The 55180-nt window shown below is 66.3% G+C and carries 51 protein-coding genes, 3 tRNA genes and 1 pseudogene (2 of these 55 only partly in view); 27 read left to right on the forward strand and 28 right to left on the reverse strand.

Features of this window, described 5'->3' with window-relative positions; translation table 11 throughout:
* The 5 genes in view from rodA to ASE67_RS02185 are tightly spaced (at most 17 nt apart) and all read right to left on the reverse strand, a layout consistent with a single transcriptional unit that may run on beyond the window.
* On the reverse strand, positions 1-188 hold the beginning of the coding sequence (gene rodA, locus ASE67_RS02165; protein WP_055756334.1) for a rod shape-determining protein RodA. Its footprint begins 949 nt before the window's first position; the window shows 188 of its 1137 coding nt (coding positions 1-188); the start codon lies at positions 186-188; its stop codon lies off the left edge, out of view.
* Positions 185-2221, reverse strand: a complete 2037-nt coding sequence (gene mrdA, locus ASE67_RS02170; RefSeq protein ID WP_055756335.1) for a penicillin-binding protein 2 — start codon at positions 2219-2221, stop codon at positions 185-187. The genes rodA and mrdA overlap by 4 nt, the downstream gene beginning before the upstream one ends.
* Positions 2218-2718 (reverse strand): rod shape-determining protein MreD, encoded by a 501-nt coding sequence (gene mreD / locus ASE67_RS02175; RefSeq protein WP_055756336.1) that lies wholly within the window; start codon positions 2716-2718, stop codon positions 2218-2220. Before mreD ends, mrdA begins: the two co-directional genes overlap by 4 nt.
* The gene (gene mreC, locus ASE67_RS02180) at positions 2715-3614 is read right to left on the reverse strand and encodes a rod shape-determining protein MreC (RefSeq protein WP_055756337.1); all 900 of its coding nucleotides are present in this window, start codon (positions 3612-3614) and stop codon (positions 2715-2717) included. The genes mreD and mreC overlap by 4 nt, the downstream gene beginning before the upstream one ends.
* 17 nt (positions 3615-3631) lie before the next feature.
* On the reverse strand, positions 3632-4672 hold the full coding sequence (locus tag ASE67_RS02185; protein WP_055756338.1) for a rod shape-determining protein: 1041 nt from the start codon (positions 4670-4672) through the stop codon (positions 3632-3634).
* 140 nt (positions 4673-4812) lie between these two features.
* On the opposite strand from ASE67_RS02185, the gene mutL reads away from it, so the two are divergent.
* The gene (gene mutL / locus ASE67_RS02190) at positions 4813-6588 is read left to right on the forward strand and encodes a DNA mismatch repair endonuclease MutL (RefSeq protein WP_055756339.1); all 1776 of its coding nucleotides are present in this window, start codon (positions 4813-4815) and stop codon (positions 6586-6588) included.
* Positions 6589-6600: 12 nt separating this feature from the next.
* A complete protein-coding gene (paoC, locus tag ASE67_RS02195) occupies positions 6601-8778 on the forward strand; it encodes an aldehyde oxidoreductase molybdenum-binding subunit PaoC (RefSeq protein ID WP_055756340.1) in 2178 nt (725 codons plus the stop codon).
* Positions 8779-8823: 45 nt separating this feature from the next.
* Here the strand turns inward: paoC and ASE67_RS02200 are convergent, their stop codons facing one another.
* From ASE67_RS02200 to cysS, 3 genes are all read right to left on the reverse strand, one after another.
* Positions 8824-10197 carry a class II 3-deoxy-7-phosphoheptulonate synthase gene (locus tag ASE67_RS02200; RefSeq protein ID WP_055756916.1) on the reverse strand — a complete coding sequence of 458 codons (1374 nt, stop codon included), beginning with the start codon at positions 10195-10197 and terminating at the stop codon, positions 8824-8826.
* Between the two features lie 98 nt (positions 10198-10295).
* On the reverse strand, positions 10296-10736 hold the full coding sequence (locus ASE67_RS02205) for a TM2 domain-containing protein (RefSeq protein WP_055756341.1): 441 nt from the start codon (positions 10734-10736) through the stop codon (positions 10296-10298).
* Positions 10737-10844: 108 nt separating this feature from the next.
* On the reverse strand, positions 10845-12284 hold the full coding sequence (gene cysS / locus ASE67_RS02210; RefSeq protein ID WP_055756342.1) for a cysteine--tRNA ligase: 1440 nt from the start codon (positions 12282-12284) through the stop codon (positions 10845-10847).
* A gap of 231 nt (positions 12285-12515) precedes the next feature.
* Here cysS and ASE67_RS18435 point away from each other — a divergent pair, with 231 nt between their 5' ends.
* Positions 12516-12671, forward strand: a complete 156-nt coding sequence (locus ASE67_RS18435) for a hypothetical protein (protein ID WP_200909333.1) — start codon at positions 12516-12518, stop codon at positions 12669-12671.
* Positions 12672-12791: 120 nt separating this feature from the next.
* Positions 12792-14387 carry an isocitrate lyase gene (locus ASE67_RS02215; RefSeq protein ID WP_055756343.1) on the forward strand — a complete coding sequence of 532 codons (1596 nt, stop codon included), beginning with the start codon at positions 12792-12794 and terminating at the stop codon, positions 14385-14387.
* Positions 14388-14472: 85 nt separating this feature from the next.
* Here the strand turns inward: ASE67_RS02215 and ASE67_RS02220 are convergent.
* Positions 14473-14546, reverse strand: a tRNA-Cys gene (locus ASE67_RS02220).
* 169 nt (positions 14547-14715) lie between these two features.
* Here ASE67_RS02220 and ASE67_RS02225 point away from each other — a divergent pair.
* From ASE67_RS02225 to ASE67_RS02240, 4 genes are read left to right on the forward strand one after another with little or no spacing between them, the layout of a single operon-like run.
* Positions 14716-15387, forward strand: coding sequence for a protein-L-isoaspartate O-methyltransferase family protein (locus tag ASE67_RS02225; RefSeq protein WP_055756344.1), 672 nt, complete (start codon positions 14716-14718; stop codon positions 15385-15387).
* 7 nt (positions 15388-15394) lie between these two features.
* On the forward strand, positions 15395-16966 hold the full coding sequence (locus ASE67_RS02230; protein ID WP_055756346.1) for a TolC family outer membrane protein: 1572 nt from the start codon (positions 15395-15397) through the stop codon (positions 16964-16966).
* A gap of 20 nt (positions 16967-16986) precedes the next feature.
* Positions 16987-17541, forward strand: coding sequence for a DUF2497 domain-containing protein (locus ASE67_RS02235; protein WP_235511750.1), 555 nt, complete (start codon positions 16987-16989; stop codon positions 17539-17541).
* Between the two features lie 46 nt (positions 17542-17587).
* Positions 17588-20263: a valine--tRNA ligase gene (locus ASE67_RS02240; RefSeq protein ID WP_055756348.1), complete on the forward strand. Its 2676-nt coding sequence runs from the start codon at positions 17588-17590 to the stop codon at positions 20261-20263.
* 123 nt (positions 20264-20386) lie between these two features.
* Here the strand turns inward: ASE67_RS02240 and leuA are convergent, their stop codons facing one another.
* Positions 20387-22063, reverse strand: a complete 1677-nt coding sequence (gene leuA, locus ASE67_RS02245; RefSeq protein WP_055756350.1) for a 2-isopropylmalate synthase — start codon at positions 22061-22063, stop codon at positions 20387-20389.
* A 257-nt stretch (positions 22064-22320) separates the two neighbouring features.
* Here leuA and ASE67_RS02250 point away from each other — a divergent pair, with 257 nt between their 5' ends.
* Positions 22321-22710, forward strand: coding sequence for a BLUF domain-containing protein (locus ASE67_RS02250; RefSeq protein WP_055756352.1), 390 nt, complete (start codon positions 22321-22323; stop codon positions 22708-22710).
* Positions 22711-22731: 21 nt separating this feature from the next.
* Here the strand turns inward: ASE67_RS02250 and ASE67_RS02255 are convergent, their stop codons facing one another.
* From ASE67_RS02255 to miaA, 5 genes and pseudogenes are all read right to left on the reverse strand, one after another.
* Positions 22732-23337, reverse strand: a complete 606-nt coding sequence (locus ASE67_RS02255; protein ID WP_055756354.1) for a YceI family protein — start codon at positions 23335-23337, stop codon at positions 22732-22734.
* A 336-nt stretch (positions 23338-23673) separates the two neighbouring features.
* Positions 23674-24711: pseudogene (gene ilvC, locus ASE67_RS02265) on the reverse strand (ketol-acid reductoisomerase); the annotation flags it as partial.
* A gap of 39 nt (positions 24712-24750) precedes the next feature.
* Positions 24751-25266: an acetolactate synthase small subunit gene (gene ilvN / locus ASE67_RS02270; RefSeq protein WP_055756359.1), complete on the reverse strand. Its 516-nt coding sequence runs from the start codon at positions 25264-25266 to the stop codon at positions 24751-24753.
* A gap of 141 nt (positions 25267-25407) precedes the next feature.
* A complete protein-coding gene (locus ASE67_RS02275) occupies positions 25408-27153 on the reverse strand; it encodes an acetolactate synthase 3 large subunit (RefSeq protein WP_055756361.1) in 1746 nt (581 codons plus the stop codon).
* Positions 27154-27238: 85 nt separating this feature from the next.
* Positions 27239-28177 carry a tRNA (adenosine(37)-N6)-dimethylallyltransferase MiaA gene (gene miaA, locus ASE67_RS02280; protein ID WP_055756364.1) on the reverse strand — a complete coding sequence of 313 codons (939 nt, stop codon included), beginning with the start codon at positions 28175-28177 and terminating at the stop codon, positions 27239-27241.
* Between miaA and serB the strand changes: the two genes are divergently transcribed.
* Positions 28170-29051 carry a phosphoserine phosphatase SerB gene (gene serB, locus ASE67_RS02285; RefSeq protein WP_055756366.1) on the forward strand — a complete coding sequence of 294 codons (882 nt, stop codon included), beginning with the start codon at positions 28170-28172 and terminating at the stop codon, positions 29049-29051. The genes miaA and serB overlap by 8 nt on opposite strands.
* Positions 29052-29055: 4 nt before the next feature.
* On the opposite strand, the gene ASE67_RS02290 is transcribed toward serB, so the two are convergent.
* Positions 29056-29985, reverse strand: a complete 930-nt coding sequence (locus ASE67_RS02290) for an SPOR domain-containing protein (RefSeq protein WP_055756368.1) — start codon at positions 29983-29985, stop codon at positions 29056-29058.
* Between the two features lie 154 nt (positions 29986-30139).
* Between ASE67_RS02290 and ASE67_RS02295 the strand changes: the two genes are divergently transcribed.
* The 3 genes from ASE67_RS02295 to ASE67_RS02305 are packed head-to-tail and all read left to right on the forward strand — an operon-like array spanning position 30140 to position 32562.
* Positions 30140-30847 (forward strand): AAA family ATPase, encoded by a 708-nt coding sequence (locus ASE67_RS02295; protein WP_055756370.1) that lies wholly within the window; start codon positions 30140-30142, stop codon positions 30845-30847.
* Between the two features lie 3 nt (positions 30848-30850).
* Complete coding sequence (locus tag ASE67_RS02300; protein WP_055756372.1) at positions 30851-31255, forward strand: hypothetical protein; 405 nt, start codon at positions 30851-30853, stop codon at positions 31253-31255.
* Positions 31252-32562, forward strand: a complete 1311-nt coding sequence (locus tag ASE67_RS02305; protein WP_055756373.1) for an SPOR domain-containing protein — start codon at positions 31252-31254, stop codon at positions 32560-32562. Before ASE67_RS02300 ends, ASE67_RS02305 begins: the two co-directional genes overlap by 4 nt.
* Positions 32563-32605: 43 nt before the next feature.
* Here the strand turns inward: ASE67_RS02305 and ASE67_RS02310 are convergent, their stop codons facing one another.
* Genes ASE67_RS02310 through ASE67_RS02325 form a run of 4 tightly spaced genes read right to left on the reverse strand, consistent with a single transcriptional unit; the run spans position 32606 to position 36411 of the window.
* Positions 32606-33808, reverse strand: a complete 1203-nt coding sequence (locus ASE67_RS02310) for a dihydroorotase (RefSeq protein ID WP_055756375.1) — start codon at positions 33806-33808, stop codon at positions 32606-32608.
* Positions 33805-34794, reverse strand: a complete 990-nt coding sequence (locus ASE67_RS02315; RefSeq protein ID WP_055756377.1) for an aspartate carbamoyltransferase catalytic subunit — start codon at positions 34792-34794, stop codon at positions 33805-33807. Before ASE67_RS02315 ends, ASE67_RS02310 begins: the two co-directional genes overlap by 4 nt.
* A gap of 40 nt (positions 34795-34834) precedes the next feature.
* Complete coding sequence (ruvX, locus tag ASE67_RS02320; RefSeq protein ID WP_055756379.1) at positions 34835-35305, reverse strand: Holliday junction resolvase RuvX; 471 nt, start codon at positions 35303-35305, stop codon at positions 34835-34837.
* Positions 35302-36411 carry a DUF3089 domain-containing protein gene (locus ASE67_RS02325; RefSeq protein ID WP_055756381.1) on the reverse strand — a complete coding sequence of 370 codons (1110 nt, stop codon included), beginning with the start codon at positions 36409-36411 and terminating at the stop codon, positions 35302-35304. Before ASE67_RS02325 ends, ruvX begins: the two co-directional genes overlap by 4 nt.
* Before the next feature lie 108 nt (positions 36412-36519).
* Between ASE67_RS02325 and gatC the strand changes: the two genes are divergently transcribed.
* Genes gatC through ASE67_RS02345 form a run of 4 tightly spaced genes read left to right on the forward strand, consistent with a single transcriptional unit; the run spans position 36520 to position 40439 of the window.
* The gene (gene gatC, locus ASE67_RS02330) at positions 36520-36807 is read left to right on the forward strand and encodes an Asp-tRNA(Asn)/Glu-tRNA(Gln) amidotransferase subunit GatC (RefSeq protein ID WP_055756383.1); all 288 of its coding nucleotides are present in this window, start codon (positions 36520-36522) and stop codon (positions 36805-36807) included.
* Positions 36807-38288, forward strand: a complete 1482-nt coding sequence (gene gatA / locus ASE67_RS02335) for an Asp-tRNA(Asn)/Glu-tRNA(Gln) amidotransferase subunit GatA (RefSeq protein ID WP_055756385.1) — start codon at positions 36807-36809, stop codon at positions 38286-38288. The genes gatC and gatA overlap by 1 nt, the downstream gene beginning before the upstream one ends.
* A 40-nt stretch (positions 38289-38328) precedes the next feature.
* A complete protein-coding gene (gene gatB, locus ASE67_RS02340) occupies positions 38329-39813 on the forward strand; it encodes an Asp-tRNA(Asn)/Glu-tRNA(Gln) amidotransferase subunit GatB (RefSeq protein WP_055756387.1) in 1485 nt (494 codons plus the stop codon).
* Positions 39813-40439: a peptidylprolyl isomerase gene (locus tag ASE67_RS02345; protein ID WP_156348465.1), complete on the forward strand. Its 627-nt coding sequence runs from the start codon at positions 39813-39815 to the stop codon at positions 40437-40439. Before gatB ends, ASE67_RS02345 begins: the two co-directional genes overlap by 1 nt.
* A gap of 89 nt (positions 40440-40528) precedes the next feature.
* Here the strand turns inward: ASE67_RS02345 and ASE67_RS02350 are convergent, their stop codons facing one another.
* Positions 40529-40747 carry a hypothetical protein gene (locus ASE67_RS02350; protein WP_055756390.1) on the reverse strand — a complete coding sequence of 73 codons (219 nt, stop codon included), beginning with the start codon at positions 40745-40747 and terminating at the stop codon, positions 40529-40531.
* A gap of 1 nt (position 40748) precedes the next feature.
* Positions 40749-40976, reverse strand: a complete 228-nt coding sequence (locus ASE67_RS02355; RefSeq protein ID WP_055756392.1) for a hypothetical protein — start codon at positions 40974-40976, stop codon at positions 40749-40751.
* A 136-nt stretch (positions 40977-41112) separates the two neighbouring features.
* Between ASE67_RS02355 and ASE67_RS02360 the strand changes: the two genes are divergently transcribed.
* The 7 genes from ASE67_RS02360 (at position 41113) to ASE67_RS02390 (ending at position 48118) form a co-directional block, all read left to right on the forward strand.
* A tRNA-Leu gene (locus ASE67_RS02360) sits at positions 41113-41197 on the forward strand.
* Positions 41198-41264: 67 nt separating this feature from the next.
* A complete protein-coding gene (tig, locus tag ASE67_RS02365; RefSeq protein WP_055756394.1) occupies positions 41265-42875 on the forward strand; it encodes a trigger factor in 1611 nt (536 codons plus the stop codon).
* Between the two features lie 104 nt (positions 42876-42979).
* Positions 42980-43918: a glycosyltransferase family 2 protein gene (locus ASE67_RS02370; protein WP_055756396.1), complete on the forward strand. Its 939-nt coding sequence runs from the start codon at positions 42980-42982 to the stop codon at positions 43916-43918.
* Between the two features lie 94 nt (positions 43919-44012).
* On the forward strand, positions 44013-44642 hold the full coding sequence (locus tag ASE67_RS02375; RefSeq protein ID WP_055756397.1) for an ATP-dependent Clp protease proteolytic subunit: 630 nt from the start codon (positions 44013-44015) through the stop codon (positions 44640-44642).
* A gap of 129 nt (positions 44643-44771) precedes the next feature.
* Entirely contained in the window at positions 44772-46037 is a 1266-nt protein-coding gene (clpX, locus tag ASE67_RS02380) for an ATP-dependent Clp protease ATP-binding subunit ClpX (RefSeq protein ID WP_055756400.1), read from the forward strand.
* A 146-nt stretch (positions 46038-46183) separates the two neighbouring features.
* The gene (locus ASE67_RS02385; RefSeq protein WP_055756402.1) at positions 46184-46882 is read left to right on the forward strand and encodes an HAD family hydrolase; all 699 of its coding nucleotides are present in this window, start codon (positions 46184-46186) and stop codon (positions 46880-46882) included.
* 69 nt (positions 46883-46951) lie between these two features.
* Positions 46952-48118, forward strand: a complete 1167-nt coding sequence (locus ASE67_RS02390) for a calcium:proton antiporter (protein WP_235511752.1) — start codon at positions 46952-46954, stop codon at positions 48116-48118.
* Position 48119: 1 nt separating this feature from the next.
* Here ASE67_RS02390 and ASE67_RS02395 read toward each other — a convergent pair whose 3' ends face one another.
* On the reverse strand, positions 48120-48317 hold the full coding sequence (locus tag ASE67_RS02395) for a hypothetical protein (protein WP_235511753.1): 198 nt from the start codon (positions 48315-48317) through the stop codon (positions 48120-48122).
* Between the two features lie 26 nt (positions 48318-48343).
* Positions 48344-50023 carry a M1 family metallopeptidase gene (locus tag ASE67_RS02400; RefSeq protein WP_055756407.1) on the reverse strand — a complete coding sequence of 560 codons (1680 nt, stop codon included), beginning with the start codon at positions 50021-50023 and terminating at the stop codon, positions 48344-48346.
* Between the two features lie 94 nt (positions 50024-50117).
* Here ASE67_RS02400 and lon point away from each other — a divergent pair, with 94 nt between their 5' ends.
* The 3 genes from lon to ASE67_RS02415 all read left to right on the forward strand — a co-directional run bounded on the left by lon (position 50118) and on the right by ASE67_RS02415 (position 53184).
* Positions 50118-52601 carry an endopeptidase La gene (gene lon / locus ASE67_RS02405; protein ID WP_055756408.1) on the forward strand — a complete coding sequence of 828 codons (2484 nt, stop codon included), beginning with the start codon at positions 50118-50120 and terminating at the stop codon, positions 52599-52601.
* 184 nt (positions 52602-52785) lie between these two features.
* A complete protein-coding gene (locus tag ASE67_RS02410) occupies positions 52786-53058 on the forward strand; it encodes an HU family DNA-binding protein (protein ID WP_055756411.1) in 273 nt (90 codons plus the stop codon).
* 51 nt (positions 53059-53109) lie between these two features.
* Positions 53110-53184: transfer RNA gene (locus ASE67_RS02415), tRNA-Val, on the forward strand.
* 28 nt (positions 53185-53212) lie between these two features.
* Here the strand turns inward: ASE67_RS02415 and ASE67_RS02420 are convergent.
* The 4 genes from ASE67_RS02420 to ASE67_RS02435 form a co-directional block, all read right to left on the reverse strand.
* Positions 53213-54427, reverse strand: a complete 1215-nt coding sequence (locus ASE67_RS02420) for a tyrosine-type recombinase/integrase (protein ID WP_055756414.1) — start codon at positions 54425-54427, stop codon at positions 53213-53215.
* Positions 54428-54569: 142 nt separating this feature from the next.
* Positions 54570-54758 (reverse strand): hypothetical protein, encoded by a 189-nt coding sequence (locus ASE67_RS02425; RefSeq protein ID WP_055756415.1) that lies wholly within the window; start codon positions 54756-54758, stop codon positions 54570-54572.
* Positions 54755-55090 carry a hypothetical protein gene (locus tag ASE67_RS02430; protein WP_055756416.1) on the reverse strand — a complete coding sequence of 112 codons (336 nt, stop codon included), beginning with the start codon at positions 55088-55090 and terminating at the stop codon, positions 54755-54757. The genes ASE67_RS02425 and ASE67_RS02430 overlap by 4 nt, the downstream gene beginning before the upstream one ends.
* Before the next feature lie 43 nt (positions 55091-55133).
* Positions 55134-55180, reverse strand: partial view of a hypothetical protein gene (locus ASE67_RS02435; protein WP_055756419.1) — the end only. Its footprint extends 247 nt past the window's final position; 47 of the gene's 294 nt are visible here — the last part of the coding sequence; its start codon lies off the right edge, out of view — the gene reads right to left on this strand; its stop codon occupies positions 55134-55136.

Raw genomic sequence — 55180 nt, forward strand, 5'->3', positions numbered from 1 at the left:
AAGATGGCAAAGGCCAGCCCCTGCCGCGATGCCCAGGGCTGCACGCTGCCCCCGGCGGCGGAGAACAGCACCACCAGTCCGAAGCCGCCGATCGCGATCAGCAGGAACAGCACGCGCCACGGCAGGCGCGCGAGTGGCGCCGGAACGAAGCCTAGTCCGTGCGAGGTCGTCTGGTTGATGCGCTTCATTCGGTGCGTTCGGTCACGTTGGATTGGGCGACGGCGGTGTCGGGTTCGCTCTGGTTCGAGGCGGTGTCGACGACATTGCTGGTCGCACCTTCGACGTCGGCGGGCGTGGCGGGCACGGTGGTGATCGGCGCGGCCTGTTCGGCCTCGAACGCCTTCCACTGGGCATCCATCCGCGTCTGTACGTCGCCGCCCCATTCGCGTTCGAGCGGTTCGAGACGGGCCATCGCCTTGTCGCGGTCGAACAGCCACGACAGGATGTCGCTGGCGATCGGCGCGGCGGTGTAGATATGGCCGGAATGCTCCAGCACGACCGACACCGCGTAGCGCGGCGCGGCGGCGGGGGCATAGCCGATGAACAGCGAGTGGTCGCGCATCCGGAAGGGGACGGCGCCGTCGCCCAGCACGCCGGTGCGTCGTTCCGCCATGGTGATGCGACGGACCTGCGCCGTCCCGGTCTTGCCCGCCAGTTCGATGCCCGCCGGTAGCCCCTGAAACCGTGAGCGCCCCCCGGTGCCGCCACCATTGACCACGGCCCAGGTCGCCTTGTGCACGGTCGCCAGCATCGCCGGATCGATGCCCATGGATGGTGCTGGCGTGTGCGGGGTGTCGAGCAGCAGGCGCGGTATCACCTGCCGCCCCTGCGCCAGTCTCGCGGCCATCACCGCCAGTTGTAGCGGATTGGTGAGCACATAGCCCTGACCGATCGATGCGTTGACCGAATCGGCGACGGTCCATTTTTGCTTATATTTGCGTAGCTTCCACGCGCTATCTGGCACGGTGCCATAGCGTTGCGACTGGAAAGGAAGCTCGAACTTCTGGCCCAGCCCCATCTGGCGCACGGTGGTCGCGAAGGCGTCGTAGCCCAGCTCGCGCGCCATGGTGTAGAAATAGATGTCGCAGCTCTGCGCGACCGCGCCGATCATGTCGAGCGGCCCGTGCCCACCGCGCTTATGACAGTGGAAGCGCCCGGTGCCGACCTGCAGCACGCCCGAACAATTGACGCGGCGATGCGGGTCGATCCCGGCCTTCAGGATGGCGAGGCCGTGCATCGGCTTCACCGTCGATCCCGGCGGGTACAGCCCCTGCAGCGTCTTGTTCATCAACGGGATATGGTCATCGCCCGACAGCATCTTCCATTCCAGCCGGCCGATGCCGTCCGAAAAGCTGTTGGGGTCGTAGGCGGGCATCGACACCATCGCCAGCACGTCGCCGGTGACCGCATCCATCACCACCGCCGATCCGGAGTTGGGCCCTAGCCGCCGGGCGGCATATTCCTGTAGCCCAAGGTCGATGGTCAGGCGGACGTTGCGGCCCTGCTTGTCGGGTCGGGTATCGAGTTCGCGGACGATCTGGCCGCGCGCGGTGACCTCGACCCGCTTTGCGCCGGCCGTACCACGCAGCTGGGATTCCATCGCCTTTTCAAGGCCATCCTTGCCGAGCTTGAAGCCTGGTGTGACCATCAGGGGGTCGCGTGTTTCCTTAAATTGTTCGGCAGTGGCCGCGCCGACATAGCCGGTCAGGTGCGCGACCGCTGCGCCCGGCGGGTAGCTGCGCGAAAAGCCGCGGGTCGGCTGCACGCCGGGCAATTCAGGCAGCCGGACGCTGACCGCGGCGAAGCGTTCCCAGTCGAGGTTCTCGGCGACCTGTACCGGCGTAAACTTGCCCGCGCGCTTCAGGTCGGTCTGAATCCGGGCCATGTCCTCGGGCGTCAGCGCGAGTAGCTGGCGCAGCTCGCCCAGCACCCGGTCGCCATCCTCCATCCGGTCGGGGATCAGGTCGACGCGAAAATCGGTGCGGTTGTTGGCGATCGGCGCGCCGTGGCGATCGATGATCCATCCGCGCCGGGGCGGGATCATGGTCAGGTTGACGCGGTTGCTCTCGGCGAGGAGGTTATAGCGCTCGTTTTCGGCGACCGACAGCCACGCCATCCGGCTGGCCAGCACGACGCCCACCGCCACCTGCGCCCCGCCCAGCACCATTGCGCGCCGGGAAAAGCTGAACGCCTGCGCCGCCTCGGTGACGATCTTGCTCATTCATCCTCGCTACCGCCAAGTGCCGTACATAGCCGTGTGGCGGCGGGGAACAACGCTATCGAAACCACGATCTGAAAAATCAGCACGGTATCGACATGCGCCGACAGGCTGGTGGCGAAGGCACGGCCGGCGACCAGGCAGACGGCGATCGATCCGCCGGCCAGCAACCAGTCCTGCCAGAAATCGCGGGTGACGAGGCGGGTATCGACCAGATCGAGCATCAGCGAACAAAGCTGCCACAACAGCACTGCGCTGCCCAGCGGCTGACCGCTCACCAGGTCGTCGAACAGGCCAAGCGGTGCTGCCGCCCAGACGGGCAGCGCGCCGGGGCGCAGCAGGCGCCAGCCGAGGAACATCAACAGGCCGAACGGCGGCAGGAACGGCACGGTCGCCACGACCGGCAGCAACGTGACCAGCGATCCGGCAAGGATGCTGGCCACGGCCTTTCGCGTCACGATGCGTTCCGACCGATCGTCGTCGGGGCCGAGCAGCTTCATTCGGCGGCAGGCTTGGGCGTCGGCGTCGCGCTGGGGGTCGGGCGGGGCACCGGCGCGGGCAGGAAGGCGCGCTCGACCAGCGCGAAGTCCAGCCCGTCGGGTTCGGCGAAGACGCGGGCGGGCGCCACGTCGCGCTGGCTGCGCGAGACGCGGGCAACCGGCACGCCCGGCGGATAGATGCCGCCGGTGCCCGAGGTGACGAAGACGTCGCCGGCCAGCAGCGGGGCGTTGGCGATGCCGGCGGCGCGGACTTCGACCATGCCGTTGCCCAAGCCGACGATGATCGCCGACAGACCGTCGCGGGTGCGACGCACCGGCACGATGCTCTCCGGATCGAGTATCAGCAGGACGCTGGCGGTATTGGGGCTGGTTTCGATGACGCGGCCGATCAGGCCGTTGGGTCCGCGTACCGGCTGTCCGCGTAGTACGCCCTGGCCCGATCCGGCGTTCAGCGTGGCGAGGCGGCGGGTGCTGCTGGCCGAGCTGTTGACCAGCCGCGCGGTCACCACCGGGGCGGCGGAACGGTCGCGCAGGTTCAGCAACGTGCGCAGCCGGGCGTTCTCGCGGTTCAGCAGCCGCGCCTGCATCAGATAGCGTCGCGTCGCTTCCTCACGCGCGCGCAGCCGGCGGTTTTCCGACACGGCGCCGAAATAGTCCCCGATGCCGTCGGGTACCGAGGCAACGCCGTCCCATACCCAGTCGGCGCCTGAGGAAACCGGCGTCGTCGCCTCTCGCACAGCACCGCGCAGGGCGGCGAAGGCACGGGGGTCGATGATCGAGATGAGCAGCAGGATCGCCCCGACGAGCGCGCCGCTGGCCGCCAGCACATAGCCGGCGAACACCGTATATTGCGCCCGCCGCGAGAAACCCGGACGGTGGTTGCGTGGCGGCGCCATGCCCCCGGACCCCTATGTCAGACGGCGAGCAGGACGCCCTTGTAGATCGGATCCTCGAGCGCACGTCCGGTGCCCAGCGCGACGCAGGTCAGCGGGTCTTCGGCGACGGTCACCGGCAGGCCGGTTTCGTCGCGCAGCACTTCGTCGATGCCCTGCAGCAGCGCGCCACCGCCGGTCAGGACGATGCCCTGATCGACGATATCGGCGGCCAGTTCGGGAGCGGTGTTTTCGAGTGCGATGCGCACGCCCTCGACGATCGCGGCCACCGGTTCGGACAAGGCTTCGGCGATCTGGCCCTGGTTGATCTGGATTTCCTTGGGCACGCCGTTCACCAGGTCGCGACCCTTGACGTAGATCAGCGTACCGATCCCGTCGGCCGGCGGCTTGGCGGTGCCGACTTCCTGCTTGATCCGCTCGGCCGTTGCTTCGCCGATCAGCAGGTTGTGGTTGCGGCGGACATAGCTGACGATCGCTTCGTCCATCTTGTCGCCACCGACCCGGACCGAGGTGGAATAGGCGAGGCCACGCAGCGACAGCACTGCGACTTCGGTAGTGCCGCCGCCGATATCGACGACCATCGACCCGATCGGCTCGGTAACCGGCATGTCGGCGCCGATCGCGGCGGCCATCGGCTCCTCGATCAGCCACACTTGGCTCGCACCGGCGTTCGACGCAGCATCGCGGATCGCGCGGCGTTCGACGCTGGTCGAGCCCGACGGCACGCAGATCACGATCTGCGGCCAGCGGATGAAGCGGCGCTGGCCATGAACCTTCTGAATGAAGTGCTTGATCATCTGTTCGGCGACGTCGAGGTCGGCGATGACCCCGTCGCGCATCGGGCGAATCGCCTCGATCGAACCGGGCGTCTTGCCCATCATCAGCTTGGCGTCGTCACCGACCGCCTTCACCCGCTTCACGCCGTTCAGCGTCTCGACCGCCACCACCGACGGCTCGTTCAGCACGACACCGCGACCCCGCAGATACACCACCGTGTTGGCGGTGCCGAGGTCGATCGCCATATCATGCGACATGAACTTGAAGAAACGCGAGAAGGCCATCGATACTTCCGTCCTTATCCGCGTGTCCCGACGCGGCGGTTCGCAGCTTGTACCTCGACCTGTCCGACCGGTTATCCGGTCGGTCGCACGGCGGCAGTTCCAGGTCGCGGGATGAGGCCGCTTGGGCTAGAGCGTCCCCCATGTCAATACGCCGTCTCCCCGAGCATCTCGTCAACCGCATCGCCGCGGGGGAAGTGGTGGAACGCCCCGCTTCCGCGCTGAAAGAACTGGTGGAGAACGCCATCGACGCGCACGCCGGCCGTATACTCGTGCGCCTTGCCGGTGGGGGCATCGATCTGATCGAGGTCAGCGACGATGGTTGCGGCATGGGGCCCGCCGACATGGCGCTGGCGCTGGAACGCCATGCCACCTCCAAGCTGCCCGATGACCGCATCGAAGCGGTTACGACGTTGGGTTTTCGCGGCGAAGCGTTGCCGTCGATCGCGAGTGTCGCGCGCCTGTCGATCGAGAGCCGGCCGGCAGGGGCGGAGGGGTGGCTGCGCACAGTCGACAATGGCGAGGTGGTCGAGGATCGCCCCGCCGCCGTGCCGCCGGGCACGCGAATCCGGGTGGAGGGACTGTTCGCCCGCGTGCCGGCGCGGCGGAAATTCCTGCGATCGCCCCGGTCGGAATTCGCCGCCTGTGTCGATCAGGTCCGGCGGCTCGCCATGGCGCGGCCGGACATCGCCTTCACCCTCGAACATGATGGCCGCCGCGTGCTGGGGGTACAGGCGGGCGAGTCGCGGCCGGAACGCGTTGCGGCGCTGACCGATCGGGCGCTGGCGATGAATTCGGTCGGGCTAAGTTGGGAACGCGAGGGGATGCGGCTGGGCGGGGTGGCCGGGCTGCCGACCTTTCATCGCGGGGTGGCCGACCACCAATATCTGTTTGTCAACGGCCGGCCGGTGAAGGACCGGGTCCTGTCGGGTGCGGTGCGCGGTGCCTATGCCGAGATGCTGGCGCGCGACCGTCATGCCGTGGTCGCGCTGTTCCTCGACGTCGATCCCGACCTGATCGACGTGAACGTCCATCCGGCCAAGACCGAGGTGCGGTTTCGCGATCCTGCCGCGGCGCGCGGATTGATCGTCGGCGGGTTGCGCCGGGCGCTGGACGGGGCGGGATTTCGCGCGGTGCAACGCCCGGCGGCCGATGCGATGGCCGCGTGGACCACCGAGCCGGTCGCGCCGGTCGCCGCGCCTGCTGCTTCCCTGCCGCCGTTGGCCGAATCGAGCGGATCATCGGGGTTCGCCTTTCATGATCGTCGCCCGACCTTCTTCGCGCCGCCGCCCCAAGCGCGGGCCGAGGTCGCGGTCGAGCCGCCGCCTGCCTCGACGCAATTCCCGCTCGGCGCGGCGCGGGGGCAGGTTGCGCGCACCTATATCGTTGCGGAGGCAGAGGACGGACTGGTGCTGGTCGATCAGCACGCCGCGCACGAACGGCTGGTGCTGGAGCGGATGCGGGCGGCGATGGCGACCGGCGGCGTCGCGCGGCAGGCGCTGCTGATCCCCGAGGTGGTCGAACTGGACGAAGTGTCCTGCGACGCGCTGGAGGACAAGGCGGTGGAGCTGGCCGAATTCGGGCTGGAGCTGGAACGGTTCGGCCCGCGCGCGATGCTGGTGCGGGCCACGCCGGCGATGCTGGGGCAGGGCGATGTGATCGGGCTGGTCACCGACCTAGCCGACGAGATTCGTGCGCACGATGCCGCGCTGTCGCTGAAGGAACGGATCGATCATGTCGCGGCGACGATGGCGTGCCATGGATCGGTTCGCGCCGGCCGGGTGTTGTCGGTGGTCGAGATGAACGCCCTGCTGCGCGAGATGGAAGTGACGCCGCATTCGGGCCAGTGCAACCATGGTCGCCCGACCTGGATCAAGCTGGCGCATGGCGACATCGAAAAGCTGTTCGGCCGGAAGTGAGGAAATAGCGCCATGAAGTTCACCGAAGCCGCCGGAGCGAACCCGACCGATACGATGCGGGTGCTCGGCCGTCCGACCGACCGGATCGAAGGGCCGCTGAAGGTCAGTGGGCAGGCGACCTATGCTGCCGAATTCGCGCAGCCGGGGCAGGTGCATGGTTTCGTCGTCGGCGCGACCATTGCGATGGGGCGGATCGTGTCGATCGATACGGCGGAGGCGCTGGCCGCAGCGGGTGTGTTGACGGTGGTGACGCACGAAAATGCCGGACCGCTGGGGATCGGTGACGATCACAAGGTGCCGATGCTGGCCGGGCCGCAGGTCGATCAGCTGGGGCAGGCGGTCGCGCTGGTGGTGGCGGACAGTTTCGAGGCGGCGCGGGCCGCCGCACGGCTGGTGCGGGTCGACTATGCCGCCGATGCCGGGGCGTTCGATCTGGGCGATGCGGCGGAGCGTGGCGCGGACAAGCCGTTCCGGTCGAACGGGCATGGCGATTTCGATCGCGCCTTTGCCGATGCGCCGGTGCAAGTCGATGCGACCTACACCACCCCCGACCATGCCCATGCGATGATGGAACCCTATGCGTCGATCGCGGCGTGGGACGGCGATGCGCTAACGCTGTGGACCGCGAACCAGATGGTCGAGTGGGCCGCGCGCGACATGGCGAAGATCCTGAACATGCCGAAGGACAAGGTGCGGATCGTCGCACACCATGTCGGCGGCGGATTTGGCGGCAAGCTGTGGGTGCGGGCCGATGCGGTGCTGGCCGCCATCGCCGCGCGGCAGATTGGGCGACCGGTGAAGGTCGTGCTGACCCGCCCGCAAATCTTCAACAACACGACGCATCGGTCGTCGACGATCCAACGGCTGCGGCTGGGCGCGTCGGCCGATGGCCGGTTGCAGGCGATCGCGCATGAAAGCTGGTCGGGCGACCTGCCCGGCGGCAGTCCGGAGGGTGCGGGTGCGCAGACCCGACAGCTCTATGCCGCGCCAAACCGGCGGGTGACTGAATGGCTGGCCGAACTCAACCTGCCCGAATCGAGCGCGATGCGTGCGCCGGGCGAGGCGGTCGGCATGATGGCGATTGAGGCGGCGATGGACGAGCTGGCCGAAAAGCTGAAGCTCGATCCAGTCGAACTGCGCGTGCTGAACGATACGCAGGTCGATCCCGAAAAGCCCGAACGGCGCTTTTCCCACCGAGACCTGATCGGGTGCCTGCGCGAAGGGGCCGATCGCTTCGGCTGGAGCGCGCGTAACCCTACGCCGGGGCAGCGGCGCGACGGACGCTGGCTGGTGGGGATGGGCATGGCGGCGGCGTATCGCGGCAATATGGTGCTCAAATCGGCGGCGCGGGTCGGTGTTGCCGGCGACGGCCGGGTCACGGTGACGACCGACATGACCGACATCGGCACCGGCAGCTACACGATCCTGGCGCAGACTGCCGCGGAGATGCTGGGCGTCGAGCTGGAGCAGGTTGCGGTGCGGCTGGGGGAATCGGGCTTTCCGGTGTCGGCCGGATCGGGCGGACAGTTCGGCGCGAACAGCTCGACCGCTGGCGTCTATGCCGCCTGCGTCGGCCTGCGCGACCGGATCGCCGAGGCGGTCGGCTTCGATCCTGCCACTGCGCGCTTTGCCGATGGGCGGGTGTGGTCGGGCAACAAGTCGGTCGCGCTGGGCGAAGCGGTCGGCGGCAAGGGGATCGAGGTCGAGGATCGGATCGAGTTCGGCGACCTGACGAAGAAATTCGTGCAGGCGACGTTTGGCGCGCATTTCGTCGAGGTCGGCGTCGATGCCGACACGGCGGAAGTCCGCGTCCGCCGGATGCTGGGCGTGTTCGCCGCCGGCCGCATCCTGAACCCCAAGGCGGCGCGCAACCAGATTCTGGGCGCGATGACGATGGGGGTCGGCGCGGCGCTGACCGAAGAACTGGTGGTCGATCCGCGGCTGGGCGGGTTCATCAACCACGACTTTGCCGAATATCATGTGCCGACCCACGCCGACATTCCGTATCAGGATGTCGTGTTCCTCGACGAAGAGGATCCCTATTCGTCACCGATGAAGGCGAAGGGCGTGGGCGAGCTGGGCATTTGCGGCGTCGGCGCGGCGATCGCCAACGCGGTGTATAATGCGTGCGGGGTTCGGGTGCGGGAGTATCCGATTACTGTCGACAAGGTGCTGGCGGCGCTCAACTGACCGCGCCGCCCGTCATCCCGGCCCGTGCCGGGATGACGATGCGCGTCAGGCGGCGACCTTGCGGCGCTCCGCCATTTCGTCGTTCAGCATCTCGGCCAGCAGGAATGCGAGTTCGAGGCTCTGTCCGGCGTTGAGACGCGGGTCGCAGTGCGTGTGGTAGCGATCGGCCAGCGCCTGTTCGGTGACCGCGATCGCGCCGCCGGTGCATTCGGTGACGTTCTGCCCGGTCATTTCGGCATGGATGCCGCCGGCATGGCTGCCCTCGGCCCGGTGTACCGCGAAGAAACCGCGCACTTCGGCGAGGATACGGTCGAACGGGCGCGTCTTGTAGCCGGTCGTCGCCTTCACCGTGTTGCCGTGCATCGGGTCGCACGACCACACCACCGGATGTCCCTCGCGCTGGACGGCGCGGATCAGCTTCGGCAGCCCCGCCTCGATCTTGTCATGGCCATAGCGGGTGATGAGCGTCATGCGCCCCGCCACCCGGTTCGGGTTCAGCGTATCGAGCATCCGGAGCAGCGCCTCCGGCTCCAGCGTCGGGCCGCACTTGATGCCGATCGGATTGCCGATCCCGCGCAGGAATTCGACATGCGCCGACCCGTCGAAGCGGGTGCGGTCGCCGATCCACAGGAAATGGGCCGAGGTATCGTACCAGTCGCCGGTCAGCGAATCCTGCCGGGTCAGCGCCTGTTCGTAGGGGAGCAGCAGCGCTTCGTGGCTGGTGTAGAAGCTCGTCGCCTTCAGCTGCGGCACGCTGTCCGCATCGATGCCGCACGCCGCCATGAAATCGAGTGCCTCGCCGATGCGGTCGGCCACGTCGGCATATTTCTTGGCCCAGGGGCTGCGGCCCATGAAGTCGTGGGTCCAGCGATGGACCTGATGCAGATTGGCATAGCCGCCGGTCGCGAAGGCGCGCAGCAGGTTGAGCGTCGCCGCCGCCTGCGAATAGGCGCGGATCATCCGCTGCGGATCGGGCACGCGCCCTTCGGCGGTGAACGCAATGTCGTTGATATTGTCGCCGCGGTAGCTGGGCAACTCGACGCCATCGATGACTTCGGTATCGGCCGAGCGCGGCTTGGCGAACTGGCCCGCCATGCGCCCGAGCTTCACCGTCGGCAGCTTCGACGCGAAGGTCAGCACGACTGCCATCTGAAGGATGACGCGGAAGGTGTCGCGAATATAGTTGGGATGGAATTCGGCAAAGCTCTCTGCGCAATCGCCGCCCTGCAGCAGGAACGCCTTCCCCTCCGCCACCTGCGCCAATTCGGCGGTCAGGTTGCGCGCTTCGCCGGCAAAGACGAGCGGCGGATAGCTGGCGAGCTGTGCGGTGGTGGCGTCCAGCGCCTGCGCGTCGGGATAGGTCGGGAGCTGGCGCGCTTCGGCTTTTTTCCAGCTGTCGGGGGCCCAGAGTGCGGCCATGTCACATTCCATCCAAGTCGGTTCGGGCAATTCCCATGCGCGAAACGAACCGTTCGCGCAATGAAGGAAAGGTTCATCGCCCCGATCGACCGCTTCGATCAGCCATAGCGGTGCTGGAAATCGTCATGGTCCATGACGAGGTAGCGGATCGCATCGATCAGAGCCCAGGGGGCCGTGACGAAGAGGCCGATCACGGTGCAGCTGAGCAGCAGCATGACGATGCCCGACCCGGTGCGGCCGAGATAGAAGCGGTGAATGCCGAGCGTGCCGAGGAAGAAGGCGAACAGCACAGCCGCGATCTTGTCCTTGCGCGCCCGGCGGCGGGCTGGATCGGCGGCGGGGCGTGGCGCAACGGTGCCGGGCACGTGATAGATCCGCAGCGCCCGGCCGTTCGACACCTCGAAATCGACCTGCGCGCCGACTGCCGGTCCCACGCGATCGGACCAGTCGTCGGGTTCGAACCAGTAACGCTGTCCATCGTCGCCGGCGATCCGCCCCTCGCGTCCGTTCCGATCAACGCCCAGCACCTGTCCCCGCATATCGACCCCCGATGATTCGCGGGCCGGGGTATGAAGGGGAAGCAGGTGATGGAGCAAGGGGTTAGGAACGGTTTCCCAACCCCTTGCCGGCCTGACAAGTGCCCGCCCTTAGCTCAGCGTCGGGCGCCAGTCCCAGCCGAGCGGATCGCCGTCCATCACCTCCACCCCCGCTGCGGTCAGTTCGTCGCGGATCGCGTCGCTGGCGGCGAAGTCCTTCGCGACGCGTGCTTCCTTGCGATCGGCCAGCCGGGCCTCGATCATGGTCGCATCGATCGTGGCATCCGCTGGACGGACGCGCAGGTCGGCGCGCTCGATCGTGGCGAGCCGGAGGCCCAGCACCGCGTCGAAATCGGCCAGCGCCGCCAGCCGGTCGGCGGGCGACAGCTTCTTGTCGGCGAGCAGTTCGTCCAGCACCGGCAGCGCGCGTGGCGTGTTCAGGTCGTCCGACACCGCCGCATCCAGCCGCTCGCGATAGGCCGCCGCCTTGCCCGCATCGCCGTCGCCGGTCGCGCGGGTCCGCAATGCCGCGACGGTCATCACCAGTCGCTTCAGCCGGGTCAGCGCCGCCAGCAGATTGTCGGCCGAAAACTCCAGTTCGGATCGATACTGCGCCGACAGGCACATCAGGCGATAGGCGAGGGGGTGTACGCCGCCGTCGATCAGCGTCCGGAGCGTGGTGAATTCGCCCTTCGACTTCGACATCTTGCCCGATCGTTCGACCAGGAAGTTATTGTGCATCCAGAAGGCGGCCCCGCTGTCGGCGCAACCGCAAAATGCCTGGTTCTGGGCGATCTCGTTGGGGTGATGGATTTCGCGGTGGTCGATGCCGCCGGTATGAATGTCGAACGGCGCACCTAGATATTTGATGCTCATCACCGAGCATTCGAGGTGCCAGCCGGGCGCACCCCGCCCCCAGGGCGAATCCCATTCCATCTGCCGGCTCTCGCCCGCCGGTGTCTTGCGCCAGATCGCGAAGTCCTGGGGGTGCCGCTTGCCCGCGACGGGATCGATCCGCCCCTCGCCGGCATCGTCTTGTCCGCCGGCCAGTGCACCATAATGGGGCACGGTCGAGCTGTCGAAATACAGTCCGCTGTCGATCTCGTAGCAATGCTCGGGCGCGATCTTTTCGGCGAAGGCGATCATCTCGGCGATGTGGTCGGTCGCGACCGACCAGCGGGTCGGATCGTCGATGTTCAGGTCGCGCAGATTGCCCTTGAACGCTGCCGTATAATGCGCGGCGATGTCCCAGATCGACTGGGCGCGCGCCTTTGCCGCTGCCTCCATCTTGTCGTCGCCGGCATCGGCGTCGGACGTCAGATGGCCGACATCGGTGATGTTGATGACATGGGTGAGCGGATAGCCCTTCCACCGCAACACCCGGCTCAGCGTGTCGGTGAAGACATAGGCGCGCAGATTGCCGATATGGGCATAGTTGTAGACCGTCGGCCCGCAGGAATAGACGCGGACGCCCTTGGCGGGATCGAGCGGTTCGAAACGCTGCGCCTGGCGGGTCAGCGAATTGTGGAGCGTGAGCGGGGCACCGTGCATGGCGCGCGTGTAGCGCGATGCGCCGCGTCTGCAAATCCGGGGCGTCGGTCGATCCACGGACGATGCGGCCATGGCTTGTAAAGAAATTACAGTATTACTCGCCACGCGCCGGTTTGGCCGTACGCAGCGACACCGTTTCGGGCGCTGGACGTGTTTACCCGTTAGTCCTTGTCATGTTCATACCATTGCATCGGTGGCGAACGGTTCGCCATCCGCGAAAGGGTGTGAAGCATGACCAACGAGCCGCCACGCAGCCGCGCCGTCTTCTCGACCGAGGATTTCGGTCTGCTGAAGGAAGCGGTCGGTGCCTATGTCCGGCAGATCGCCGAAGAGCCACGGTCGTCGAAGTTCTCCAACCTCTATCATCGGCTCGGCCGCCTCGGCTGACGCCTGCGCGGGGATGGTCCCGCGCATCCTTTCCATCCTCGCAGGCCCGGCACCGGCGGCGACCCGCCGCCGGTGGCCGCCCCCTGCTGCCCGCGCGGCACCGCATCCCAAGGAACGACCATGACCTATCAAGAACAGGCGGCCCGCGCCGCATCCCTCATCCAGCAGCATCGCGGCACCTGGGACGGGATCGATGCGGAGGCGGTTGCACGGATGCGGGTGCAGAACCGCTTCCTGACCGGCATCGACATCGCCCGCTACACCGCCGGGATCATGCGGCGCGACATGGCAGCCTATGACGCCGATCCGGCGGCCTACACCCAGTCGCTGGGCTGCTGGCACGGGTTCATCGGGCAGCAGAAGATCATTTCGATCAAGAAGCATTTCGGCACGACCAAGGGGCGGTATCTCTATTTGTCCGGCTGGATGGTCGCGGCGCTGCGCAGCGAGTTCGGCCCGCTCCCCGACCAGTCGATGCATGAGAAAACCAGCGTGCCCGCGCTGATTGCCGAACTCTACACGTTCCTGAAGCAGGCCGATGCCCGCGAACTGGGCATGTTGTTCCGCGATCTGGACGAGGCGCGGGCAAGCGGGAACGCCGTCGAGGCGCAGCGGCTGAGCAATGCGATCGACGCGCACGAAACTCATGTCGTGCCGATCATCGCCGATATCGACGCCGGCTTCGGCAATGCCGAGGCAACCTATCTGTTGGCCAAGAAGATGATCGAGGCGGGTGCCTGCGCGCTCCAGATCGAGAACCAGGTCAGCGATGAAAAGCAGTGTGGTCATCAGGACGGCAAGGTAACCGTGCCGCACGAGGACTTCCTCGCGAAGGTCCGCGCCTGTCGCTACGCCTTCCTCGAACTGGGCGTCGATGACGGGATCATCGTTACGCGCACCGACTCGCTGGGCGCGGGGCTGACCAAGCAGATCGCCTATTCGACGGCAAAGGGCGATCTGGGCGACCAGTATAACGCGTTCCTCGATTGCGAGCCGGTCGAGGACGTGAGCACCCTGCGCGGTGACGTGGTGATCGAGCGCGACGGGCAACTGATGCGGCCGAAGCGGCTGGCGTCCAATCTGTTCCAGTTTCGCGAGGGGACCGGTGCGGATCGCTGTGTGCTCGACTGCATCACCTCGCTCCAGAACGGGGCCGACCTGCTGTGGATCGAAACGGAGAAGCCGCATATCGAGCAGATCGCGTCGATGGTCGATCGCATCCGCGCGGTCGTGCCCAATGCTAAGCTGGTCTATAATAATTCGCCCAGCTTCAATTGGACGCTGAATTTCCGCCAGCAGGTGTACGACGGCTGGGTCGGGGAGGGGCGCGACGTGTCAGGCTATGACCGGGCGAAATTGATGAGCGTCGATTACGACGCGTCGGAACTGGCCCTGGAGGCGGACGAGAAAATTCGCACCTTCCAGCGCGAAGCGAGCGCGCGGGCGGGCATTTTCCACCATCTCATCACGCTGCCGACCTACCACACCGCCGCGCTCAGCACCGACAATCTGGCGCGCGAATATTTCGGCGATGCGGCGATGCTTGGCTATGTGAAGGGCGTGCAGCGCCAGGAAATCCGCCAGGGGATCGCCTGTGTGAGGCACCAGAATATGAGCGGGTCGGACATCGGCGACGACCACAAGGAATATTTCGCGGGCGAAGCCGCGCTGAAGGCCGGCGGCACGCACAACACGATGAACCAGTTCGCGGCCTGATCCGTCGGCGAACCAATGATTGCGGGGCTGCGGCGATGCCGTGGCCCCGTTTCTTCGTCCGATGCTGTCGAAAAACTTCCACCGTTGGAGGCGCGACCGGGAATCGAACCCGGGTGCAAGGATTTGCAGTCCTCTGCGTCACCACTCCGCCATCGCGCCTCGATACGGTGGGAGGCGGGCATTTGCGGGCCGCGCGCGTCGGTGTCAACCGTCGGCGCGTAAATTATACCTGCGGGCGTCCTTGGCGGCGGGCGTGCGCCGCGATAGACAGCGGCTGACGCGTGATGTGTGTTGCGCGGCTAAAACAGTTGTGCGACAGGATTGCACCATGACCGATTCGATCCCGACCCATTCCGATTTTGATGCGATGCGCCACGCGATGGTCGTCAGCCAGTTGCGCACCAGCGCCGTCAGCGACCCGGCCGTCGTCGCCGCGATGGGAGACGTGCCGCGTGAAGCCTTCGTGCCCAAGGCGCAGGCAGCCGTCGCATATCGCGACGCGCCGTTGCCGCTGCCCGGTGGCCGCGCGATCAATCCGCCGCTCATCACCGGCCGCCTGCTGACCGCCGCCGAATTGCAGCCGACCGACCGTGTGCTGCTGATCGGTGCCGCGATGGGCTATGGCGCGGCGGTTCTCGCTCGCCTGGTCGGTTCGGTCGTCGCGCTGGACGAGGATGCCGCGCTGGCTGCTGCCGCCCGCGACGTGATCGCCGATGCTAAAGTCGAGGTGGTCGAAGGGCCGCTCAACGCCGGCTGGGCGCAGGGGGCGCCCTATGACGTGATCGTGATCGACGGCGCGGTCGAATCGGTGCCGCAGGCGATCGTCGATCAGCTGGCCCCCGGCGGGCGGCTGACGACCGGCATCGTCGATCGCGGCGTGACCCGGCTGGCGCTGGGACGGCGTACCGATGGCGGGTTCGGACTGGTCGACTTTGCCGATCTCGGCTGCGTCGAGCTGCCCGGTTTCGCCAAGCCCAAGACATTTCAGTTCGCAAGGTAAGAAGACGATGCGGGGGGGGAAGTTCATCGGGGGTGTGGCGGCGCTGGCGCTGCTGGCAGGACCGGCCAGCGCCGAAACGCTGCGCGAGGCACTGGCGCGTGCCTATGCCACCAATCCACAGCTGACCGGCGCGCGCGCCAATCAGCGCGCCACTGACGAAGGCGTGCCGCTGGCGCGTTCGCAGGGGTTGCCGCAGGTGACGACGCAAAGCTCGGTGATCGAGAATGTCCTGACCCCGTCGAGCCGCGGTTTCACCCAGGCGCCGCGCCAGGGCAGCGTACAGGTCAGCGTGTCGCAGTCGTTGTTCGCGGGCGGCGCGGTCCGCAACAGCGTCCGGGCGGCCGACGCACGGGTCGACGCGGGTCGCGCGAACCTGCGCAGTACCGAGGCGAATGTCTTCACGCTGGTCGTCGCCGCCTACAATGACGTCATCCGTGACGAGGCGATCGTGCGGCTGAACCAGCAGAATGTCCGCGTGCTGGAGGTCAATCTCCAGGCATCGAAGGATCGGTTCCAGGTCGGCGACCTGACCCGCACCGACGTGGCGCAGTCGGAAGCGCGGCTGGCTTCGGCACAGGCGCAGCTGCGCAATGCCGAAGCGTCGCTGATCCGCAGCCGCGAGAATTATGTCGAGACGACCGGTGCGTCCGCCTCGACGCTGGATACCCCGCCGGTGCTACCCAACCTGCCGCTCGATCCGAATGCGGCGGTCGGTGTTGCGGTGGCCAACAACCCGTCGCTGATCGCCGCGCGTCGTTCCAGCGATGCCGCCGGGTTCGACGTGGGCGTGGCGCGTGCCAGCCGCCTGCCGACGATCAGCGCGGTCGGTGGTGGTGGCTACACCAGCTTCCTCGGTTCGGCCCAGTCGATCAACGGCACGGTGTTGCAGCAGGATGGCGGGCAGGCACAGGTCGGCGTGCAGATGAGCCTGCCCCTGTGGCAGAGCGGTCGACCCAGCGCGCAGATCCGCCGTGCGCAGGCGCTGGAGGGTGCCGCGATCGAACAGGTCACGCAGGTCGAACGATCGGTCGTGTCCGATGCGCGATCGGCCTTCGCGGCGTGGCAGTCGGCGCTGCGCGTGATCCAGTCGTCGGAAGTACAGGTCGCAGCCAACCGGCTCTCGCTGGAGGGCGTACGCGCCGAAAACAGCGTCGGTACCCGCACGATCCTCGACATCCTGAACGCCGAACAGGAACTGCTCAATTCGCAGGTGCAGCTGGTTTCGGCCCGGCGCGACGCCTATGTCGCGGGCTTCGCGCTGCTGGCGGCGATGGGCAAGGCCGAGGCACGTGATCTGGGCCTCGACGGCGGGGCGCTGTACGATCCGACGGTCAACTACAGTCGCGTGCGCAACAATATCTGGGACTGGAGCGGCGATCCCGCCCCGGTGCCGGTCGCGCCCAGCACGGTGAACAGCCCGGCACAGACCCCGGTCGTCACCCGCGAACTCGATCCGTCGCTGCAACGCAGCCCCAATCCGTACACCCCGACGCAGGGCATCGACGCCCCCAATCGGCAGGGCGGCGCCCCGCGCGCCACGCAGGGCGTTGACACGCCGCGCGCCAACCCCGACAGCTAAGCGTTCGAGAGGCGATAGAGATGAGGGTTGCGATGGGCGATATCAGCAACGAAACGTCGATGGAGGACATCCTGTCCTCGATCAAGCGGATCATCGCCGAAGAGGGCGAGGGATCGGCCCAGGCGTTGCGCGGTCGCAAGTCGATCCGCACGGCGCAGGTCCGCGACCTCGACGATCGGGACGAGGTGCTGGAGCTGAACCAGAGCGTCGCCGCGCCGCCGCCTCCGCCGCGCGTCGAAGCGATGCGGGCCGAGCCGCCGCGTAGCGAACCGTCCCGCGCCGAGCGTGTGCGTGCACCTGAACCGCAGAGCGAACCCGAACCGGTCGCGCCTGCGCCCGCGGCCAAGGCCGATCGGTCGATCGTGTCCGACCGCGCGGCCGAGGCAAGCCGTGGTGCGCTGGACCAACTGTCGCGGATGCTGGTGAAGCCGGAAACGCCTGGTTCCGATTCGCTGGAAGGGCTGGTGCGCGAAATGCTCCGCCCGATGCTGCGCGAATGGCTCGATGCGCAGCTGCCCGGCATCGTCGAATCGATGGTCGCGCGCGAGATCGCCCGGATCAGCGGGCGCGAATAACGCCGCTCTCTTGCAACGCCGCCGCATCCGCGCCATGCGGCGGTGCATGAGCGAACTGCCCAAGACTTTCGACCCCGCCGCCATCGAAGCGCGCTGGTATGCCCATTGGGAACAGGACGGCCTGTTCCGGCCCGAGCGTCCGAACGCGACGCCGTGGACCATTGTGAACCCGCCGCCGAACGTGACGGGCAGCCTGCATATCGGTCACGCGCTCGACAACACGTTGCAGGACATTCTGGTGCGCCATGCCCGGTTGCAGGGCAAGGACGCGCGCTGGGTCGTCGGCACCGACCATGCCGGCATCGCGACGCAGATGGTCGTCGAACGCCAGATGGCGCAGCAGCAGCAGAAGCGCACCGACTTCACCCGCGACGATTTCGTGGCGAAGGTGTGGGAATGGAAGGCCGAGAGCGGTGGGCAGATCACCGGCCAGCTCCGGCGGCTGGGCTGTTCGATGGACTGGGCCAACGAACGCTTCACGATGGACGAGGGCTTTTCGAAGGCCGTGCTGAAGGTCTTCGTCGAGCTGCATCGGCAGGGCCTGCTCTACCGCGACAAGCGGCTGGTGAACTGGGACCCGGGCCTGGGCACCGCGATCAGCGATCTCGAAGTGGAAACCCGCGAGGTCCGGGGCAGCTTCTGGCGGCTGCGCTACCCGCTCGCCGACGGATCGGGTTCGATCGAGGTCGCGACGACGCGGCCGGAAACGATGCTGGCCGACATGGCGGTCGCGGTACACCCCGACGATGCGCGCTATACCGCGCTGGTCGGCCGCCAGGTGCGCCTGCCGATCACGGGGCGGCTTATCCCTATCGTCGCCGACGAACATGCCGATCCTGCGCTGGGATCGGGCGCGGTCAAGATCACGCCGGGGCATGACTTCAACGACTTCGAAGTCGGCAAGCGCGCCGGGTTCAAGGCCGCCGAGATGCTCAACATGCTCGATGCGAAGGCGCGCATCGTCCAGACCGCCGACGGCCTGATCCCCGACGCGTTCCTCGGCCTGTCCAGCGCCGATGCGCGCAAGGCGGTCGTCGCGCGGCTGAAGGACGAGGGCGTCCTGATCCCGCATGTCGACAAGGACGGTGTCGAACACGACGCCGAACCGCGTACCATCCAGACGCCGTTCGGCGACCGTTCGGGCGTGGTGATCGAACCGTGGCTGACCGACCAATGGTATGTCGACGCCAAGACGCTCGCCCAGCCGGCGATCGAGGCGGTGCGGTCGGGCGCGGTCAAGATCGTGCCGAAGTCGTGGGAAAAGACGTACTTCAACTGGATGGAGAACATCCAGCCGTGGTGCGTGTCGCGCCAGCTGTGGTGGGGGCATCGCATCCCGGCATGGTTCGCCGAAGATGGCCGCGTATTCGTCGCCGAAACCTATGCAGAGGCGCAGGCCGAGGCGGGCGAGGGCGTTGCGCTCAAGCAGGACGAGGACGTTCTCGACACCTGGTTCTCCTCCGCCCTCTGGCCGTTCGCGACCATGGGCTGGCCGGAGAATACCGACCCGACGCTCGGCGGGCGCTACAGCAACGACGTGCTGATCTCGGGCTTCGACATCCTGTTCTTCTGGGACGCGCGGATGTTGATGCAGGGCATCCATTTCATGAAGGAGGTGCCGTTCAAGACGCTGTACCTCCACGGCCTCGTCCGCGCCGCCGATGGCGCAAAGATGTCGAAATCGAAGGGCAATACCGTCGATCCGCTGGGGCTGATCGATCGCTATGGCGCCGATGCGCTTCGCTTTTTCATGGCGGCGATGGAGAGCCAGGGCCGCGACATCAAGATGGATGAGAAGCGGGTCGAGGGCTATCGCAACTTCGCGACGAAGCTGTGGAACGCCACCCGCTTTGCGCAGGCCAACGGTATCGGCGCGTCGGCGAGGATCGAGCCGCCCAAGGCCGAACTCGCGGTCAATCGCTGGATCATCGCCGAGACGATCGAGACGGTGCAGGCATTGGACCTGGCGCTGGCCGATCTGCGCTTCGATGGCGCGGCCAACACGATCTACCAGTTCACCTGGAGCCGGTTCTGCGACTGGTATCTCGAACTCATCAAGCCGGTGTTGCAGGGTGGGGCCGAGGGCGGCGACGAAACGCGCGCGGTCGCGGGCTGGGTGCTGGATCAGATCCTGGTCATGCTCCACCCGTTCATGCCGTTCATCACCGAGGAACTGTGGCACGCGCTTGGCGAACGGTCGAACGACCTGATCGTCGCGCGCTGGCCGATGGCGGACGCGCGTGCGATCGATCCGGCGGCGCGAGCGGAAATCGACTGGCTGATCCGTCTGGTCAGCGAAATCCGTGCGGCGCGCACCGAACTGAACGTCCCGCCGGGCGCGCGCCTGCCGCTGCACGTCCGCGATGCGTCGGGCGAAACGGTTGAGCGGCTCGCGCAGCAGGAAGCGGTGCTGGCGCGTCTGGCACGCGTCGATCGCGTCGACGACGATGCACCGGCCGGCGGTGCGTTGCAGATCGTGGTGGACGAGGCGACCTTCGTCCTGCCGCTGGGCGATGTCATCGACCTCGACGCCGAACGCACCCGCCTGACCAAGGCAATCGCGGCGGCGGAAAAGGAGCGTGATGCGCTGGCCGGGCGGCTGAGCAATGCGAGCTTCGTCGAGCGCGCCAAGCCGGAAGCCGTCGAAAAGGCGCGGGCGGACCACGCCGACAAGATGACCGAAGCGGCCCGACTGCATGCCGCACTGGGGCGGTTGGGCTAAGGGGTGCCGTGCCCGTTGTTCCGGTGAAAACCGGAATGACGGGTACCGGCGTAGTCTGTCATCTGAGCCAAATCACGTCATCCCGGCGCAGGCCGGGATGACGTGACGGCGCGGGCCGATCTCTCAGTCTCGCGTCGTAGCGTTGGCGGCACTCAGCGCCGCCCGCACCGTCGCGGTCGCGACGTCGCCATCGATCCCGACCCCGAACACGCGCCGGCCATCGGACAGGCTGCATTCGAGATACGCGGCGGCCTGCGCATCGGCGCCATGGCCGATGGCGTGCTCGCTATAATCGACCACATCCATGTCGATGCCGCCCTCTTCACGCAGCGCGGCGAGCAATCCCGACAACAACCCGTTGCCCTTGCCCGAGATCGAGCGTTCCTCGCCGTCCAGCCGGACGCGGCCGACGAACGTGCGCGGTGGGCCGCCACCGGGTGCATGGGTTTCGGCATAATCGATCAGCGCATAGCGGTCCTTGCCCTGCGGCAGATACGCGTCGTGGAACGCGGACCAGATATCGGCGGCATTCAGTTCGCGGCCGAGGCGATCGGCCATCGCCTGCACATGGCGACTGAAATCGGCCTGCAACCGCTTGGGCATTTTCAGGCCCTTGTCCTGTTCCAGCACCCAGGCGACGCCGCCCTTGCCCGACTGCGAATTGACGCGGATGACCGCTTCGTAGCTGCGGCCGAGATCGGCGGGATCGATCGGCAGATAGGGCACTTCCCACAGCCCGTCGTTGCGCACTGCCTGCGTCGCCATGCCCTTCTTGATCGCGTCCTGATGGCTGCCCGAAAAAGCGGTGAACACCAGATCGCCGGCATAGGGCGTGCGCGGATGGACCGGCAGCTGCGTGCAGTAATTGACCGTGTTCACGACCTCATCGATGTCCGACAGGTCGAGCTGCGGATCGACGCCCTGCGTGTAGAGGTTCAGCGCGACGGTCACTAGGTCGCAATTGCCGGTGCGCTCGCCATTGCCGAGCAGGCAGCCTTCGACCCGGTCGGCCCCAGCCATCAGCCCCAGCTCCGCCGCCGCGACGCCGGTGCCGCGATCGTTATGGGTGTGGAGCGAGATGACGACGCTGTCGCGGTTCGGCACGTTGCGGCAGAACCATTCGATCTGGTCGGCATAGACGTTAGGCGTTGCCGCCTCGACCGTCGCCGGCAGGTTGAGGATCAGCGGCTTGTCGGGCGTCGGCTGCAGGACCTCCATCACCGCCGCGCAGACCTCGACCGAGAAATCGAGTTCGGCGGTCGAGAAGGTCTCCGGGCTGTATTCGAACCGCCAATCGGTGTTCGGGCGCTTGGCGGCTTCGTCGCGCAGCACCTTGGCGCCGTTGACCGCGATCTCGCGTACTTCCGACCGTTCCATACCGAACACGATCCGCCGCCATGCCGGGCTGACCGCGTTGTAGAGGTGGACGATCGCCTGTTTCGCGCCATCGAGGCTTTCGAAGCTGCGTTCGATCAGGTCGCGGCGCGACTGGGTGAGCACCTGCACCCACACATCGTCGGGAATGCGGTTCTGCTGGACCAGTCCGGAGATGAAGTCGAATTCGGTCGCACCCGCCGACGGGAAACCGACCTCGATCTCCTTCAGTCCGACTTTCAGCAACAGGTCGAAAAACCGGTTCTTCTTTTCCGTGCCCATCGGATCGATCAGCGCCTGGTTGCCGTCGCGCAGGTCGGTCGACAGCCAGCGGGGCGCGGTCGTGATCGTGCGCGACGGCCATTGGCGGTCGGGCAGGTCGACGGTCGGGAAGGGGCGGTACTTGGTCGAAGGATCGCGCAACATGTCGTCTCTAGCCTGTTGAAGGCGCTGGTTCGAGCGCCGGTATCTGCCGAAAGGTTCGATACTCCCTCAGGGAAGGCGCACGCGCGTGCGATCCTGCCCTAAGGGCGGCTAAGTCGCAGGAGGCGGGCAATCGCACGGACCATGGCGCGTCTGTGGGGAAAAGCGCGGCGAATGTCCATAGCGGCCACGCGCGATACCGGTTGGTAACCGGTTGCGGGCTATCGCGGGGAGCCAAGGGTGTGCGTGAAGAGGCCGCGATGCTGCAATTGATCTACGTGAGTACGGCCCGCAGTGGATCGACGATCGATGTCGATCAGATCCTAGCCGTGTCGCAACGCAACAACCGGCGCGACGGGATCACCGGCCTACTGCACCATCGGGGACGGCGTTTTCTGCAGGCGCTGGAGGGCGCGCCAGACATGGTTGAGAAGACTTATGCCCGCATTGCCGCCGATCCGCGCCATTTTGCCATCGTCATTCTGTCGCGTCGCGAGGTCGCGGCGCGCGAGTTCGGCGACTGGGCGATGGCGGTCGACAGCGGACGCGATACGGACAGGATCGTCGCGCAGGTCGCGTCGCTGGTCGAACATGCCTCGCCAGGCGTGCGCGGCACGTTCGAAGGGTTCGCGGCGATGCGCGCGGCGTGACACCGCGCGCATCGGCCGGGATCAGGCTGCGACGAATGCGGCGTTGATCGTCAGGTCCACCTTGTCCGACACGACCGGCGCATAGGCACCGACGCCGAAATCGCTGCGCTTGATGCTGCCGGTCGCGGTGAAGCCGATATTCTTCTTCTTGTTCATCGGGTTCTCGCCCGCGCCCATGAAGCGGACGGTCAGCTGCACCGGCTTCGTCTGGCCCTTGATGGTCAGGTTGCCTGCCATCATCCAATGGTCGCCCATCGCCTGCACGCGGGTCGACACGAACTTCGCCGTCGGATGGTTCGCGACGTCGAAGAAATCCTTCGACTGGAGATGTTCGGCGAATTGCGGGCTGGTGACGGTCAGCGACTTGGCGATGTCGAAATCGATCGTGACCTTGGTCGCGGCCGGGTTCTTGGGATCGAAGGTCGCGGTGCCGCCGGTCGCGCCGAACAGGCCATCGAGCATCGTGAAGCCCATATGGTTCACGCGCCAAGCGACCTGGGTGTGGGCGGTGTCGACGGTGTAGTTGCCGGCGGTCACGCGGGCCTTGTCGGGCGCGCCGGGCAGCTGGGCAACGGTCGGGGCAGCGACCGCGAACAGGGCGGCGGCGAGGATCAGGGGGGTGCGCATCGAAAAGCTCTCCGGTTGAGGCGAAGTCGGGATGCCGCCGTTGTCGGAGGTGCCGGGCTTCGGGTCAAATACCGGATGCGAAACGATTGGTTTCGGTTTCGGTGCCGTGCGAGAAAAGGTGGGTACCGCAGCTGCCGTCATCCCGGCGAAGGCCGGGATCCATGGACGCAGCACGGTTGCGATTGGCCGATACCATCCGACACAATGGATCCCGGCCTTCGCCGGGATGACGGGGTGAAAGATCGCCGCCCGCCCGTCGGTCGCGGCAAAGCCGCGCCCCGAGGGGCGGGCTTTGTCGCGCCGGCCGGTCTGGCCGATCAGTACGGACTAACTTCGTTAGTTCTTGGTCTGATCGACCAACTTATTCGCACCGATCCACGGCATCATCGCGCGCAATTCGGCACCGGTCTTTTCGATCGGATGCGCCGCAGCCTGCTTGCGCGCCGCCTTCAGCTCGGGCTGACCGGCGCGGTTGTCGAGGACGAAGTTCTTCACGAAGCGGCCCGACTGGATGTCGGCCAGTACGCGCTTCATCTCCTTCTTCGTCTCATCGGTGATGATACGCGGGCCGGTTACGATGTCGCCATATTCGGCGGTGTTCGAGATCGAATAGCGCATGTTGGCGATACCGCCCTCATACAGCAGGTCGACGATCAGCTTGGTCTCGTGGAGACACTCGAAATAGGCCATTTCGGGGGCATAGCCCGCCTCGACCAGCGTTTCGAACCCGGCCTGGATCAGGTGAGTCACGCCGCCGCACAGCACGGCCTGCTCACCGAACAGGTCGGTTTCGCATTCCTCGCGGAAGTTGGTTTCGATGATGCCCGACCGGCCGCCACCGACGCCCGAAGCATAGGCCAGCGCGATGTCGTGCGCGTTGCCGCTCGCATCCTGATGGATCGCAACGAGGCAGGGCACGCCGCCGCCCTTCACATATTCGCTGCGCACGGTGTGACCGGGGCCCTTCGGCGCGATCATGATGACGTCGACGTCGGCGCGCGGCTCAATCAGGCCGAAATGCACGTTCAGGCCGTGGGCGAAGGCCAGCGCAGAACCGGGACGCAGGTTTGCGTGAATGTCGTCGGCATAGATCGCGGCCTGATGCTCGTCGGGCGCCAGGATCATGAGGATATCGGCCCATGCGGCGGCTTCGGCGTTCGGCAGGACCTTGAAGCCCGCACCCTCGGCCTTCGCTGCGCTGGCCGAACCGGGGCGGAGCGCGATCGCAACGTTCTTCACGCCCGAATCGCGCAGGTTCTGCGCATGGGCATGGCCCTGCGAACCATAGCCGAGGATAGCAACCTTCTTGTCGCTGATGAGGTTCAGATCGGCGTCGCGATCATAATAGACACGCATGTTGGTTCCCTTTCGAAAATTGGCGCGACCGGCATCGGCGGCACGCGATGGATGGGTTCAGGCGGCCTCTCGTCCGCGGGCGATGGCGGCGATGCCGGTGCGAGCAACCTCGACCAGACCGACTTCGGCCATCAATTCGGTGAACTTGTCGATCTTTTCGATCGATCCCGTCACCTCGAACACGAAACTCGACACGGTCGCATCGACCACGCGCGCGCGGTAGACTTCGGCGAGGCGCAGCGCCTCGATCCGATGCTCTCCAGTGCCGACGACCTTGACCAGCGCCAGTTCGCGCTCGACGTGCGCGCCTTGTACGGTGAGGTCGACGACCTTGTGGACGGGCACCAGCCGGTCGAGCTGGGCGATGATCTGTTCCATCACCGACGGCGATGCGCTGGTGACGATGGTGATGCGGCTGACCGCCTTGTCGACCGTGATTTCCGACACGGTCAGGCTTTCGATATTATAGCCACGGCCCGAGAACAGCCCGGCGATGCGCGCCAGGATGCCGGGTTCGTTGTCGACGAGGACGGCCAGCGTGTGCCGTTCGGTCTGTTCGGTCTTGATATGCATTCTGAAATTCCTCCCCGGCACGGGGAGGGGGACCAGCCGCAGGCTGGTGGAGGGAGACCTCCACCGGCGATACGTATGAGGTGATCCCCCTCCACCGCTCTTCGAGCGGTCCCCCTCCCCGTTCCGGGGAGGACAGTTCGGTTACACCAGCGCCTTGGCCTCGTCGTCCATTTCGCCCGAGACTTCGTTGGCCTGCAGGATCATGTCGGTATGCGCGGCGCCCGACGGGATCATCGGGAAGCAGTTGGCGAGCTTTGCCACCATGCAGTCGACGATCACCGGGCCGTCATGGTCGAGCATCGCCTGGATCCCCGCCTCCAGATCGTCCGGATGCTCGATGCGAATACCCTTCCAGCCATAGGCCTCGCCCAGCTTCACGAAGTCGGGCAGCGAGTCCGAATAGCTGTTCGAATAGCGCGAACTGTAGGTCAGCTCCTGCCACTGGCGGACCATGCCCATATATTCGTTGTTCAGGATGAAGATCTTGACCGGCAGGCGATATTGCGTCGCCGTCGCCAGTTCCTGAATGTTCATCTGGATCGACGCCTCGCCGGCAATGTCGATGCACAGCGCACCCGGATTGCCGAGCTGCGCGCCGATCGCGGCGGGCAGGCCATAGCCCATCGTGCCCAGGCCACCGCTGGTCAGCCACTTGTTCGGCGCTTCGAATCCGAAATGCTGCGCGGCCCACATCTGGTGCTGGCCGACTTCGGTCGAGATGATCGGGGCGCGATGCTTGGTCGCCTCGTACAGCGCCCGGATCGCCCGTTGCGGCATGATCTCGGTCGTGCTGTCGGGGAAATCGAGGCAGCGCTTGGCCCGCCAGCCCTCGATCTTCGCCCACCATGCCGACAGGTCGGGCTTGGGATGCTGGCGCGATTTCCAGACACGGATCATGTCCTCCATCGCATGGCCCGCATCGGCGATGATGCCCAGGTCCGCGCGTACGATCTTGTTCACGCTGGAACGATCGATATCGATATGGACCTTGCGGCTGCGCGGGGAGAAGGCATCGAGCCGGCCGGTTACGCGATCGTCGAAGCGCGCGCCGATGGCGACGACCAGATCGGCCTCGTTCATCGCCAGGTTCGCTTCATAGGTGCCGTGCATCCCCAGCATCCCCAGCCATTGCGGCGAAGAGGCGGGCAGGGCGCCCAGACCCATCAGCGTCGAGGTCACCGGCGCACCGGTGATGCGTGCCAGTTCGCGCAGTAGCTGCGACGCGGCCGGCCCCGAATTGATGATGCCGCCGCCGGTATAAAGCACCGGACGCTCGGCCGCCGCCAGCATGTCGACGACCTGCTCGATCTGCGCGCGATCGGCCTTAACCTTTGGGCGATACGTCTTGTGCTGGATCGGGCCGGGCTTGGTGTAGCGCGCGGTCGCGACCTGCACGTCCTTCGGGATGTCGATCACGACCGGGCCGGGGCGGCCGGCGGTGGCGATATGGAACGCCTCGTGAATGACATGGCCGAGCTTGGCCGGGTCCTTCACCAGATAGTTATGCTTGCAGCAGTGGCGCGTGATGCCGACGGTGTCGGCCTCCTGAAACGCGTCGGTGCCGATCAATCCGGTCGGAACCTGACCCGTGATGACCACCATCGGGATCGAATCGAGCAGCGCATCGGTGATGCCGGTGATCGCGTTGGTCGCGCCGGGGCCGGAAGTGACGAGCACGACGCCGGGCTTGCCGGTCGAGCGGGCATAGCCCTCGGCCGCATGCGTTGCCGCCTGTTCGTGGCGGACGAGGATGTGCTTGATCCGGCTGTGTTCGAACAGCGCGTCATAGATCGGCAGCACCGCGCCACCGGGATAGCCGAACACGACTTCCACGCCGAGGTCGACGAGGGCCTCGACCAAAATGGCGGCTCCGCTCTTCTCAGGCATGGGTCTTTGCTCCTCAATTACTTCGCGGGCGCAATAGCACCGTTGGAGTGGCGTCGCTAGTCGCATGAAACATGCGTGTCAACCATCAATTGCGTAATAAAGTGTCGAAGTTTCGCGTAAGCGCGCATTTTTCCGTTTCGCTAGTGCGAAGCCAGTCTGCCGGAGGCTGGTTGCGGAACCAGGTATACTGCCGCTTCGCATATTGGCGGGTGGCGTGGCGTGCCGCCGCAAGCGCGTCGTCACGATCGATGCTACCTGCCTGCCATTGCGCGATTTCCGCGACGCCGATGGCGCGGCGAACCGGTGCGTCGGGCGGAATGTCGCAGCGGGCGAGGAGCGCGCGGACTTCCTCCACCGCACCGCCCGCGAACATTTCGGCCAATCGCCGGTCGCAGCGTTCGGTCAGCCATGCGCGATCGGGCAGCAACAGCATCGCCGAAAGCGCGATTCGATCACCGATCCCACCGATGCGGTCACGCTGCCAATCGGTGAGCGTGCGGCCGGTGGACGTCACGACCTCCAGCGCCCGTGCGATCCGGGTGGTGTCGGTCGGGCGCAGTCGGGCGGCAGCTTCGGCATCGCGCTCGGCGAGTTCGGCGACGGCCCGATCGAGCGGCAGCGCACGAATGCGGGCGCGGACCTCCGGATCGATATCGGGCACTGGTGCGATGCCGTCGATCAGCGTGCGCAGATACAGGCCGGTGCCGCCGACCAGCACCGGTAGCTTGCCGATGGCATGGGCGGCGTCGATCTCCGCTGTCGCCTGCTGCGCCCACAGCGCGGCGGAATAAGGTTCGGCCCCATCGACATGGCCGAACAGGCGGTGCGGGGCCTGTGCTTCGTCTTCTGGCGACGGACGGGCGGACAACACGCGCAGGTCGCGGTATACCTGCGCGCTATCGGCGTTGATGACCACGCCATCGTGCCGCCGAGCGATCTCGACCGCCAGCGCGGACTTGCCGCTGGCGGTCGGGCCTGCGATGAGCGCGACCCTCGGACGGTCAGGGGAAGTCACCATGTTCATCGCCACGCTGATAGCAGCCGAATCGATCGCCGCGGGCGATATTTCCGCTGCCGCCGATCGGCTCGATATCGCCGGCTGTCAGGTAGAAGGTTGGAGCTGGATCGAGGACGGCAAGGCCGCCGATATCCGCTTCGCCAGCGACGTCGCCGCTGCGCGACCGGCGCTCGAAGGCGTATTCGCCCGAACCGATATCGCAGTGCAGCCCGCCGCGAACCGCGAAAAGCGGTTGCTGGTCGCCGACATGGATTCGACGATGATTACCGTCGAATGCATCGACGAACTCGCCGACTATGCCGGGATCAAGCCACAGATCGCCGAGGTCACCGAACGGGCGATGCGCGGCGAACTGGACTTCGCATCGGCGCTCGACGCGCGGGTGGCGCTGCTGGCGGGGCTGGAGGAGAGCGCGATCCAGCGGTGCCTCGACGAACGGGTCAGGCTGATGCCCGGTGCCAGGACGCTGATCCAAACGATGCGTGCGCGCGGCGCGACGACGATCCTCGTGTCGGGCGGCTTCACCCGCTTCGCCGAGCCGGTCGGGGCGGAACTCGGCTTTCACCGGATGATCGCGAACACGCTATTGATCGAGGATGGCCGGTTGACCGGCAAGGTCGCCAAGCCGATCGTCGATGCGACCACCAAGGAAGTGACGCTGCTCGGCGCGATCAAGGAATTGGGGATCGATCCGATGGCAACGCTGGCGGTCGGAGATGGCGCCAACGACCTGCCGATGATCCGCCGCGCGGGGCTTGGCGTCGCCTATCACGCCAAGCCGGTCGTTGCCGCCGAAGCGGGCGTGCGGATCGACCACAACGACCTGACCGCGCTGCTCTATATCCAGGGGATCGCGCCCGCCGAGTGGGTGGCGGGCTGATCGGTCAGCGCTTCATCGGCACGCAGGGCGTCGGGCGGATCGCGGCGCAGGCGCGGCTCGCCTCGGCGCTGCTGGCAAACGGGCCGACGAGCAACCGGGTGTTGGCGCCGGCCGCCTCGTAATAGGGTTGGCGCCCGGCGAACTTGCCCGACACCGTGCCCCAGAGCCGGCGGGCATTGCCGGCATCCTTGAACGCGCCAAGCTGCACCCGCCATCCGCCGTCGCGGATCGGAGCGGGCTTTGCGGCGGGCGCCGGGGCGGGTTTCGCAACCGGGGCGGGGCGGGGTGCCGGCGTCGGCTTGGGTGCGGGCGTTGCGACCGGCGTCGGGCGCGGCGTCGCCGCCTTGGGCTGCACCGATGCCAGCACCGGCCGTCCGGCATTGCGCTCTAGGTCGCGGGCCATCACCAGCGCCGCCTGTCGATCGGGCAGCGGGACATAGCGATCCATTTCCGCCAGCGTCGCCGCCGCCTGCGGTAATCCGGCCGACGACGCGCGCGTCATCAGCGCATAGGCCCGGCGCCAGTCCTTGGGCACAGCATCGCCGTTGAAAAGCATGGTGCCCAGTACGAACTGGCTGCGTGCCTCGCCGCGCTGCGACGATTTCTCCAGCCATTTCACCGCATCGGCGCGCTTGCCGTTCTGGAACAGGATCAGGCCGTAATTATCCTCGGCCTGGGCGTGGCCCTGCTGCGCGGCGAGCGCGTACCAGCGTTCGGCCTGGGCCATGTCCATCTTCACACCACGACCGAGCTTGTAGGCCTGGCCCAGATTGAACTGCGCGTCGGCATCGCCCGCGGCGGCGGGTTGCTGCCATTCGCGCACCGCCGTGGCCCAGTCGCCCCGTGCCCAGGCGTCGACCCCGGCCTTCACATCCGCGCCCGCCGCCACCGACAGCATCGCGCCCGCAAGCGCCAGCCCAACCAAAACGCGCATCACGATCCCCTCTGCGTCCTCGCCCCTTTCCCTATCAGCGGTTCACCATGTTCGGAAAGCCTTTCGCACGACCGCCATGGAAAGCCCGCCGTTAACCGGTTCTTATCCGCAGCCATGGCATCGGGTTGTGGAGATTACGGGAGACGGTGGCGCAATGCGCGTTCTGGCAGTGGCTTCGCAAAAGGGTGGTTCGGGCAAGACAACCTTGTCCGGGCATCTGGCCGTGCAGGCGGAACGAGCAGGTGCCGGGCCGGTCGTGATGATCGACATCGATCCGCAGGGGTCGCTGGCCGAATGGTGGAACGAACGGGTTACCGACGAGCCGGCCTTTGCGCAGACGATGGTTGCGCGGCTTGCCGCCGACCTGGAGACCCTGCGCGCCCACGGGTTCAAGCTGGCGGTCATCGATACCCCGCCGGCGATCACCATGGCGATCCAGAGCGTCATCGCCGTTGCCGAGCTGATCGTCGTGCCGACCCGGCCCAGCCCGCACGACCTGCGCGCGGTTGGTGCGACCGTCGACCTGTGCGACCGCGCGGGCAAGCCGCTGGTGTTCGTCGTCAATGCCGCCACGCCGGGTGCGCGGATCACCACCGAAGCGACCATGGCCCTGTCGCAGCACGGGACCGTCGCCCCCGTGACGATCCATCACCGCGTCGATTTCGCCTCGTCGATGGTCGATGGCCGCACCGTCATGGAAATCGACCCGAAGTCGCGGTCGAGCGCCGAGATCGAGGCGCTGTGGGCCTATCTGCAGGATCGGCTCGAAAAGAATTTCCGCCGGACGGTCTTTGCCGTGCCGACGATGCCCACCGCCGTCCGGGTGCCGGCGGGCGGCTTTGGTCGCCGGGGGCAGGGGTAGGGGATGAGCACGCAGCGCCCCCCGGCCCAGATCCATCCCGCGCTGCTCGCGCGCAAGGGCGAAGCTCGCCCGGCGATGCGCCCGCACGGCACCGGCCCCGACAGTCGCGACGGCGACGATCTGGGCTGGAACGATCTGGGCGACACCAAGCCGGCGGTACTGCGCGATCGTGCCAAGTTGCAGGCGGTGCCGGCGGCAGCGCCCACCCCCTCGCCAGCGACCGAATCGCTGGTGCTGGACCTCGATGCGGATCGGATGCTCCGGCTGAAGCTGGCGGCGACGGTGCGCAATATCTCCCCGGAAGCCTTTGTGCGCGACGCGCTCGATCGCTCCCTCCCGTCGGCATCCGACATTGCGGCGCTCGTTCAGCGCCTCGCCCCCGATGGGGCAACGAAGGGCAAGCCATGAAGACGCATCTGCTCGTATCGATCGGCCTCGCGACGGCCATGCTCGGCGGATCGCTGGCGCTGGTCGGCAGCGGTACGGTGGCTGTCGCGTCCGCAGAGGACGGCGCGGCGCGCAAATTTGCGGTGAAGGCGCTGAAGGCGTTGGGCAAGCAGCGTGCGGCCGATGCCGTCACCTTCGCCGAGCAGGCGGTGGCCCTGTCGCCGCGCGATGCGGCCTATCGCACGCTTTTGGGCCGTGCCTATCTGTCCGCCGGACGCTTCGCATCGGCCACGCAGGCCTTTACCGACGTCCTGACGCTGAACCCGGCGGATGCGCGCGCGGCGTTGAACCTAGCGCTGGCGCAGACCGCGACCGGCGAATGGGTCGCCGCGCGCGAAACCCTGACCGCCCACGCCACGCGAATCTCGCCGGCGGATCGCGGGCTGGCGCTGGCGCTGGCGGGCGATCCGGCGGGCGGTATCGCCTTGCTCAGTGAAGCCGCGCGCGATCCGGCCGCGACCGCGACGATCCGCCAGAACCTGGCCCTCGCGCTTGCGCTCGACGGGCGCTGGGTGGATGCGCGCACGGTGGCGTCGGTCGACATGGCACCGGCGCAGGTCGACCAGCGCCTGATGGAATGGGCGGCGTTCGCCCGGCCCGAACACGCTGCGCAACAGGTTGCGGCGCTACTGGGGGTTACCCCGGCGGCGGGCGATCGCGGACAGCCGATGCAGCTGGCGCTGGCCGAACCGGTCGGCGGAGCGCCGGTCGCGCTGGCAAAGGCCGATCCGGTGCCGGAAGTTCCGGCGGCGGTCGTCGCGGTCGAGCCGGTCGGCGATACGCCGGTCGTACCCGCAGTGCCGGCGCCGGTCGAAATGGCGGCGGTCGCGCGTCCCGCGATCACCTTCGCCCCGCGTCGGGAGATCGTGCAGGCGCTCCCCGGTAGTTACCGGCAGGGTGCGCAGCCGGTGCGGATGGCGGCCCGATCGCAGCCTGTCGCCCCGCCGGTTCGGGTGGCATCGGCCGCCGTGGCCAAGGGTGATTATTACGTACAGCTTGGCGCGTTCGACAACGCCGGCGTCGCCCGTTCTGCGTGGCGACGAATGAGCCGGAACGTACCGCGCCTCGCCGCGCTCGCTCCACAGGGGATGCAGGCCAGCGTCCGCGGGTCCAGCTTTTATCGCCTGTCGGTCGGTGGTCTTGCCCGCACCGATGCGGCGGCGCTGTGCGGCAGCATCCGCGCCAAGGGCGACCGGTGTTTCGTGCGGACCCATGCCGGCGACCAGCTCGCCGCCTGGGCGCGCCCCGATCGCCTCGCCTCGCGCTAAGTCTTTCCCGGTCCTCTCCCAGGAGGTGGCGGCGCGTTCCTGATTACAGGAATGCGCCGCCTTTCATTACGCGCACCACGCGGCCCTGCACCGGCAGGCCGTCGAACGGGGTATTGGCCGCCTTACCCGCCAGTGCGTCGGCGCGGACCTGCCACGGCGCATCCTGATCGATCACGATCAGATCGGCCGGCGCACCGATGCCAAGCGTGCCGGACTCCAGTCCCAGCAGCATCGCCGGATTGCGCGAAACCAGCGCGAACAGCCGGTCGAGGCCGATCACGCCGTCACGGACCAGCCCCAGCCCGAGCGGCAGCAACGTCTCCGCCCCGGCCATGCCCGGCTCCGAATCGGCGAAGGGCAGGCGCTTCGCTTCCGGCCCGCGCGGGTCGTGGCCGGAACACAGCACGTCGATCGTTCCATCGGCGAGCGCAGCGCGGGCCGCCTGTCGGTCGCCTTCGCTGCGCAGTGGTGGCGATAGATGGGCGAAGGTCCGAAAATCGCTCATCGCGATATCCGACAAATAAAGGTGCGCCGGGGTGATCCCGCAGGTCACGCGAACCCCGCGTCGTTTCGCCGCGCGGATGAGGTCGAAGCCGGCGGCGGTCGTTACCTGCCGGAAATGCAATCGTGCGCCGGTTTCCTCGGCCAGCACCACGTCGCGCGCGATCGCCAGCGCCTCGGCCAGCGCCGGGGCAGCGGGCAGGCCAAGGCGGGTCGCCGTCTCACCCGCCGTCGCCACCGCGTCGCCGGCCAGCCCGCCATCCTCGGCATGGGCGACGACCACCAGGTCGCAGTCGCGGGCATAGGCCAGCACTTTGCGCATCACGCCGCTGTCGGCGATCCAGCGCCGCCCGGTCGCGACCGCCACCGCACCCGCCTCGGCGTTGATCGCCATTTCGGCGAGGTCGGTACCGCGCAGCCCCTGCGTCGCGGCGGAGATCGGATGAATCCAGATGTCGGGCTTGCCCATATGCGCCGCGCGCGCGACGATGCCCGGATCGTCGAGCACCGGTGCCTGGTCGGGCATCAACCCGACGCGGACAATACCCCCGGCGCGACAGGCGGCAGCATCGATGCCAAACACGCCCAGATCGACGATGGCCGGTGCGATCAGCTTGCCCGACACGTCGATCGACTCGGCATCGCCTGCGTCGGCGACGATGGCGTCGCCCCCAATCGTCAGGTTGCGCTCGGCGATCCCGCCGACCGGACAGACCAACGTGCCGCCGGTGAACCGCTTGCTCATGCCCAACCCTCCACGCCACGGCTGCGCCGGGTTAGTACGTCGAGGCAGGCCATGCGCACCGCCACGCCCATTTCGACCTGTTCGGTAATCGTCGAGCGCTGCGGATCGTCGGCCACGTCGCTGGTGATCTCGATCCCCCGGTTCATCGGGCCGGGGTGCATGACGATCGCATGCGGCTCGGCCCGTTTCAGCCGTTCGCGGGTCAGGCCGTAGCGCAGATGATATTCGCGGGTGGACGGGATGAAGCCACCGTTCATCCGCTCGTTCTGCAGCCGCAGCATCATCACGACATCGGCCCCCTCCAATGCTGCATCGAAATCTGTGAACGGCGTAACCCCCATCGATTCGATCGCGTGCGGCATCAGCGTGGCGGGGGCGACGACCCGGACCTCGGCGGCGAGGGTCGTGAGCGCGAGGATGTTCGAGCGCGCGACCCGACTGTGCAGGATATCGCCGCAGATCACGACCCGCTTGTGCGCGATCTCGCCCAGCCGCCGGCGGATGGTCAGCGCGTCGAGCAACGCCTGCGTCGGATGTTCGTGCCAGCCATCGCCCGCATTCAATACCGGACAGTCCACCTTGTCCGCGATCAACTGCACCGCGCCCGACGAGCTGTGGCGGATGACGATCACGTCCGCCCGCATCGCGTTCAGCGTGACGGCGGTATCGATCAGCGTCTCGCCCTTCTTCACGCTCGACTGGCCGGCATGCATGTTGACCACATCCGCGCCCAGTCGCTTGCCTGCGATCTCGAACGACAGCAGCGTCCGCGTGCTGTTTTCGAAAAAGGCGTTGATCTGGGTCATTCCCTGCAATCGCCGGTCGCCGGCCGCACGGCTGCGATTGGCATCGATCCATTGCTCCGCCTCGTCGAGCAGGAACAGGATCTCATGGGGCTGCAATCCCTCGATCCCGGTCAGGTGCCGATGCGGGAAAACGGCGCCGCCATCGATCATGGCGGCGGGGCGGTGGTCTGAAATAGGCATCGAGGCGACCGGTTAGGCCGCACCGCGCGCCCTTGCAAGCTCAGGCTAAAGGGATATTCACCAGCGCGTCGATCGCGCCTTGCAGGATGTATGCGGCCGCCAGCTTGTCGACGCGCTCGGCCCGCTTGGCACGGCTCAGGTCCTCGGCGATCATCTGTCGTTCGACCGCGACCGTCGACCAGCGTTCGTCCCATAGGAAGATCGGCAGGGCCATGTCGTCGAGGTTGCGGGCGAAGGCTCGCACCGATTGCGTTCGCGGCGAATCGCTGCCGTCCATGTTGAGGGGCAGGCCAATGACGATGCCGCGCACCGATTGCTGGCGGATCAGCGTCGCCAGCTGCGCCTTGTCTGCGCTGAATTTAGTGCGGTTGACCAGCACGGCGGGGCTGGCGAAGCTCCAGCCGGCATCGCACAGCGCGGTCCCGATCGTCTTCGTGCCGACGTCGAGGCCGACCAGCCGGCCCCCTTCGGGCAGGGCGTCGCGAAAGACGGCGCGGTCTTCGGTAATCATCGTTTCTCCCATGTCGCCAAGCGACGCAGCGCGTCGGCGCGGACATTCGCCCAGAACAGGCTGTAGTCGTACACGTGCCAGTTGTTGCCGGGCAGCACATAGGGGCCAAGGTCCGGCGGATTGTCGCCGATCGACAGGAACCCGCGTGGCCCGCAGGTGGCCGGCACCAGGCCCGGCGCCATCGTCGCGGTTTGGAGCGATTTGTCGGGGATCAGCGTGCCGAGATTGGCACTCGCCGGTGCCTGCGCATTCGGCGTACCGGTCAACGGATTGGTACAGACCATCGGCGTGTTCGCGCGCGACCGCCCGTCGAAACCGGTCGAGGCATCATACTGCTCGATGATCAGCGACGGATCGACCGGCTCGGCGAAACTCTGCCATGAGAGCAGGCAGCCCGCCTGATCGGCCGCCTTGCATTCGGGCAGGCCGAGCGCCGCGATATCGGTGGTGCGCGATACCGGCCAGCCGACGACATAGGCCGCGACGATTCGCCGGGCGAGGGGGGTGCCCGCGACCCTTTCGCGCAGCAGTCGCGTCAGGTGTAGCGCCCCCTGGCTATGCCCGGCAAGGATGATCGGTTTCTTCGGGTCGATCTCTTCGAGGAACCGGTCGAAGGCCGATTCGATATCGTGATAGGCAAGGTCGAGCGCCTGGCCCGCCGCCGCGTCGCTGGTCAGGAACGCGCCGAACGTCGCCTGGCGATAGCGCGGCGCCCAGACCCGTCCCGCCGCGCTGAACGCGCTTGCCTGTCCGCGCAGGAAGATGCGTGCGCGGTCGTTCGTCTCGGCATCGTCCAGCGCTGCGTTCCAGCGGTCCGTGCCGACGAATGAGGTCGGATGGATGAAGAAAATCTCCGCCTTGCCCGGCGTCGTGCGGTCGACGCCCGGTGGCAGCCAGTCGACCGGCGTGTTCGCCAGCCCCGGCCGCGCGAACCACATCGCCTTGTCCGCATAGAGCCGCGACGGGATGGTCGGTTCGGTGCGGAACGCGACGCCCGGCACCAGGGCACGGCGCAGCAGGTCGTTGCCGAACATGCGGTAGGCGACCGCGCCGGCAATGACCAAGACGATCAGCGTCGCCACGATATACAGGAATTTGCGCGCCAATCGGGACTCCACCGCTGTTGCGGCCACTCGATGCGGGAAGGCGCGAACGGGCGCAACCGCTTTGCGGGTGCTTGTGGGGGGCGTGCCGGGATGCTAGCCGCCCTTCCCATGTCCGTCGAACCTGCAACCGTAAAGCGCGTGGCCGGCCTTGCCCGTATCGCGATCACCGATGCCGAAGCCGAAAAGCTGGCACCCGAACTCGGCAACATCCTTGGCTGGATCGAACAGCTGGGCGAAGTCGATACCCAGGGCGTCGAGCCGATGACGGCCGTCATCCCCAACCATCTGCGCCTGCGCGACGATGCCGTCACCGATGGCGATGTGCGCGACAAGGTGCTGGCCAATGCGCCGCAGGGCGAACATGGCTTTTTCACCGTTCCGAAAGTGATCGAATAGTGTCGAACCTGACCGATCTTGGCGTCGCCGCGATCCGCGACGGCGTGCGTGCGGGGACCTTTTCGGCGCGCGACGTGGCCGATGCGTTCATCACCGCTGTCGCTGCCGCAAAGCCGCTCAACGCCTTCCTCGTCGAAACGCCCGACCATGCGCTGGCCGCGGCGAAAGTGGCCGACGATGCCCGCGCGGCTGGCGAGACGCTTAAGCCCCTGGCGGGTGTGCCGATCGGCATGAAGGACCTGTTCTGCACGCAGGGCGTCGAGACGACGGCGGCGAGCGGTATCCTGAAAGGATTCGTGCCCCAGTATGAATCGACCGTTTCGGGCAATCTGTGGAATGCCGGCGCGGGTATGCTGGGCAAGCTGAACCTTGACCAGTTCGCCATGGGATCGTCCAACGAAACCAGCGCGTTCGGCAATGTCATTTCGCCATGGCGCCGGCCCAACGACACTGCGCCGATGGCGCCGGGCGGATCGTCCGGCGGGTCGTCGGCGGCAATCGCGGCGCGGCTGTGCCCGGCGGCGACCGGTACCGATACCGGCGGCTCGATCCGCCAGCCCGCCGCCTTTGTCGGCATCACCGGCATCAAGCCGACCTATGGTCGCTGTTCGCGCTACGGCGTCGTCGCCTTCGCCTCCTCGCTCGACCAGGCCGGGCCGATGGCGCGCGACGTGCGCGACTGCGCGATCATGCTGGAGGCGATGGCCGGGTTCGATCCGAAGGATTCGACCTCGCTCGACCTGCCGGTCCCGGCATGGGAAGCCGGGCTGAACGCCAGCATGGCGGGCAAGCGCGTCGGCATCCCCAAGGAATATCGTGTCGACGGCATGCCGCCGGAGATCGAGGCGTTGTGGCAGCAGGGTATCGACTGGCTGAAGGATGCGGGGGCGGAGATCGTCGAGGTCTCGCTGCCGCATACCAAGTACGCGCTCCCGGCCTATTACATCATCGCGCCGGCGGAGGCTTCGTCGAACCTTGCCCGCTATGACGGCGTGCGCTTCGGCCAGCGGGTGCTGCCCGACGGCGCAGGCCTGCAGGACATGTACGCCGCGACCCGCGCCGCCGGCTTTGGCGACGAGGTGAAGCGCCGGATCATGATCGGCACCTATGTGCTTTCGGCCGGCTTCTACGACGCGTATTACACGCAGGCGCAGAAGGTGCGGACGCTGATCGCGCGCGACTTCGAACAGGCCTGGGAGCAGTGCGACGTGCTGCTGACCCCGACCGCGCCGTCGGCGGCGTTTGCGTTGGGCGAGAAGAGCGCTGATCCGATCGCGATGTACCTCAACGACGTCTTCACCGTGCCGTCGTCGCTGGCGGGCCTGCCCGCGATGAGCGTGCCGGGTGGCGTCGACAAGGACGGGCTGCCGCTGGGGTTGCAGGTGATCGGCAAGCCGCTCGATGAGCAGGGCGTGCTGAATGCGGGCCTTGCGATCGAGCAGCGCGCCGGCTTCGTCGCGCGTGCGGACAAGTGGTGGTGATTGGCCGCGCTACCCTTGGGCGGCGCGAGAGGAATGCGAAATGACTGAATCGAACTACCGCATCCGTGGCGCGACCGGCGACTGGGAGGTCGTGATCGGCCTCGAAGTCCATGCGCAGGTCACGTCGAACGCCAAGCTGTTCTCCGGCGCGGCGACCGCGTTCGGCGCGGAGCCGAACACGCAGGTGTCGCTGGTCGATGCGGCGATGCCGGGCATGCTGCCGACGCCGAACCGCGAATGCATCCGCCAGGCGGTGCGCACCGGCATGGCGATCGATGCGGTCGTCAACAAATGGTCGCGGTTCGATCGCAAGAACTATTTCTACGCCGATCTGCCGCAGGGCTATCAGATCAGCCAGCTCTATCATCCGCTGGTGGGCGAGGGGTCGATCACTGTCGTCCTCGACGAAAAGGACCCGAACAGCCCGACCAAGACCATCGGTGTCGAGCGCATCCATGTCGAGCAGGATGCCGGCAAATTGATGCACGACCAGCATCCGACGCGTTCCTATGTCGACCTCAACCGGTCAGGCGTCGCGCTGATGGAAATCGTCAGCCGCCCGGATATGCGTTCGCCAGCAGAAGCAGGGGCTTACCTGTCGAAGCTGCGGACGATTCTGCGCTATGTCGGGTCGTGCGACGGCAACATGGACCAGGGGTCGATGCGCGCCGACGTCAACGTGTCGGTGCGTCGTCCCGGCGAGGAGTTGGGCACGCGGACCGAGACGAAGAACGTCAATTCGGTGCGCTTCGTCATGGCCGCGATCGAATATGAGGCCAACCGGCAGGTCGCGGTGCTGGAGGATGGTGGCCGCATCGTGCAGGAAACTCGCCTGTTCGATCCGGACAAGGGCGTCACCCGGTCGATGCGGTCGAAGGAAGACGCGCACGATTATCGTTACTTCCCCGATCCCGACCTGTTGCCGCTCGAACTGGACGACGCCTTTCTCGACGAATGCCGCGCGTCGCTGCCCGAATTGCCCGACGCCAAGCGTCGGCGGTACGAGGGTGAATTGGGCCTATCGGCCTATAACGCCGCAGTGCTGACCGCGGAGGTCGAGACGGCGCGCTGGTTCGAGGCGCTGCTCGCCGAATGCGGTTCGGATGTACCAGCAAAGTCGGCCGCCAACTGGTTGATTTCCGACCTATATGGTGCGCTGAACCGTCTCGGCAAGGGGATCGTCGACAGCCCGGTGTCTCCGTCGCAGGGCGCGGAACTGCTCAAGCTGGTCGCCGACGGTACGCTGTCGGGCACGCTGTCGAAGCAGGTGTTCGAGATCATGCTCGAAACCGGGCAGGGCGCGAATGCCATTGTCGAGGAACGCGGCCTGAAGCAGACCAGCGACACCGGCGCAATCGAGGCGGTGATCGCCGAGGTGATGGAAAAGAACGCAGACAAGGTCGCCGACTATCGCGGCGGCAAGGACAAGCTGTTCGGTTTCTTCGTCGGTCAGACGATGAAGGCAATGGGCGGCAAAGCCAATCCGGGCGTGGTCAACGATTTGCTCAAGAAGGCGCTGGGATGATGAAGACAACGCGACGTGCGCTGCTGGTAGCACTGGCTCTGGCCGGACCGGCCCTCGCTGAGACGCCGGCGCCCCGGCCGGTAGCCGAGCCGCCGCTGCCGCGCGTCGCGATCGTAACTACCGCCGGCACGCTGACGGTCGAGGTCGAGGTGAAGCGCGCGCCGATCACCGCCGCCAATTTCCTGCGCTATGTCGACCAGAAGCGGCTGGATGGCGTCAGTTTCTACCGCATCGTGAAGGTCGGGCCGGAATTCGGTTTCGTCCAGTTCGGGCCGCATACCGATGCAAAGAAGATGCTGCCGCCGATCAAGCATGAACCCACGACGCAGACCGGGCTGTCGCATACCGACGGTACGCTGTCCGTCGCCCGGCTCGGGCTGGGCACCGCGCGGGGCGAGTTCACGATTTCGATCGGGGACCAGCGCCGTGCGCTGGATGCTGCGCCGGGTGTGCCGGCGGATGGGCAGGGCTATGCCGCCTTTGCCCGGATCGTCGACGGGCGCGACGTGCTGGTGAAAATCCTCGATACGCCGGTCGATCCGGCCAAGGCCAGCAATGGTGCTTTCAAGGGCGAAATGCCCGCCGCGCCGGTGAGGGTGATCACCGCGCGACGGGTGTTGAAGTAGTCCGCTACTCAGAGCCTTGGTGACTTCGACGCAAGCGCGAGGTCACGCCTGAATTCAGGTTTTACTCCGCGCGCGACAAGCGGTCGAACCTACTGACCGTCGCTTTCCTGATTGCGCACCACGCCGCCTGAGCCGCCGGCCGTATCCGGCGAAACCGTAGGCTCGGTCGGCGACGTTGCGCCGCTGTCGGTGCCACCGCGTTCGACGTCGCCATTGACGGCATCGACCGCCCGCTCGATGTCGCTGCGGTGGTCGGTATCGTCCTGCGGGGCGCTGTCGGGATGGGTGTTGCGATCGCGGTCGCTCATGTCAGTTGCCTCCCATGATCGGCTGTACCGGAACGGGGGTCACACCAGGATTGCCGGGTATCGGGCTTGGCACATCGACGTCGGGGCCGGGCACGTCGATTTCGGGCGGCGGAGCGGTCGGCTGACCCGGCTCGGTCTGCGGCACCGGATGTTCGGGCGGAGGGGTGGTCGGGGCGACGCCGGGGTCGGGGGCGGGCGTTTCGGCGGGGATCGGGGGTTCGACGGGCATGATCTGTCTCTCCTTCCCCTCTCCAACGCCCGCCGCGCGCCTGGGTTGCGGTATCGATGCAACTCTGCGAAGCGTGGCGACTTGCCCCGGCGCACACGACTGCTATAGACGCGCCCGTGCCGGCGGCGTCCGCTCGGCGGGCGTGGCGGAACTGGTAGACGCGCTGGATTTAGGTTCCAGTATCGAAAGATGTGGGGGTTCGACTCCCTTCGCCCGCACCAGTGACGCCGCCAGCGCCTGTCGAAGCTGGAGCCGCTCCATTCGATTCTTTTGACGAAAGCCGTGAGAATGCAGACTGTCGAGACGTTGAACGAGGGCCTGAAGCGCGCCTACACGCTGACCATCACCGCTGCGGAGGTCGACGCCAAGGTCGACGCCGAAGTGAAGCGCGTTGCGCCGACGATCAAGATGCCCGGCTTCCGCCCCGGCAAGGTGCCCGCGAACCTGATCCGCAAGATGCACGGCGAAGCGCTGTCGCAGGACGCGCTGAACAGCTCGATCCAGGATGGCATCCAGACCCTGATCGCCGAGCAGAAGCTGCGCCCCGCCACCGCGCCGCAGGTGTCGCTCGAAGGCGACTATGCGCCGGGCAAGGACGCTTCGGTCACCGTATCGCTCGAAGTGCTGCCCGACGTGCCGGCGCCCGCAATCGACGACCTGAAGCTGGAGCGGCTGACCGTTCCGGTCGACGAAGCGGTGGTCGACCAGCAGCTCGAACAGCTTGCCAGCAACAACAAGCGTCATGACGATGCCGAAGAAGGCCATGCGGCTGCGACCGGCGATCTGGTCGTGATGGATTTCGTCGGCAAGGTCGACGGCGTGGCATTCGACGGCGGCACCGGCGAAGGCATGGCGATCGAAATCGGCTCGGGCCGTCTGATCCCCGGTTTCGAAGACCAGCTGGTCGGCGTCAAGAAGGGCGACGAGAAGACGATCAATGTCACCTTCCCCGACGATTACCAAGCCGAAAACCTGAAGGGCGCTGCGGCGACCTTCGACCTCAAGATCACCGACGTGAAGGTACCTGCAGAGGGCGGCCCGGACGATGAGTTCGCCAAGTCGCTGGGCCTCGAGAGCCTCGAGCAGCTGCGTGGCCTAATCAAGGGTCAGATCGAGCAGGAACTGAACGGCCTGACCCGCACCCACATGAAGCGCAAGCTGCTCGACCAGCTCGCCGCGGGTCATGACTTCGACGTTCCGCCGTCGATGGTCGAAGCCGAGTTCGAGCAGATCTGGGCGCAGCTGCAGCATGAAGCCGGCCACGAAGCCGATCCGGAAGCGGCCCGTGCCGAGCTGGAAGCCGAGCGTGACGATTATCGCCAGATCGCGGTGCGTCGCGTTCGCCTCGGCCTGCTCCTGTCGGAAATCGGTCAAAAGAACGGCATTGAGGTGACGCAGCAGGAAATGCAGCGCCTCATCATGCAGGCCGCGCAGCAGTACGGCCCGGAGGATCGCCAGCGCTTCATGCAGTATGTACAGCAGGAGCCGATGGCGGCCGCACAGCTGCGTGCCCCGCTGTACGAGGACAAGGTCGTCGACTTCCTGTTCGGCAAGGCCGAAATCACCGAGCGCGAAGTGACGCGCGAGGAACTGGAAGCCGAGATCGAGAGCGAAGACGGTGCGGTGCCGCATGTGCACGGCCCGGACTGCGATCACGGCCACGATCATGACCACGCCAAGCCGGTGAAGAAGGCCGCCAAGGCCAAGCCGGCCGCCGAAGCACCGGCGGAAGCCGAGGGCGAGGCTGAAGCGCCGAAGAAGAAGGCTCCGGCCAAGAAGGCTCCGGCCAAGAAGGCGGAAGCCGCACCGGCCGAAGCCGCCGAGGGCGAAGCTGCTCCGGCTCCGGCCAAGAAGCCGCGCGCCAAGAAGAAGGTTGAAACCGAAACCAGCGAAGGCTGATCGGTCGATCTTAGAGGCAATGGGCCGTCCGCTCCCTCGGGGAGCGGGCGGCCTTTGCATGTCCAGCGCTTGCTTTCGGCGGCGTCCGGTGTTGTACGCGGGCCATGTCTACGACCGTCGCCGTCCTGCTGCCCTGCTATAACGAAGAAGCCGCGATCGGCGCGACCATCGCGGGGTTCCGCGCCGCGCTGCCCGACGCGACCATCTATGTGTACGACAACAATTCGTCGGATCGGACGATCGAGGTCGCGCGTGCGGCCGGCGCTGTCGTGCGCAGCGAGCGTATCCAGGGCAAGGGTGCGGTCGTCCGACGGATGTTCGCCGATGTGAACGCCGACATCTATGTCATGGCCGATGGCGACGCGACCTATGATGCGGCGGCTGCGCCGGACCTGGTCGCGCGGCTGATCGAGGAACAGCTCGACATGGTGGTCGGGCAGCGGGTGAGCGAGGCGGCGCTGGCGTATCGCCGGGGGCACCGCTTCGGCAATGCGATGCTGACGGGAATGCTGGCGCGGCTGTTCGGGCGCAGCTTCACCGATATCCTGTCGGGCTACCGCGTATTTTCGCGGCGGTTCGTGAAGAGCTTCCCGTCGTTGTCGGCCGGGTTCGAGATCGAGACCGAGATCAGCGTCCATGCGCTGGAGTTGCGGATGCCGGTCGCCGAGGTCGCGACTCGTTATTTCGCCCGGCCAGAGGGGTCGGCATCGAAGCTGTCGACCTATGGCGACGGGTTCCGCATCGCACGGACGATCGCGACGCTGTACCGGATCGAACGGCCGCTGTGGTTCTTCGGCGCGATCGGGCTGCTGCTCGCGGCGATCGCCTTCATCCTCGCGGTGCCGCTTGCCATCACCTACCTGCATACCGGATTGGTGCCGCGCTTCCCGACCGCGATTCTCGCGACCGGGCTGGTCATCCTCGCCTCGCTCTGCCTGTTCTCCGGCCTGATCCTCGATACGGTGGTGCGTGGGCGGCGGGAGGTTCGCCGACTCGCCTATCTCGGGCATCCGGCGCCGGGCGGCGGAAAGACCGGGCTATAACCATCATAACGGGGGCGTAGCGATACGCTGGCCCCTTGCGCCATCTGGCGGGAGCGCCGATGTAGGGCGTCGAAACCTACTCAGCGGGAACCCAATGCTAGATATCCACGACGGCCTCGTCCCTATCGTCATCGAACAGTCGAGCCGCGGCGAGCGCAGCTTCGACATCTATTCGCGCCTGCTGCGCGAACGCATCGTGTTCGTGACCGGCGGGGTCGAGGACCATATGGCCTCGCTCATCACCGCACAGCTGCTGTTCCTCGAATCGGAAAATCCGAAGAAGGACATCTGGATGTACATCAACTCGCCGGGCGGGGTGGTGACGGCCGGCATGGCGATCCACGACACGATGCAGTATATCCGCCCGCGCGTCGGCACGGTGTGCATCGGTCAGGCGGCGTCGATGGGCAGCTTCCTGCTGGCGGCCGGCGAACCGGGGATGCGCGTCGCGCTGACCAATGCCCGCATCATGATCCACCAGCCCTCGGGCGGGGCGCAGGGCATGGCGTCGGACATCCAGATCCAGGCGAAGGAAATCCAGCGCATCAAGGACCGGATGAACGCGCTGTACGTGAAATACACCGGCAAGCCGCTGGAAGAGATCGAGCGGGCGATGGACCGTGACACCTTCCTCGAGGCGGAAGAGGCCAAGGCGTTCGGCCTGGTCGACCAGGTGTTCGACAAGCGTCCGGGCGCGCCGGAAGAGGCGACCCCGGCCGCATAAGCGGTTGCCCCGCCCCGCGGCCCATCCGGCGGCCGGGGCGGGTAAACTTTTAATGCATTGCCGGATACAAGCCTGTGTGTATCCTGACAGGCACAACGACGCGTCACGGTGGCGCGGGAGATGAATTGAATGACGAAGCTCAGCGGCGGCGACTCCAAGAGCACCCTGTACTGTTCGTTCTGCGGCAAGTCGCAGCACGAGGTACGCAAGCTGATCGCGGGTCCGACCGTGTTCATCTGCGATGAATGTGTCGAATTGTGCAACGACATCATCCGCGAGGAAACGAAGTCGGCACTGGTCGCCAAGAAGGACGGCGGGGTTCCGACGCCGCAGGAAATCTGCAACGTGCTCGACGATTACGTCATCGGGCAGAAGCAGGCGAAGCGCGTGCTGTCGGTCGCGGTGCACAACCATTACAAGCGGTTGAACCACGGCCAGAAGGGTGCCGACGTCGAACTGGCGAAGTCGAACATCCTGCTCGTCGGGCCGACCGGTTGCGGCAAGACGCTGCTGGCGCAGACGCTGGCGCGCATCCTCGACGTGCCGTTCACCATGGCCGATGCGACGACGCTGACCGAAGCCGGCTATGTCGGTGAGGATGTCGAGAACATCATCCTGAAGCTGCTCCAGGCCTCCGACTATAACGTCGAGCGGGCACAGCGCGGCATCGTGTACATCGACGAGATCGACAAGATCAGCCGCAAGGCCGAAAACCCGTCGATCACGCGCGACGTGTCGGGCGAAGGCGTGCAGCAGGCACTGCTGAAGCTGATGGAAGGCACCACCGCAAGCGTTCCGCCGCAGGGTGGGCGCAAGCATCCGCAGCAGGAATTCCTGCAGGTCGACACGACGAACATCCTGTTCATCTGCGGCGGTGCGTTCGCGGGTCTGGAAAAGATCATCGCGGATCGTTTGCAGGGCAAGTCGATCGGCTTCGGTGCCTATGTCGCCGCGCCGGAGGAACGCCGCACTGGCGAGGTGCTGCGTCAAACCGAGCCGGAAGATCTGTTGAAGTTCGGCCTGATCCCCGAATTCGTCGGCCGTCTGCCGGTGATCGCGACGCTCGAGGATCTCGATGTGGCTGCGCTCATCAAGATCCTGACCGAACCGAAGAACGCGCTCGTCAAACAGTATCAGAAGCTGTTCGACATGGAGGGCGTGAAGCTCGGCTTCAACGACGAAGCGTTAGTGTCGGTGTCGAAGCGGGCAATCGAACGCAAGACCGGCGCGCGCGGGCTTCGCTCGATCCTCGAAGGCATTCTGCTCGACACGATGTTCGACCTGCCGTCGATGGACGGGGTGGACGAGGTCGTGGTCGACAAGGACGTGATCGAGGGTCGCAAGGAACCGGTACGCGTCTATGCCGAGAAGAAGAAGGCGGGTGACGCGGCGTAAGCTGCGGGCTGGTCTTTCCAAGTAGCAAGCGGGCGTCGGGTAACCGGCGCCCGTTTTGCGTTGGTTCGTCCTTCCGGCGAAGAGCGGAATGACGGGGAAGACGTGGGCGACTTTTCTCGGCACGTATCGCGCGCTATCCCCCGCCCATGCCGATCGACCTTATCTGCCTCGATGCCGACGACACGCTGTGGCACAACATGCGGCATTTCGAGGAGGCGCATGACGCGTTCAGCGCGATGCTGCGGCCGTTCGCCGACGCAGACGTCGCACGTGAGACGCTAGATGCGTGTGAAAGCCGTAATCTGAAGCTCTATGGCTACGGCGCGAAAGGCTTTACCCTCTCGATGATCGAAACCGCGCTGGAGTTGGGCGGCGAGCGGCTGCCAAGTGGGGTGATCGCCGACATCCTGGCCGCTGGTCGGCGGCTGCTCGCGCATCCGGTGGAACTGCTCCACGGGATCGAGGCAACGTTGGACGCGCTGGCCGAGCGGGGGCGACTGGTGTTGGTCACCAAGGGCGACCTGCTGCACCAGGAGGCGAAGCTCGCCGCATCGGGGCTGGGCGATCGCTTTGCGGGAATCGAGATCGTCAGCGACAAGACGAGCGAGACCTTTGCGCGGGTGTTCGATCGCTACGGCGTCGCGCCCGACCATGCGGTGATGGCGGGTGATTCGATGCGCTCCGATGTTCTGCCCGCGCTCGCTGCCGGGGCATGGGCGGCGTATGTCCCGCAGGCGCTGGCTTGGTCGCATGAGGCGGGCAAGGCGCCGGTCGATCATCCCCGCTTCCGCCAGTTGCCCGATCTGGCGGCGCTACCCGACTGGATCGACGCCATCGGCCGGTGATCGCCCCGCCGCCCATGGAAACATCGCACGTCCCAAGCATTGGCTTTGCGTAACGATCAGGGAGTGACGATGTCGGCAACACGGGACCATGACGCGATGATGGCGGCGGAACGCGAGGAGGTCGTCGTGGCCCCCGGAGCGAAACGGGCGTTGCTCGACCGGACGGCGTTGCCGTGGTGGTCGATGGTCGTCCCCCTGCTGGGCCTGGTGGCGATCCTGCTGAATCTGGCCAAGGCGAGCGGTGTCGGTGCCGGACTGGCGGCGGCTGTGATGATCGGTTGCGTGATTGCGGCGGTCCACCATGCCGAGGTGGTCGCGCACAAGGTCGGCGAACCGTTCGGCACGCTCGTGCTGGCGGTCGCGGTGACGGTGATCGAAGTCTCGCTGATCGTGTCGCTGATGCTGTCGGGATCGGGCGACGTCGCGACATTGGCGCGCGATACGGTGTTCGCCGCGATCATGATCATCCTCAATTTCATCGTCGGCATCTGCCTGCTGGTCGGCGGCATCCGTCACCACGAGCAGCGGTTCGTTCTGCGCGGGGTCAGCGCCGCACTGTCGGTGCTGGCGGCGATGGCGGTGCTGTCGCTGGTCCTGCCGAACTATACCTCGACCGTAGCAGGCCCCACGCTGTCGCCGTCGCAGCTGACGTTCGTCGCGATCATCTCGGTCATTCTCTATGCGACGTTCGTAATGGTGCAGACGGTGCGGCACCGCGACTACTTCCTGCCGGCAATCGATGGATCGCTGCCGAAGGATGCCCATGCCGAACCGCCCGGTGGGGGGACGGCATGGATCGCCTTCGGCGTGCTGCTGGTCGCGCTGGTCGGGGTGGTGCTGCTGGCCAAGGACCTGTCGCCGACGATCGAATCGGCGGTGCTGGGGGCGGGGCTGCCGCTGGCGGTCGTCGGTATCCTGATCGCCGCGCTCGTGCTCGCGCCCGAAAGCCTCGCGGCGGTGAAGGCGGCGCGCAAGGATCGGCTGCAGACCAGCCTGAACCTCGCCATGGGGTCGGCACTGGCGACGATCGGTCTGACGATCCCCAGCGTCGCGATCGTATCGCTGGTGATGGGTTGGCCGCTGTCGCTGGGTATCGATGCCAAGTCGATGGTGCTGTTCGCGCTGTCGTTGCTCGTATCGACGCTGACGCTGGGCAATGGGCGGACGACGGTGTTGTCGGGCATCGTCCACCTGACGATCTTTGCCGCCTATCTGTTCATCACCGTCGTTCCCTGATCTACGGTCGCTGCCGGGCGGCAAGCGCCAGCCCGGCGGCGATTTGCGCCACGGCATAGGCGCGGCGCAGCGTGGGGCGGCCGACAAAGGGGCGGACCAGCCACTGCGCGCCGCCCGCCTGCTCCTGCCACAGCGCGACATGGCGCTCGGGCTGTAACAGGCCGAGCAGCCCGTCGCCGATCATGAAGGTCGCTGCCATTTCGGCGGCACGTTGGGATAGCCGGGTCATGGCGTCGTAACGCGCGGTGCCTGCATCCGTTCGATCGCAGGCGACCGGCGCAACAGCCAGGCCATCGGGTCGATCACGATATGCGCGCTGCGCGGTGCGGCGATCGTCGCGCTGCCCCCGGTCATCGGCAAGGTGCGGCGCACCCCGTCCATCTCGATCTCGACCGGCAGCGGGAAGCGGCCGTCGCCCGGCACTTGCCAGCGTAGCGTGAGGGCGATGTCGCTGCGCTGCTCGATCAGGTCGGGCAACGCCGCCTGCCGCAGATAGACGTCGAAGAACCAGCCAAGGTTTTGCCCGCTCTCCTGCGCCACCGCTGCTTCGAAATCGCGGGTGGTGGCAAAGCGGGTCGTGAAGTTGCCGGGCTTCGGATCGGGTCGGCCATACACCAATCGCCGGGTCGCTGCGAAGAAGGCGCGATCGCCGATCAGGTGGCGCAGGCTGTGCAGCATCCACGCGCCCTTGAAATAGACGTCGGTGCCCGGCCCGGCATCGCCATTCACTTCGCGCGTGGTCAGCGACCTGCCCGAGACGATCGGCGCGCGGTCGGCCACCCGTTGTCGCTGGATCAGCAGCATCGACAGATAGCGCGCATCGCCCTCGCGCCATTTTCCGTAGAGCGGCTGCATGTAGGATGCGAACGCCTCGTGCAGCCAGAAGTCGTCCCAGTCGGCGGCGGTCATCTGGTTACCGAACCATTCGTGGCTGAACTCGTGCTGGAACAGCCAGTCGAACCCCTCCGGCGCGGGCTTGTAGCCATTGCCATAGGCGTTGATCGTCTGGTGCTCCATGCCGAGATACGGCGTCTCGACCACGCCGACCTTCTGGTCGCCGAACGGATACGGGCCGATGGTCGCTTCGAAAAAATCCAGCGTCGGGGCAAATTCGTCGAACAGCCGTTGTGCCTCGGCGTCCTTGCCCTGCAAATGCCAGAAATGCAGCGGGATGACGTTGCCGAACTGGCTGCGATAGCTGCCCTTGATCTCGCGATAAGGGCCGACGCTGATCGCCAGCGCATAGGGATTGGTCGGGCCGGCGTGCCAGTGCCAGGTGGTGCGGCCATCGGGCAGCGTATCGATGCCGCGCAATACGCCATTGGCCGGCGCGGACAGGCCGGCGGGCACGGTCAGATGCAGGTCGACCGATGCCGGCTCGCCCGCAGGATAGTCGAGGCACGGCCACCACAGGTCGCATCCGCTGTCCTGTGCGGTCGTGCCGAACCACGGCCTGCCCTGCCATTCGCTCCAGACGAAGCCATCGTCCCACGGCGCGCGCTTCGCCACATGCGGGCTGCCGGCATAGACGATCTCCACCACCGCGCGCTGTCCGGCCGCAAGGGGCGCGTCGATGACGACCTGCCCATTGGCCTGCCGCCAGCGGGTGTGGTCGACCGCTCGACCATCGACCCGGATCGACCGCACCGCCAGTGCATCGTCGAGGTCGATCGGAATGCGCGGCGTCATGGCCTGTGCCGTCAGCGTCAGCGTGACGCGCGCCGACAGCATCCGCCGCGCCGGCAGTGCCTCAATCGCGAGGTCGGCATGGGCAAGGCGCAGTGCGGCGCGATCGGCGCTGATTGGGCCGCCCGACCGCAGCGTCATCGGATGCACCGGCGGTGCCGGTTCGGCCGGTGCCGCCTGCAACGCGGCGGCCAGCGCCAGCGCATAGGATGCCATCATGGGTCAGCGTGCCGTCGAACGGAGATTGATGGCGCGGCAATTGCCACCATATAAGGTCGTGGGTCCGGCAGTTCGGCCGGGTCGTGGAGTGTCCATGTCCGAGATTACCAATTCCGTTTCGTCCGAGCCGCTGAAGCTGCCGGTATTGCCGCTGCGTGATATTGTCGTGTTTCCGCACATGATCGTGCCCCTGTTCGTCGGGCGCGACAAGTCGGTCGCTGCGCTGGAAGCCGCGATGGCCGGATCGAAGGAAATCTTCCTCGTGGCGCAGCTCGATCCGGGTGAGGACGATCCGGCACGCGACGATCTGTACGATGTTGGCGTGTCCGCCGAAGTCATGCAGATGCTGAAGCTGCCCGACGGCACCGTGCGCGTGCTGGTGTCGGGCAAGGGGCGCGCGACACTGACCGATCTGGAGACGGTCGACAATTATCTGGTCGCGACGGTCACCCCGACCGAAGCTGACGACACGACGCTGGAGGATGCCGACGAGGGCATGGAGGAGCGTGTCGCCGAAGCGGTCGCGCAGCCAAGTGCCGAGCTAAAGGCGTTGATGCGCTCGGTCGTCGACCAGTTCGAGAATTACGCCAAGCTCAACAAAAAGCTGCCGGCGGAAACTGCGGTGCAGCTGTCCGAGCTGGACGATCCCTCGCGCCTTGCAGATGCCGTCGCCGGCAATATCGCGGTGAAGGTCGCCGACAAGCAGGCGCTGCTGGTCGAGGCCGATCCGCACAAGCGGTTGGAAATGGTGTTCGCCTTCATGGAGGGCGAGCTGGGCGTGCTGCAGGTCGAGAAGAAGATCCGCAGCCGCGTGAAGCGGCAGATGGAGAAGACGCAGCGCGAATATTATTTGAACGAACAGCTCAAGGCGATCCAGCGCGAACTCGGCAACGAGGGCGAAGATGGCGATGGCGACGAGGTCGCCGAACTGACGCAGAAGATCGCGACGCTGAAGCTCAGCAAGGAAGCGCGGACCAAGGCGACGTCGGAGCTGAAGAAGCTGAAGACCATGGCGCCGATGAGTGCCGAGGCGACGGTCGTGCGCAACTATCTCGACGTGCTGCTGGGCCTGCCATGGGGCAAGAAGTCGAAGCTGAAGAAGGACATCGCCGTCGCGCAGGGCGTGCTGGACCAGGACCATTATGCGCTGGAGAAGGTCAAGGACCGGATCGTCGAATATCTGGCGGTGCAGGCGCGCACTAATAAGCTCAAAGGTCCGATCCTGTGCCTCGTCGGCCCGCCGGGCGTCGGCAAAACCAGCTTGGGCAAGTCGATCGCCAAGGCGACGGGGCGCGAGTTCATCCGCCAGTCGCTGGGCGGGGTGCGCGACGAGGCCGAGATTCGCGGCCATCGCCGGACCTATATCGGCTCGCTGCCGGGCAAGATCGTCACCAACCTGAAGAAGGCAGGGGCGTCGAACCCGCTGTTCCTGCTCGATGAGATCGACAAGCTTGGGCAGGACTTCCGTGGCGATCCGGCGTCGGCGCTGCTGGAGGTGCTCGACCCCGAACAGAATGCGAAGTTCAACGATCACTATCTGGAGATCGACATCGATCTGTCGGACGTGATGTTCGTGTGCACCGCGAACACGCTGAACCTGCCGCAGCCGCTGCTCGACCGCATGGAGATCATCCGACTGGAGGGCTATACCGAGGACGAGAAGGTCGAGATCGCCGAACGGCACCTGGTCGCCAAGCAGGTCGACGCGCATGGGCTCAAAGCCGGCGAGTTCGAGCTGACGCAGGAAGCCTTGCGCGACCTGATCCGCTTCTACACCCGCGAAGCCGGTGTCCGTACGCTGGAGCGTGAGATTGCGAAGCTGGCCCGCAAGGCGCTGCGCCGTATCCTCGAGGGCAAGGCGACTTCGGTTACCGTGACGCCGGACAACCTGTCCGAGTTCGCGGGCGTCCGCAAATATCGCTTTGGCGTCGGCGAGGAAGAGCATCAGATCGGTGGCGTCACCGGGCTTGCCTGGACCGAGGTCGGCGGCGAATTACTGACCATCGAAAGCGTGACGGTGCCGGGCAAGGGATCGGTCAAGACGACCGGCAAGCTGGGCGACGTGATGAAGGAATCGGTCGAGGCGGCGTGGAGCTACGTCAAGGCGCGCTCGCCCGGATATGGCATCAAGCCCAGCCTGTTTCATCGCAAGGACGTCCATATCCACCTGCCCGAAGGCGCGGTGCCGAAGGATGGCCCCTCGGCGGGCATCGGGCTGGTCACGTCGATCGTCTCGACGCTGACCGGCGTGCCGGTGCGGCGCGAGGTGGCGATGACCGGTGAAGTGACACTGCGCGGTCGGGTATTGCCGATCGGTGGCCTGAAGGAAAAGCTGCTCGCGGCACTGCGCGGCGGGATCAAGACGGTGTTGATCCCGGCTGAGAACGAAAAGGATCTGGCGGAAATTCCGGCCAATGTCCGCGCCGGGCTGGAGATCATCCCGGTCGCGCATGTCGACGAGGTACTGCGGCTGGCGCTCACCGAGCCGCTGACCGCGATCGACTGGACCGAGGCCGACGACCTGGCGGCGCAGCCGCCGGTCCCGGTGCCGGGGATCGGCGAGTCGCGGCCGCATTGATCGAGCGGGCGGGGCGGCAGGTGGCCGCCCCGCCGTTCGACGGGGCGATCGGGCAATCCGGCGGGGTGCAAACCATTGGATTGCGCCGCCGCGCCCAATTTGCTTTGACAGCGCGCGTTCGCGCGGCCTTAGTGCCGCGCTTGAGTTTTCCATATTGTCATACGGATGAAGGGGGTTCCACGGGATGAACAAGCAGGAGCTGATCGGGCAGGTCGCCGACCATTCGGGGCTTACCCGCGGCGATGCGATGAAGGCGGTCGAGGCGGTATTCGACGTCATCTCGGCGGCGCTCAAGAAGGGTGACGAAGTTCGTCTGGTCGGGTTCGGCACGTTTTCGGTGTCGAAGCGCAAGGCATCGACCGGTCGCAATCCGCGCACCGGCGAACCGATGACGATCAAGGCGTCGTCGCAGCCGAAGTTCAAGGCCGGCAAGGGCCTGAAGGATTCGGTGAATTAACCTCTGGACACGATCGCCGGACCCATCTAGGGAGCCGGCCTCCGGGTTTCCGGGCGCGTAGCTCAGCGGTAGAGCACACCCTTCACACGGGTGGGGTCACAGGTTCAATCCCTGTCGCGCCCACCATTCCTAACGCTTGGGAATGGTAGCAAAATTAAAGCGGTCTGTGAATCACCTTCCGCTGTTCGTTTCCGGTCTTGGACAGCAAATGGACAGCGGAATATTTTCGCGCCTCCCGCGATACCTGCAGCCATATTCTGGCCAGCGCCTTCGTGGCCTGCTGTAGCCGCTGCGGATCGTACTTCACGTAGCGCTTCGTCGTTTCCCGCAAATTGCCTTCATGGCCCAGCAACTCGGCAATCTGGCGCTCTGGCACCGTGTCGTCGTTGTAGAGCCAGGTCGCGATCGTGTGGCGAATCGTCTTGGGGAATACGTCGTCGGATAGCTGCAGGATGCGGCGCATAATCCGCCATGCCGTCTTGATCGATTCGGTCTGCTTCGCTTCGGGGTCTGCAGCCCATGCCCGCAACACAACCCGCATGGGGCGAATCGCCGGCACGATGGCGTTGCGCTTTTTCGTCCGCGGCGCTGCTTCCGGCTGCAGGTCGATCAGCCCATAGCGATCGTCGTATTGCCGTTTCGGGTCGAACGCCATCGCCGCCATTGGACGTACCGACGTAGCGACCTGCAGCGCGACGAAGCGGAACAGGTGCGGGTAATGCTTCGCGTACCATGCGATTCGCCCCAGCTCCTGCAGCGTCAGTACACGCTCGCGCAGGGGGTTCAGTAAATCCTTCGGCACGGTCGGAATCTTCGGCGCATAGGGAATGCGCATGTTCGATTCGGCGTGGTTCACGCCAGCCCGAATGTCGTTCAGGTTCCGGTCGACGGTATCTGCAGACACGCCCTCCGACTTGTAGCTGTACGACTGCTTGTCCCATTCCAGGTCAAAGGCGTGCGGACCCATCCGCCAAGCGATGAAGCGATGGAACAGGGCAGGGACCAGATCGGTCACGACCGCACCGCCTCCGACTTCATCCTGCAGCAGGAACGCGACGAACGTCCGCAGCGATCGGCCTGTCTGGTCAGCGTTGATGTTCCGCGCGCCCTTCTCCGACCAGTAGAGCCACAGCATGGGAACGACCTGGGCGTCCTCGGGCTGCTGCTTGCGCTTGGCCCGCTCCTTGGCGACGAACGCGTGCAGGGCGTCGCGCGCATCGTCTAGGCTCCGTTTACGAGTGCTGCGATAGACGACCTGTCGAGTACCGGTCTTGTAGCAGGTGATCTGCCAGACGTCGGGCGATGCTCCATCCCGGCGCTTGTCGAGCCAGTAATCGTCGACAATGCAGGGGCTTGTGTGGCGGGGCATAGCTCTTCGTTTTCTGCGTGGGTTGCGATGGCGAGGGCACCTGCAGCGGCATATGCTTGCAGTTCCTCATAGGTGAATTTGACCCCGGTCTTGTTCCGGAGCGCCCGGCGGTATTTCCGGGCGATGTTGCCCATAGCCCCCATCACCCCACCTCCCGCCGCACGATAGGCGCGTTGTCCCAGGCACCGGACAGGATAGCCCGCCGCGGTGCCGGCACATGCTCTCGTCCCATCGTGTCGACGATCGCCTCAGGATACCGCGCTGCTGCTCGCACCCGCGCCTCCATCACATTCGCCGCCGCTTGGCCTTGCATGTCGGTGGTGGTGGTCATGCTTTGCGCTCCCACTCTCCAATTTCGTATTCCTCAATCAGCGTCTCAGCCCCGGCCTTGGACCAATCGAACCGCGGATCGCCGAACTCGGTCTTTTCGTCCGCAAGGAACAGGCGGTACGTCGCTGCTGCCATCTTGAACGCCTTCTCCGAACCCATGCTAGGGTCCTCGCGCAGTAGCCGCGCCTGCATGTCCTTGATGAACCAGAGGAACGCGAACTGCGGTTGCTGGAGGCGCTTGCGGACCGCATCGGCCAGCACCTGTTCGAACCGTGGGCTGTTGCAAGCATCCTTGACCGCCTGCTCCAGCTTCTGGTCGATCGCCTGCTTCACACCTCGCTGAACGCCGTCCGCGATGGCCTGTTCGAACGCCCGCCTAAACACGCCCCACCTCCCCCGTCGCCGGCAAGGCGCGGATTGCGG

The organism is Sphingomonas sp. Leaf23, from assembly GCF_001421585.1.
GTDB lineage: Bacteria > Pseudomonadota > Alphaproteobacteria > Sphingomonadales > Sphingomonadaceae > Sphingomonas.

Excerpts from the sequence above, each read along its gene's own strand:
- ASE67_RS02235 (WP_235511750.1), top strand. The coding sequence starts at position 16,987 with ATGAGGGTTGCGATGGGCGATATCAGCAACGAAACGTCGATGGAGGAC.
- ASE67_RS02310 (WP_055756375.1), bottom strand. The coding sequence starts at position 33,808 with ATGAGCAAGCGGTTCACCGGCGGCACGTTGGTCTGTCCGGTCGGCGGG.
- cysS (WP_055756342.1), bottom strand. The coding sequence starts at position 12,284 with ATGCACGGTGCCCCGCTCACGCTCCACAATTCGCTGACCCGCCAGGCG.
- clpX (WP_055756400.1), top strand. The coding sequence starts at position 44,772 with ATGACGAAGCTCAGCGGCGGCGACTCCAAGAGCACCCTGTACTGTTCG.
- mreD (WP_055756336.1), bottom strand. The coding sequence starts at position 2,718 with ATGAAGCTGCTCGGCCCCGACGACGATCGGTCGGAACGCATCGTGACG.
- ASE67_RS02400 (WP_055756407.1), bottom strand. The coding sequence starts at position 50,023 with ATGATGGCATCCTATGCGCTGGCGCTGGCCGCCGCGTTGCAGGCGGCA.
- tig (WP_055756394.1), top strand. The coding sequence starts at position 41,265 with ATGCAGACTGTCGAGACGTTGAACGAGGGCCTGAAGCGCGCCTACACG.
- ASE67_RS02395 (WP_235511753.1), bottom strand. The coding sequence starts at position 48,317 with ATGGCAGCGACCTTCATGATCGGCGACGGGCTGCTCGGCCTGTTACAG.
- gatB (WP_055756387.1), top strand. The coding sequence starts at position 38,329 with ATGACTGAATCGAACTACCGCATCCGTGGCGCGACCGGCGACTGGGAG.
- serB (WP_055756366.1), top strand. The coding sequence starts at position 28,170 with ATGTTCATCGCCACGCTGATAGCAGCCGAATCGATCGCCGCGGGCGAT.
- miaA (WP_055756364.1), bottom strand. The coding sequence starts at position 28,177 with ATGAACATGGTGACTTCCCCTGACCGTCCGAGGGTCGCGCTCATCGCA.
- ASE67_RS02420 (WP_055756414.1), bottom strand. The coding sequence starts at position 54,427 with ATGCCCCGCCACACAAGCCCCTGCATTGTCGACGATTACTGGCTCGAC.
- ASE67_RS02355 (WP_055756392.1), bottom strand. The coding sequence starts at position 40,976 with ATGCCCGTCGAACCCCCGATCCCCGCCGAAACGCCCGCCCCCGACCCC.
- ASE67_RS02410 (WP_055756411.1), top strand. The coding sequence starts at position 52,786 with ATGAACAAGCAGGAGCTGATCGGGCAGGTCGCCGACCATTCGGGGCTT.
- mutL (WP_055756339.1), top strand. The coding sequence starts at position 4,813 with ATGTCAATACGCCGTCTCCCCGAGCATCTCGTCAACCGCATCGCCGCG.
- mrdA (WP_055756335.1), bottom strand. The coding sequence starts at position 2,221 with ATGAGCAAGATCGTCACCGAGGCGGCGCAGGCGTTCAGCTTTTCCCGG.
- ASE67_RS02350 (WP_055756390.1), bottom strand. The coding sequence starts at position 40,747 with ATGAGCGACCGCGATCGCAACACCCATCCCGACAGCGCCCCGCAGGAC.
- paoC (WP_055756340.1), top strand. The coding sequence starts at position 6,601 with ATGAAGTTCACCGAAGCCGCCGGAGCGAACCCGACCGATACGATGCGG.
- lon (WP_055756408.1), top strand. The coding sequence starts at position 50,118 with ATGTCCGAGATTACCAATTCCGTTTCGTCCGAGCCGCTGAAGCTGCCG.
- ASE67_RS02305 (WP_055756373.1), top strand. The coding sequence starts at position 31,252 with ATGAAGACGCATCTGCTCGTATCGATCGGCCTCGCGACGGCCATGCTC.
- gatC (WP_055756383.1), top strand. The coding sequence starts at position 36,520 with ATGTCCGTCGAACCTGCAACCGTAAAGCGCGTGGCCGGCCTTGCCCGT.
- ASE67_RS02385 (WP_055756402.1), top strand. The coding sequence starts at position 46,184 with ATGCCGATCGACCTTATCTGCCTCGATGCCGACGACACGCTGTGGCAC.
- ruvX (WP_055756379.1), bottom strand. The coding sequence starts at position 35,305 with ATGATTACCGAAGACCGCGCCGTCTTTCGCGACGCCCTGCCCGAAGGG.
- leuA (WP_055756350.1), bottom strand. The coding sequence starts at position 22,063 with ATGTTGCGCGATCCTTCGACCAAGTACCGCCCCTTCCCGACCGTCGAC.
- ASE67_RS02315 (WP_055756377.1), bottom strand. The coding sequence starts at position 34,794 with ATGCCTATTTCAGACCACCGCCCCGCCGCCATGATCGATGGCGGCGCC.
- ASE67_RS02255 (WP_055756354.1), bottom strand. The coding sequence starts at position 23,337 with ATGCGCACCCCCCTGATCCTCGCCGCCGCCCTGTTCGCGGTCGCTGCC.
- ASE67_RS02300 (WP_055756372.1), top strand. The coding sequence starts at position 30,851 with ATGAGCACGCAGCGCCCCCCGGCCCAGATCCATCCCGCGCTGCTCGCG.
- ASE67_RS02185 (WP_055756338.1), bottom strand. The coding sequence starts at position 4,672 with ATGGCCTTCTCGCGTTTCTTCAAGTTCATGTCGCATGATATGGCGATC.
- ASE67_RS02390 (WP_235511752.1), top strand. The coding sequence starts at position 46,952 with ATGTCGGCAACACGGGACCATGACGCGATGATGGCGGCGGAACGCGAG.
- ASE67_RS02370 (WP_055756396.1), top strand. The coding sequence starts at position 42,980 with ATGTCTACGACCGTCGCCGTCCTGCTGCCCTGCTATAACGAAGAAGCC.
- ASE67_RS02275 (WP_055756361.1), bottom strand. The coding sequence starts at position 27,153 with ATGCCTGAGAAGAGCGGAGCCGCCATTTTGGTCGAGGCCCTCGTCGAC.
- ASE67_RS02375 (WP_055756397.1), top strand. The coding sequence starts at position 44,013 with ATGCTAGATATCCACGACGGCCTCGTCCCTATCGTCATCGAACAGTCG.
- ilvN (WP_055756359.1), bottom strand. The coding sequence starts at position 25,266 with ATGCATATCAAGACCGAACAGACCGAACGGCACACGCTGGCCGTCCTC.
- ASE67_RS02230 (WP_055756346.1), top strand. The coding sequence starts at position 15,395 with ATGCGGGGGGGGAAGTTCATCGGGGGTGTGGCGGCGCTGGCGCTGCTG.
- mreC (WP_055756337.1), bottom strand. The coding sequence starts at position 3,614 with ATGGCGCCGCCACGCAACCACCGTCCGGGTTTCTCGCGGCGGGCGCAA.
- ASE67_RS02240 (WP_055756348.1), top strand. The coding sequence starts at position 17,588 with ATGAGCGAACTGCCCAAGACTTTCGACCCCGCCGCCATCGAAGCGCGC.
- ASE67_RS02200 (WP_055756916.1), bottom strand. The coding sequence starts at position 10,197 with ATGGCCGCACTCTGGGCCCCCGACAGCTGGAAAAAAGCCGAAGCGCGC.
- ASE67_RS02205 (WP_055756341.1), bottom strand. The coding sequence starts at position 10,736 with ATGCGGGGACAGGTGCTGGGCGTTGATCGGAACGGACGCGAGGGGCGG.
- ASE67_RS02250 (WP_055756352.1), top strand. The coding sequence starts at position 22,321 with ATGCTGCAATTGATCTACGTGAGTACGGCCCGCAGTGGATCGACGATC.
- ASE67_RS02215 (WP_055756343.1), top strand. The coding sequence starts at position 12,792 with ATGACCTATCAAGAACAGGCGGCCCGCGCCGCATCCCTCATCCAGCAG.
- ASE67_RS02345 (WP_156348465.1), top strand. The coding sequence starts at position 39,813 with ATGAAGACAACGCGACGTGCGCTGCTGGTAGCACTGGCTCTGGCCGGA.
- ASE67_RS02295 (WP_055756370.1), top strand. The coding sequence starts at position 30,140 with ATGCGCGTTCTGGCAGTGGCTTCGCAAAAGGGTGGTTCGGGCAAGACA.
- ASE67_RS02225 (WP_055756344.1), top strand. The coding sequence starts at position 14,716 with ATGACCGATTCGATCCCGACCCATTCCGATTTTGATGCGATGCGCCAC.
- ASE67_RS18435 (WP_200909333.1), top strand. The coding sequence starts at position 12,516 with ATGACCAACGAGCCGCCACGCAGCCGCGCCGTCTTCTCGACCGAGGAT.
- ASE67_RS02290 (WP_055756368.1), bottom strand. The coding sequence starts at position 29,985 with ATGCGCGTTTTGGTTGGGCTGGCGCTTGCGGGCGCGATGCTGTCGGTG.
- ASE67_RS02425 (WP_055756415.1), bottom strand. The coding sequence starts at position 54,758 with ATGACCACCACCACCGACATGCAAGGCCAAGCGGCGGCGAATGTGATG.